General features: G+C 68.2%; 39 protein-coding genes (1 of these 39 only partly in view). 22 read left to right on the top strand and 17 right to left on the bottom strand.

The window, feature by feature from the left end; genetic code table 11:
- Positions 1–251 precede the first annotated feature (251 nt).
- Complete coding sequence (locus NZ773_13965) at positions 252–1,715, bottom strand: hypothetical protein (protein ID MCS6803031.1); 1,464 nt, start codon at positions 1,713–1,715, stop codon at positions 252–254.
- 80 nt (positions 1,716–1,795) lie between these two features.
- On the opposite strand from NZ773_13965, the gene NZ773_13960 reads away from it, so the two are divergent.
- A complete protein-coding gene (locus NZ773_13960) occupies positions 1,796–2,617 on the top strand; it encodes an alpha/beta fold hydrolase (protein ID MCS6803030.1) in 822 nt (273 codons plus the stop codon).
- Between the two features lie 7 nt (positions 2,618–2,624).
- Here NZ773_13960 and NZ773_13955 read toward each other — a convergent pair whose 3' ends face one another.
- On the bottom strand, positions 2,625–3,371 hold the full coding sequence (locus NZ773_13955; GenBank protein ID MCS6803029.1) for a TIGR01906 family membrane protein: 747 nt from the start codon (positions 3,369–3,371) through the stop codon (positions 2,625–2,627).
- A 38-nt stretch (positions 3,372–3,409) separates the two neighbouring features.
- Positions 3,410–4,909 carry a penicillin-binding transpeptidase domain-containing protein gene (locus tag NZ773_13950; GenBank protein ID MCS6803028.1) on the bottom strand — a complete coding sequence of 500 codons (1,500 nt, stop codon included), beginning with the start codon at positions 4,907–4,909 and terminating at the stop codon, positions 3,410–3,412.
- 30 nt (positions 4,910–4,939) lie between these two features.
- Between NZ773_13950 and NZ773_13945 the strand changes: the two genes are divergently transcribed.
- From NZ773_13945 to NZ773_13925, 5 genes are all read left to right on the top strand, one after another.
- On the top strand, positions 4,940–5,389 hold the full coding sequence (locus NZ773_13945) for a nuclear transport factor 2 family protein (protein ID MCS6803027.1): 450 nt from the start codon (positions 4,940–4,942) through the stop codon (positions 5,387–5,389).
- A 646-nt stretch (positions 5,390–6,035) separates the two neighbouring features.
- Positions 6,036–7,946: an ABC-F family ATP-binding cassette domain-containing protein gene (locus NZ773_13940; GenBank protein ID MCS6803026.1), complete on the top strand. Its 1,911-nt coding sequence runs from the start codon at positions 6,036–6,038 to the stop codon at positions 7,944–7,946.
- 224 nt (positions 7,947–8,170) lie between these two features.
- On the top strand, positions 8,171–8,563 hold the full coding sequence (locus NZ773_13935) for a hypothetical protein (GenBank protein ID MCS6803025.1): 393 nt from the start codon (positions 8,171–8,173) through the stop codon (positions 8,561–8,563).
- A gap of 680 nt (positions 8,564–9,243) precedes the next feature.
- On the top strand, positions 9,244–10,029 hold the full coding sequence (locus NZ773_13930) for an alpha/beta hydrolase (protein ID MCS6803024.1): 786 nt from the start codon (positions 9,244–9,246) through the stop codon (positions 10,027–10,029).
- A 1,379-nt stretch (positions 10,030–11,408) separates the two neighbouring features.
- Positions 11,409–12,875, top strand: a complete 1,467-nt coding sequence (locus NZ773_13925; protein MCS6803023.1) for an amidohydrolase family protein — start codon at positions 11,409–11,411, stop codon at positions 12,873–12,875.
- 567 nt (positions 12,876–13,442) lie between these two features.
- Here NZ773_13925 and NZ773_13920 read toward each other — a convergent pair.
- Together NZ773_13920 and NZ773_13915 are read right to left on the bottom strand one after the other, a co-directional pair.
- The gene (locus tag NZ773_13920) at positions 13,443–13,886 is read right to left on the bottom strand and encodes a hypothetical protein (GenBank protein MCS6803022.1); all 444 of its coding nucleotides are present in this window, start codon (positions 13,884–13,886) and stop codon (positions 13,443–13,445) included.
- A gap of 10 nt (positions 13,887–13,896) precedes the next feature.
- Positions 13,897–14,640 carry a CPBP family intramembrane metalloprotease gene (locus tag NZ773_13915; protein MCS6803021.1) on the bottom strand — a complete coding sequence of 248 codons (744 nt, stop codon included), beginning with the start codon at positions 14,638–14,640 and terminating at the stop codon, positions 13,897–13,899.
- Between the two features lie 137 nt (positions 14,641–14,777).
- On the opposite strand from NZ773_13915, the gene NZ773_13910 reads away from it, so the two are divergent.
- From NZ773_13910 to NZ773_13900, 3 genes are all read left to right on the top strand, one after another.
- Positions 14,778–17,135 (top strand): glycosyltransferase family 39 protein, encoded by a 2,358-nt coding sequence (locus NZ773_13910; GenBank protein ID MCS6803020.1) that lies wholly within the window; start codon positions 14,778–14,780, stop codon positions 17,133–17,135.
- Between the two features lie 80 nt (positions 17,136–17,215).
- The gene (locus NZ773_13905; protein ID MCS6803019.1) at positions 17,216–19,603 is read left to right on the top strand and encodes a VIT and VWA domain-containing protein; all 2,388 of its coding nucleotides are present in this window, start codon (positions 17,216–17,218) and stop codon (positions 19,601–19,603) included.
- Between the two features lie 1,251 nt (positions 19,604–20,854).
- Positions 20,855–21,760, top strand: a complete 906-nt coding sequence (locus NZ773_13900; protein MCS6803018.1) for an AEC family transporter — start codon at positions 20,855–20,857, stop codon at positions 21,758–21,760.
- Between the two features lie 10 nt (positions 21,761–21,770).
- Here the strand turns inward: NZ773_13900 and NZ773_13895 are convergent, their stop codons facing one another.
- The gene (locus tag NZ773_13895; protein ID MCS6803017.1) at positions 21,771–22,244 is read right to left on the bottom strand and encodes an NUDIX domain-containing protein; all 474 of its coding nucleotides are present in this window, start codon (positions 22,242–22,244) and stop codon (positions 21,771–21,773) included.
- Here NZ773_13895 and NZ773_13890 point away from each other — a divergent pair.
- Both NZ773_13890 and NZ773_13885 read left to right on the top strand, forming a co-directional pair.
- Complete coding sequence (locus NZ773_13890; protein MCS6803016.1) at positions 22,243–23,136, top strand: A/G-specific adenine glycosylase; 894 nt, start codon at positions 22,243–22,245, stop codon at positions 23,134–23,136. The genes NZ773_13895 and NZ773_13890 overlap by 2 nt on opposite strands.
- Positions 23,137–23,205: 69 nt before the next feature.
- Complete coding sequence (locus NZ773_13885) at positions 23,206–24,342, top strand: hypothetical protein (GenBank protein ID MCS6803015.1); 1,137 nt, start codon at positions 23,206–23,208, stop codon at positions 24,340–24,342.
- 693 nt (positions 24,343–25,035) lie between these two features.
- Here the strand turns inward: NZ773_13885 and NZ773_13880 are convergent.
- On the bottom strand, positions 25,036–25,407 hold the full coding sequence (locus NZ773_13880; protein ID MCS6803014.1) for a cupin domain-containing protein: 372 nt from the start codon (positions 25,405–25,407) through the stop codon (positions 25,036–25,038).
- A gap of 486 nt (positions 25,408–25,893) precedes the next feature.
- Between NZ773_13880 and gcvH the strand changes: the two genes are divergently transcribed.
- The 4 genes from gcvH (at position 25,894) to NZ773_13860 (ending at position 30,669) form a co-directional block, all read left to right on the top strand.
- The gene (gcvH, locus tag NZ773_13875) at positions 25,894–26,274 is read left to right on the top strand and encodes a glycine cleavage system protein GcvH (GenBank protein MCS6803013.1); all 381 of its coding nucleotides are present in this window, start codon (positions 25,894–25,896) and stop codon (positions 26,272–26,274) included.
- A complete protein-coding gene (gene gcvPA / locus NZ773_13870; protein ID MCS6803012.1) occupies positions 26,271–27,620 on the top strand; it encodes an aminomethyl-transferring glycine dehydrogenase subunit GcvPA in 1,350 nt (449 codons plus the stop codon). Before gcvH ends, gcvPA begins: the two co-directional genes overlap by 4 nt.
- Positions 27,617–29,053 (top strand): aminomethyl-transferring glycine dehydrogenase subunit GcvPB, encoded by a 1,437-nt coding sequence (gcvPB, locus tag NZ773_13865; protein MCS6803011.1) that lies wholly within the window; start codon positions 27,617–27,619, stop codon positions 29,051–29,053. The genes gcvPA and gcvPB overlap by 4 nt, the downstream gene beginning before the upstream one ends.
- 569 nt (positions 29,054–29,622) lie before the next feature.
- Complete coding sequence (locus tag NZ773_13860; GenBank protein MCS6803010.1) at positions 29,623–30,669, top strand: LLM class flavin-dependent oxidoreductase; 1,047 nt, start codon at positions 29,623–29,625, stop codon at positions 30,667–30,669.
- Here NZ773_13860 and NZ773_13855 read toward each other — a convergent pair.
- Complete coding sequence (locus NZ773_13855; protein ID MCS6803009.1) at positions 30,580–31,155, bottom strand: MarR family transcriptional regulator; 576 nt, start codon at positions 31,153–31,155, stop codon at positions 30,580–30,582. The genes NZ773_13860 and NZ773_13855 overlap by 90 nt on opposite strands.
- Before the next feature lie 256 nt (positions 31,156–31,411).
- Here NZ773_13855 and NZ773_13850 point away from each other — a divergent pair, with 256 nt between their 5' ends.
- From NZ773_13850 to NZ773_13835, 4 genes are read left to right on the top strand one after another with little or no spacing between them, the layout of a single operon-like run.
- Positions 31,412–31,921 carry a MarR family transcriptional regulator gene (locus tag NZ773_13850; protein MCS6803008.1) on the top strand — a complete coding sequence of 170 codons (510 nt, stop codon included), beginning with the start codon at positions 31,412–31,414 and terminating at the stop codon, positions 31,919–31,921.
- Positions 31,918–33,333 (top strand): efflux RND transporter periplasmic adaptor subunit, encoded by a 1,416-nt coding sequence (locus tag NZ773_13845; GenBank protein ID MCS6803007.1) that lies wholly within the window; start codon positions 31,918–31,920, stop codon positions 33,331–33,333. The genes NZ773_13850 and NZ773_13845 overlap by 4 nt, the downstream gene beginning before the upstream one ends.
- Complete coding sequence (locus NZ773_13840; GenBank protein MCS6803006.1) at positions 33,333–34,823, top strand: hypothetical protein; 1,491 nt, start codon at positions 33,333–33,335, stop codon at positions 34,821–34,823. Before NZ773_13845 ends, NZ773_13840 begins: the two co-directional genes overlap by 1 nt.
- Positions 34,823–35,194, top strand: coding sequence for a hypothetical protein (locus NZ773_13835; protein ID MCS6803005.1), 372 nt, complete (start codon positions 34,823–34,825; stop codon positions 35,192–35,194). Before NZ773_13840 ends, NZ773_13835 begins: the two co-directional genes overlap by 1 nt.
- Positions 35,195–35,714: 520 nt before the next feature.
- Here the strand turns inward: NZ773_13835 and NZ773_13830 are convergent.
- Complete coding sequence (locus NZ773_13830) at positions 35,715–36,794, bottom strand: LLM class flavin-dependent oxidoreductase (GenBank protein ID MCS6803004.1); 1,080 nt, start codon at positions 36,792–36,794, stop codon at positions 35,715–35,717.
- Positions 36,795–37,015: 221 nt separating this feature from the next.
- On the opposite strand from NZ773_13830, the gene tatA reads away from it, so the two are divergent.
- Positions 37,016–37,213, top strand: a complete 198-nt coding sequence (gene tatA, locus NZ773_13825) for a twin-arginine translocase TatA/TatE family subunit (protein MCS6803003.1) — start codon at positions 37,016–37,018, stop codon at positions 37,211–37,213.
- A 158-nt stretch (positions 37,214–37,371) separates the two neighbouring features.
- Here the strand turns inward: tatA and tyrS are convergent, their stop codons facing one another.
- Positions 37,372–38,592: a tyrosine--tRNA ligase gene (gene tyrS / locus NZ773_13820; protein ID MCS6803002.1), complete on the bottom strand. Its 1,221-nt coding sequence runs from the start codon at positions 38,590–38,592 to the stop codon at positions 37,372–37,374.
- A gap of 96 nt (positions 38,593–38,688) precedes the next feature.
- On the opposite strand from tyrS, the gene NZ773_13815 reads away from it, so the two are divergent.
- Positions 38,689–39,804 (top strand): hypothetical protein, encoded by a 1,116-nt coding sequence (locus tag NZ773_13815; GenBank protein ID MCS6803001.1) that lies wholly within the window; start codon positions 38,689–38,691, stop codon positions 39,802–39,804.
- Between the two features lie 754 nt (positions 39,805–40,558).
- On the opposite strand, the gene NZ773_13810 is transcribed toward NZ773_13815, so the two are convergent.
- From NZ773_13810 to rlmN, 7 genes are all read right to left on the bottom strand, one after another.
- Positions 40,559–41,371 (bottom strand): alpha/beta hydrolase, encoded by an 813-nt coding sequence (locus tag NZ773_13810; protein ID MCS6803000.1) that lies wholly within the window; start codon positions 41,369–41,371, stop codon positions 40,559–40,561.
- 246 nt (positions 41,372–41,617) lie between these two features.
- On the bottom strand, positions 41,618–42,088 hold the full coding sequence (gene aroQ, locus NZ773_13805; protein MCS6802999.1) for a type II 3-dehydroquinate dehydratase: 471 nt from the start codon (positions 42,086–42,088) through the stop codon (positions 41,618–41,620).
- Positions 42,085–42,945 carry a class I SAM-dependent methyltransferase gene (locus NZ773_13800; GenBank protein MCS6802998.1) on the bottom strand — a complete coding sequence of 287 codons (861 nt, stop codon included), beginning with the start codon at positions 42,943–42,945 and terminating at the stop codon, positions 42,085–42,087. Before NZ773_13800 ends, aroQ begins: the two co-directional genes overlap by 4 nt.
- Positions 42,946–43,324: 379 nt before the next feature.
- Positions 43,325–44,044, bottom strand: a complete 720-nt coding sequence (locus NZ773_13795; GenBank protein MCS6802997.1) for a YceI family protein — start codon at positions 44,042–44,044, stop codon at positions 43,325–43,327.
- A gap of 28 nt (positions 44,045–44,072) precedes the next feature.
- Positions 44,073–44,639, bottom strand: coding sequence for a flavin reductase family protein (locus tag NZ773_13790; protein MCS6802996.1), 567 nt, complete (start codon positions 44,637–44,639; stop codon positions 44,073–44,075).
- A 230-nt stretch (positions 44,640–44,869) separates the two neighbouring features.
- The gene (locus NZ773_13785; protein ID MCS6802995.1) at positions 44,870–45,820 is read right to left on the bottom strand and encodes a ring-cleaving dioxygenase; all 951 of its coding nucleotides are present in this window, start codon (positions 45,818–45,820) and stop codon (positions 44,870–44,872) included.
- A gap of 129 nt (positions 45,821–45,949) precedes the next feature.
- On the bottom strand, positions 45,950–47,098 hold the full coding sequence (rlmN, locus tag NZ773_13780) for a 23S rRNA (adenine(2503)-C(2))-methyltransferase RlmN (protein MCS6802994.1): 1,149 nt from the start codon (positions 47,096–47,098) through the stop codon (positions 45,950–45,952).
- A 102-nt stretch (positions 47,099–47,200) separates the two neighbouring features.
- Between rlmN and NZ773_13775 the strand changes: the two genes are divergently transcribed.
- Positions 47,201–47,686 carry the beginning of an ATP-binding protein gene (locus NZ773_13775; protein MCS6802993.1) on the top strand. The gene runs 1,815 nt beyond the window's last position, so the window shows 486 of its 2,301 coding nt (coding positions 1–486); the start codon lies at positions 47,201–47,203; the stop codon falls past the right edge of the window.

Here is a 47,686-nt window from a genome sequence, read left to right as displayed (position 1 = left end):
CACGGGGCGCCCCGCGCGCCCCAGCAAAAAGGCAGAGGGCAGGTCAATCCGGCATTGCTCTCGAGGGCCAGTGCGGGCTGCGATCGGGATTGCCACGGCCTCGGTTCCCTCGGCCTCGCAATGACCGGCTCGGCCGACCCGTCGCCAGCTGCGGCGCGGGCCGCGCACTGGCGGGCTCGGAGACGCGCCGTGCGACCCTCGGCGCTGCTGCCGGCAGGCGGCCGGCGGAGACGGTCGCTCCGTGGAGCCGGCTATGCTGGCGGCGGCTCGGGCTGGCGCGCTGCCGCGGGGATGAGGCCGGCATCAGCGAGCAGGTCGCCGGCGAGAAGAGGAACGACCGTGCCGCGCGGAAGCCCGCCCGGCGCGTCCTCGACCCAGTACTGAAAGGCGATGCGCTGGAAGCGCTGAACGATAAAGGGACCGCTCTTCTCCGGAAGTGAGGCGGGCAGGCCATAGCGAGCGATCGCCTCCTCGACCGACCAGCGGTTACCGGTGGCGGGGTCTTCCCGGAAACGCCGCTCGATCGCGGGCTCGGTCAGCCACCCTAGGCGGACCTCGACCGCCCGAGCGAAGTCGCCGTTCGAGCCGTCATCCTTGATGGCGCGAGGAATGCCGCGCGTGAACGCCCACTCGTCGCGGCCGGCATCCGACAGCCAGTCGAGCGCATTCGCCAGCACCGCGCCGTTTCTTTCTGGCCGCCACTGAAGGACAGCGCGCTGAAACGCTTGGTACTGGAAGCCGTCCGGGGCGGTGAACGGCCGGCTGATTGGGTAGCCGAGCGCCGCAATGCCGCCGAGGCGAGTGAACTCGCTCCACCAGCGTGTGGCGCCGCGGTCGACGACGGCATAGCCGTGGCCATCCCGAGCGGTCTGAGTGTAGAAGCGACCGATCTCCCGGCCGCCGTCGTGGAGGCTGAAGTCCGGCTCGGCACGGCGTGGGCTGCCGGCGGTGGCTGGCGTCGCGCTCGCGGCGACGGTTGCGGTCGGCGCCGCGTCCCGGCCTAACACTCGCGCGATCGCCGTCGCGGAGACCGAGGGCGGCGGGGTCGCGCCGGGAGCGGGACGGAAGCCGAACGCCGGGACGGTCGTCGGGGTGCCGGACGGCCGCTCGCTGTCGAGGAGCACTGCAGCGTCGGTAAACCAGACTTGGGCAAGGTTGTCACCGCGCAGGTTGGCGGCGAGCAGGAAGAACGTCACCTTCGGCCCTTTGGCGACCGCCCGCACCTTTGCCGCGTTGGCGTTGGGGTCATCCTTGAAATCCCAGCGCTTGTTCGAGCAGGTGACATTGCCCCAAACGATCTCCGGCGACCGCGGGTCAGTGCCGCCGGTCGGGTCGATGCCGACGGCGCGGCACACTTCCTCGAATCGGCCCTCGGGGTTACCCCAATAGAGCGAGGCGCTGCCGACATAGCCGTAGTACTGGGCGCCGGGCGTCACGCCGGCAATCTCTTGGTAGAGGCCGGCGACGAATGCGCCGCGTTCGCTCATGATCTGCTGCCCCGGCTCATGCCCGTGGCGGTTGAAGGTGGGGCTGCCGAGCACGACCCAGGGCGCCCAGTACAGCCCCACCGTGACATCGCCCCAGCTGACCCACTCCTCGAAGAGACCGTTCTTGAGGAGATTGCGCGCTTGGTCGGTCGCCTCGGCACGCTCACGCCCGACGATGGCGATTGCGGCTAGACTGAGCAGCGCGAGACCCCACACGAGACGACGCATCGTTTCTCTCCGGCACACTCCGCTGCCGGGAGTATCGAAATCGTCTCCTCGCTTGGCAAGCCTCGGAACGGGAGGGTGAGATGCTGCAGCGATTGTATGCCAACGGGATCACCATGGGAGTGCGCGTTCAGGGCGAGGGCCGGCCGATCGTGTTCATCCACGGCCACGGCTTCGAGTCCTCGTCATGGCAGCCTCAGCTCGACTATTTCGGCAGAGGCTACCGTGCCATCGCCTACGACGTGCGCGGCCACGGCATGACGGATGTCGCAACCAAGGGCTACACGATGCGCGAACTGGCGGTCGATCTGGCAGCGCTCTTGGATGTCTTAGAAGTGGAGCAGGCTGTCGTCTGCGGATTGTCGATGGGCGGGATGATCGCCATGCAAGCGGTTGTCGATTTTCCCACGCGGGTCGCCGCGGTTATCCTTGCCGACACCGCGCTCCCTGAGTTCATAACTCCGGCGGACCAACTCCTGCTCCGTCTGCGCGCGATTTACGAGCACGGGTTGGAAAGGCTGGCTGACGATGTCGGAGAGCGCTATTTCGGAAAGCGGTTTCGCGAGACAAAGCCCGATTTCCGCCACTGGTGGCGTGCACGGTACACCGAAAACAATCTCGCTGGGCTCACTGGCTGTCTGCTCGCCATGTGGGATCGCCCTGATATCACCGACCGACTTCGGGTACTCGGTCTTCCTGCGCTCGTCATCGTCGGCGACGAGGATCAAGTGACCCCGCCCGACGCGGCGCGCCGCATCGCCGAGACGATCGGGGGGGCGTCGCTCGCCGTCCTTCCCGAGACCGGCCACATCGCGAACGAGGAGCGCCCCGTCGAGTTCAATCGTCTCGTGCAGGACTTCCTCGACCGCGTCGGCTGGGAGAGCGTCCACCGCACGCCGGCCTAATTGCGCTTCACCTACGTCGTTCAGCGGGGGGCTCCCCGCAAGCGAGAGAAGCGGCCGGCAGGGCGGCCGGGCTAAAGAACCGGCGCAGCTGCCAACCCGCGAGCAGGACAATCGCCGCCTGCAGGGCGATGCTCATGCCGAGCAGGAGCGTGGCGTCGAACCAAAAAGGGGGGGGAAACATCGCAATCAGGTTGTGGATGCGCGGGTCGAGCAGCCAGTAGTCGTTTCCCTGAAAGCTAAGTACGTGAAACTGCAGGAAGAGCGTCTCGAAGTCGGCGAGGGAAAGAGCGAGAAGGGCAGCAAGCAAGGCGAAGGTGAGCCCGCTTCCCCACAGCATCGCCGTACCGACGCGGCGCGCCGCGCCCACGCGCTCCCGCCATGCCGCGATCGCGATAAAGGCGATGACAACGAAGAAGGCGATTTCTTGCGCGCGGACAACGCCGCGCACGAGCGCCTTGACATCGACCATATGCAGCACTTCACGCTCAGTGAAGACGTCGCGCGTCGTCCCGCGCTGGGTGATGGACAGGTTGACCGTCGGCTCCTCGTTGTTGAAGTAGGCAATCAGTGCCTGCGCGACGCGGCTCAGGTCGGCCCGGTCGATCCCGGTGGCAACAGCGACGCGATAGCGGTCGAAGCTGTACTCGTAGAGCGGCTGCCAGGAGAAGAGCAGGCGCACTGCGGTTCCCGTGAAAACGACCGGAAAGGCAAGGATGACGAGGAAAGTGGCAGCGCCAGTCGCGAGCCGCAGCATACCGCAAGCATAGGCCGCCTCGGCTGCGTGGTCAAAAGCTACGCAGCACCGCTGAGGGCTGCCTCGAAGACAATCCGTGCCGCCGGCGCAGCGACCGCCGAGGACATCCCGCTGCTCTCCTTAATCAGCGCGAGCGCAATCCGGGGGGTGTCGGCGGTCGCAAAACCGATGAACCACGCGTGCGGCTCAGCGCGGAGAACTCCCAGCTCAGCGGTGCCGGTCTTGCCGCCGATTGCCGCCCCAGCAAGGCGTGCTCCGCTCGCCCAGCCGTCGTTGACACTCGTCACCATGATGTCGCGGACAGCCGCAGCCGTTCCGGACGAGACCCCGCTCGTCCAGCGTCGCGGCTGGTGCTTGTGGATGACGCTCCCATCCGGCCGGCGGATCTCCTCGACCAGATACGGGACCGGCGGCTGCCCGCCAGCTGCCATCGCCGCCGCAATGAGCGCCATCTGAAGCGGCGTGACGAGGATTTCCCCTTGTCCCATTGCTGTTGCCGCGATGGCATAGAAGCGCTCCTCGCCGGTGAAGAAGTCTGGCCGCGAGGCAAGCCGGCTCACCTCGACGGGCAGCTCGAAGGGCGGGGCCTGGTCCATCCCCAGCCCGCGGGCAATCTCGAGGTAGACGGAGGCTCCCAGTTCTGTGCCGAGGTCGGCGAAGGCGACATTGCAGCTGAAGGCGAAGGCATGGGCGAGATCGAACTCGCTCTGGGAGTGGTTCTGGCAGGAGACAAACTGGTTGTGGTGCCAGGCAGAGCGATGATCGCGGTCGGGCGGTTTCAGCTCGTATCGGAAACGGTGGTCAGGCCGGGCGAGGCGGCGCTCCAAAGCTGCGGCGAGGGTGACCGTCTTGAACGTCGAGCCTGGCGGGTAAAGCCCCTGGGTGGCGCGATTGAGCAGCGGCCGGGCCGGGTTCGCGTTCAGTTCGGCGGCGTAGGCGGCGACGGCAGCGTTCTCGGCGTTCCAATCGTCGCGCGTCGGGTCGAAGGTGAGCCGGTTCGGGTCAAAGGTCGGGGTGGTGGCAAGGGCGCGTACCGCGCCGCTGCGCGGGTCGAGCGCGATCACCGCGCCGGGAACCTGCGGTCCCGTGGCGAGGGCGCGCTCCGCGGCGGCTTGCAGGTCAAGGTCGATGGTCAAGACGAGATCGGAGCCCACAGCGGGCCGGTGAAGCACGCGGCGCGCGAAGGCGGTCTGCGGGTCGAGCCCCGTGCGGCCCGAGAGATGGTCATCGTAGGCGCGCTCGAGGCCGGTCATGCCCTGCAGGGGATTCATAAAGCCGGTGACCGCGCCCAGCGTCGGCACCAGATAGACGCGCCGGACATAGCCATCAGCAGCAACCTCACTGAGCGCAATCGGCCGGCCGCGTCGGTCGAGCATCCGCCCGCGCACTGTCCGCCACTGTTCGTCGAGGCGACGCGGGTTGTCGGCGCGAGCGACCAACTCGGGGGCGCGCACGATCTGCCAGTAGCCGAGCGCTGCGCCGGCGGCGCTAAGCCCGAGCAGTTGGAGCAGCGCGAGGCGGCTTATCCGCCGGTTCATCACTGCTATTATCGCCCCGCGGGAGGACTGATGGCCGACGTGCGCGATGAGGTGGCGCAATTGCTCCAAACATGGCAAGCCTACTGGCGCGCCAAGGACGTCGAAGGGCTCGCCAGCCTCTGGGACCAGGACGATCCCGAGCCCCTCTATGTGGCCGAGGAAGCGGCTGAGCCGATGCACAGCCATGCTGCCATCCGGGCCTACTGGACGGAGACGGCGAAAACGATCGATCGCATCCAAGTGCTCGTGTCGGACCTGCGCGTGCGGGAGGTGGCGCCCAGCGTCGCGCTTGCCTTCTTCCGCCTCCATTGGGATGCCGCGATCGGCGCGCGCCCCCCGATTGGCGGAGACGTGCGCGTTTCCGCCGCGTTTCGCCGCACGCCGAAGGGATGGCGCTTTTTCCACTACCTCGAGGGACCGCTCGCCATGCTCACCCAAGTGCGTCAGTGCGCCGAGAGCCGGGTCACGCCCGGCTTCTAGCCGGCGGGCGCTTTGCCTTGCGCGCTGACCCCGTCGGCACCTCGTCGGACGGCGCGACCTCGGGATGAGCCGGCCTGCTCCGCGCCGCTCGCGCCTCGCGACGGCGGCAATGGAGGGCACCCCACCAAGCCCGGCGTCGCGAGTGGCGATGTTCGGAGCGGGGCGCGCTCGTCGCACTCCACTCGGCGGAGACGATGCCTTTTGCGCCCCCGTCCGTAGCCGTCATGATGCTCCGAGGGGTGGGCAGAAAGACTAGGATTGCCGCGCGGGCGGCCGGCGCTCGCAATGACGGCCCGTATTGGCCAGCCTGCCCGTGCGGGGGACGAGCGGCGCGCGGCGCGGACGCGTGCTGGCTGGGGGATGGACCGCCTGCTTGCAGCGGCGAGATGAGCGGGCCGTACTTGGTAGCCGTCATTGCGAGGCGGGCGCACAGCGCCTGCCGTGGCAATCCCGACCGGCGGGCGCCGCGTCCTCACGCCTAGAGGAATGGGCGGGAAAGAGCGGGAGTGCTGCGTCCGCTGCGCCGGCGGCCGGCGCTCGCAATGACGGTGTGCCATGATGGGACTGCGGACCTGCTGCCGAGTGCTTCACCCGCCGAACAGCAAGGCAGACGGTATACTCCGAGCGAGTTCATCAGAGGACTGGCATGCTTCGCGTCGTCCGAGTTTCCAAAAGCTACGGCGCCCGCACCGTCTTGCGGGAGGTCTCCTTCGAGATCCGGCCCGGAGAGCGGGTGGGGCTGGTCGGCGCGAACGGCGCGGGCAAAACGACCCTGCTCGACATCATCCGCGGCGCGCTGCCGGCTGACGCTGGACAGGTCATCCTCGCGCCCGGATGGCGGATTGGCTATCTCGCTCAAGACACGGGGCTCGACCCCCACTGGACGGTCCGCCAGGCGATGTGGCAGGTCTTCGACGAACTGCTTGCAACGCAGCGTGAGCTGGCAGAGATCGGGGAGCGCCTCCGTCATCTCGCTCCGAACGATCCTGCCTTGATGGCGCTTATTCACCGCCAAGCCGAACTCCACGAGGCGTTCGACCGGCTCGAGGGACACACCGCCGAGGCGGAGATCGGCAAGGTGCTGCACGGCCTCGGCTTCTCGGACGATGAAGCGGAGCGGCCGGTGAGCGCATTCTCCGGCGGCTGGCAGGTACGCATCGCTCTCGCCCGGCTCTTGCTTGGCCGCAACGAGCTGCTGCTGCTCGATGAGCCGACCAACCATCTCGATGCCTCCGCTGTCGATTGGCTCGAAGAGTATCTGACTTCCCGCCCGCGCACCGCGCTGATCGTCTCGCACGACCGCTACTTTCTCGACCGAGTGACGACACGCACGCTTGAACTGGAGAACCACGTCATCACTTCCTATCCCGGCTCGTATCGCAACTATGCCGAAGAGAAGGCGCGCCGGCTCGCCGCTCAGGAAGCCGCTGCGCGGCGCCAAGCGGAGTATCTCGCTGCTCAGCGCGAAACCCTCGAGCGCTTCCGCGCCAACGCCTCGAAAGCCTCGTTCGTCCAGAGCCGCGAAAAGCAGCTCGCCAAACTCAAGATTGTCGAGGCGCCGCGGGAAGAACGCCCCCCCGCCTTCCGCTTTGCCGAAGCGCCGCAGAGCGGCCGCGACGTGCTGCGCGTGCGCGCCGTCAGCAAGACATATGGCGAGACGGTTGTGTTCCGCGACGTCGAATTCCTAGTCGAGCGCGGCGACCGGCTCGCGCTGCTCGGCCCGAACGGTGCGGGAAAGTCGACCCTGCTGCGGCTGCTCGCCCGCCTCGAGAAGCCTGACAGCGGGAGCGTCACTTGGGGACAGAACGTCCGTGTCGGCTACTTTGCCCAGAACGCCGCCGACGTGCTTGATGAAAACATGCGCGTGATCGATGCGGTAACCGCTGTCGCGCCGCTCGACTGGAGCGAAGGAGCGGTGCGCAGCATGCTCGCCCGCTTTCTCTTCCGCGGCGACGAGGTCTTCAAGAAGATCCGCGTTCTTTCGGGAGGAGAACGGAACCGCGTCGCGCTCGCTCGGCTGCTTGTTCGGCCGTACAATGTTCTCCTCCTCGACGAGCCCACAAACCACCTCGATATTCCGGCGCGTGAGGCGCTGCAGGCGGCGCTTGCTGCCTTCCCGGGAACGCTCGTCTTTGTCTCGCACGACCGTTATCTCGTCGACCGGCTCGCCACCAAGATCCTTGCTCTCGCGGACGGCAAAGCGACCCTGTACGACGGAGACTACCAGTTTTACCTGCGCAAGCGTGCCGAACCGGCTGGGGCGCCGCTCCCCCTCGCTTCGCCTGCGCCGTCGCCGCTTGCGCTCCAGCCGGGCCGCGATGTCGCTCGGAAGGCGAGGCGGAGCGCCGCCAGCGCCGCCCGAGCGCTCGCGCAGATCGAAGCCGCCCTTGAAGAGCGCGAGGAGCGCAAAGCAGAGGTCGAGGCGGCCCTTGCTGATCCCGCGACCTATCGCGACCCCGCGCTCTCCGCTGAGCTGCTCGAGGAGCATGCGCGCCTCGAAGCCGAGATCGAGGCGCTGCTCGAGCGGTGGGCGGTCTTGGCGGAGGATGCCGGCTAGCTGCCCGAGCCGGGCGACCGCAGCATCGCTACTCTTTCTGGCGTCGAATGCGCTAAGGGGTCTCGCGGCCCGAGGAGTGCATTCCCGCGGCAATCAGCTCTGACCTCGCACAAACGCGGGTATCAGTTTCCCGAAACTCGTTCCTGTCTTGCGCAAGATTTGCTACTGTGCGAATGGCCAAAAAGAGATGGCTGGTCCACTCTGTTGGAAGGAGGAGCAGCGCGATGCAGCGACCGGTTGGCGTCACGATCCTCGCAATCCTCGCAGTCATCTGGGGTATCCTCGGCCTGCTGGCGGGCTTGACGGTTGTCGCTGGCGGCGGCATGGTAGCGGCGATGGGCCCAACAGGGGAGGCTGGCGCGCTCGGCGGGCTTGCCGTTCTCCTCGGCCTTGTCACGGTGGTGGTGGCGCTGCTGCAGTTGGCGTTTGCGTACGGCGCCTGGACGCTCAAGGGCTGGGCGTGGACGCTCGGCATCATTGTTGCGGGGGTGGGCCTGGTCATCGCGATCGTTCAGATTGTGACCGGCAACTTCGGCGCTATTCTCGGTCTCGCGATCAACGGCCTCATTCTCTACTATCTCTTTCAGCCGAACGTCCGAACTGCCTTCGGACGCTGACGACGTCGTCGCTGTTCTCTCCAGTCGCTCTTCGGGGCGGGGCTGTCGTACCGCTCCGAGAGCGCAGCACTCGACGTCTTCTCCTCGTTGACACCGAGCTGCTTCGCCGCCGCTCTGAGCCCGGGAATGCGTGCCCGACGGGGCGCACTTTCAGGCGCAGAAGCGGCGCGCGGCAGAGAGACCGACTGCTGTTCCTGTTCTGACCATCCTCGCGGGCGTTGGGGGCGGGCTCATCGCGGAAACAAAGCCGCTGCCGGCTCGTCGCCGAGGAGCGCCCTAGTTCTTCTGCTGCCGGGAGCGTGACGCTCCTCCCGGAGCAGAGGCGTTCTTCGTCGGCGGCTCGCCCTGATTGTCCGCCTCTGAGCCGCGGGGTAGCGCCGTGGGAAGTCGTGTGCGCCTCGGGCGCGGACGCTCGGCCTGCTCATCGCGGGGCGCGGCGTCGGGTGTCCGACTGTCCGAGTCCGGAGCGGCTGCATAGCCGTGCAGCTTAGCCTCCCCGCTGGTGGGCGACATCTCTCGGCCGTTCAATCCCGGCGCGGCGACGGCGCCTTTCTCGTCTCGCTCGCTCTCGGCGGCTGCCGGCTCTTGCGCGCTGGAGACGGTGCTTCTTGATTGCGCTGTCCGCTCGACGTTCTCCTTCGAGCGATCCAGTACGATTGTCGGACGGGAGGGTGCAGCCGATGACGAGGATCCTGCGCGGCTATGTCACGACGCCCGAAGGGCAAATTCACTATCACACCGGCGGCGACGGGTTTCCGCTCGTGCTGCTCCACCAAAATCCGAGTTCGGCGCGGATGTGGGAAGCGGTGCTGCCCAAGTTCGCTGCGCTTGGCCACCACGTTTGGGCCTTCGACACGCCGGGCTACGGCGAATCGGACCTTCCGCCTATCAAACCAGATCTCCCGTACTATGCCCGCCGGATCGTCGAAGCGTGCGATCTCCTCGGAATCCGCCAGTTCGATGCGCTTGGCCATCACACCGGCGCCCTGATCGCGGGCATTATCGCCGCCGACTATCCCGGGCGGGTGCGCAAGTATGTTCCGGTCGGCTATCCGCTGCTGCGCGAGGAGATGCGCGCCGGCCTTGCCAACGCCAAGCCCGGCACGTTTTCGGTCGAAGGAGCCGAGCTGGAAGGCTACATGGCGGGCATCCGCTTTCTCGGCGGGCGCTGGCTGACGCCGCACGTCGCTCGCCGCTGCTTGATCGAGCGGCTGCAGGCGGGCGACACCTGGCATTGGGCCTACCATGCTGTTGCGGCCTATGACGACGCTGCGCTCGCGAGGCGGATCGCGGTGCCGACCCTCATCGTGGTGGGACGCGGCGACCCGATCTGTCCTGACTCCGAGCGCGCGGCTGCGGTTATCCCCGGCGCCGAGCTCGCTGTGATCGAGGATGGCGGCGTGAACGTTGCCGATGATGCGCCTGACGAATTTGTCCGCATCGTCCACGACTTTCTTGCTCGCTAAGCTGCGGCGGCGCCCGGCCCGCTGATTGCCCCTGGCCGCGAATGGCGCAGATGCGTCGGCGGCGCTGAGCCGCCAAGGCGGGTATCGTTTTTCTGCGCTCTGCCGGCCAGCGCCGGCGTTGTCTTTCTGCGCAGTGCCGGTCGGCGCAGGCGTCGTTGCGAGGCGGCCGCGGCAACCCCGGCCGCTCTGCGTCCCCTCCTCCACGATGCGGGGGGAGCGTCTGCGCTGAGCGGGATTGCCGCGCCGGCCTGACGGCCGGCTCGCAATGACGGGCTGGATAGGCGCCTGCGGTATGGCACGTTCTGCGCTTTGCCGGTCGGCACTGCCGTTGTTGCGAGGCTGCTGGCAGTCGACTGCCGAGTTGCAGAAGGCTGAGGCGAGCCGGCCCGCACCGGCGTTGTCTTTCTGGGCAGAAGCGGTCAGCGCAGGCGCCGTTGCGAGGCTGCCGCAAGGCGGCCGCGGCAACCCCGGCCGCAGCACGTCGTGCCTCCTCGCGGCGGCGTATCCCCCGCTGGGGAGGGGAGGAGCTGCTCCTCCCCGGGCTTGCGGCGGAACTCGAAGCGGTCGACGAATGCCGGCTGGCCGGAGAGCAGGTCGGACGTCGCTTGGCGCAGCCAGACGAGCGAGTACCGAGCGAGTCGATCGTCCAGAAATCGGAGGCGACCGAGACCCGGTCGCCGGCCTTGTTCAGCTCGATCGACCCAGTTACCCGAAGTTCCAAGCGGTGTCCATGCCGCCGGGACTGCTGCCGAGGAACTACGGTGCGCCGGGACCGGCGAGGCTGAAGTTGGCGGGGCTGGACGCCGAGGTTGCCACGACCGTGAACGGCTGGCCGGCGCCTCCGGGGGAACGAAATCTGCTCATCGCCGGGAGCGAACGGCGTTACCACGACGCGCCGCTGGTCGCGGCGGACCAGCTGCCTGTTGACGAGGAAAGCGTACGTTCCAACCATCAAGCAAGGCGGGCGCGCTCGCAAATCCTGCCGGGTACGGACGCTGGTCCAAGCCGCGCCGTTGACGGCGTCGAGTGCTGCGCTCACTGCCTGTTCGGCGCAAGGACGCGCGTTTCACAGAGAGAAGTCTTGCCGGGTACGCCGACCCGGCTGCGCAGCCCCGGGGAAAACTCGCCGCTGCCCACTTGGGGCCGGTTCTCGAGCATGCGGCTCTCACACCAGCGCGGGTGCCCGCGCTGGTGCCGGCAGGAACGCGGCGAGCAGCGTTCCGCCCGGACGGCGACCGAGCCCTGCTCCACCGCCCTCGTTCTCGGGCCCTCTCGTCACGTGCGGACCATAGCGCCTGCCCGGCCGGATCCGCGCCCCCTCGCAAGGGCCGACTGCGCCTCCATCCGTGGCCGACGGTCCCGATGCTACGATGACACCGATGAAGGAGGCGCCCATGGAGCAGCAGGCGGATGTGGTCTTCCGCAACGGCTACATTGTCACCCTTGACGACGAGCGGCGCGTGTTCACGGACGGTCATCTCGCAGTGCAGGGCGGCCGCATCGCCAGCGTCGGCCCGGACACAGCGTGGACCGGCCGGGCGGCGCGCACGATCGACGCTCGGCGCAAAGTGATCCTGCCGGGGCTAGTGAATGCCCACAACCATCTCGACCAGATTGTCTATCGCGCGCGGATGGACGACCTCCCCTCGGCAGCGGGAATGGCCGCCTTCGCCCACGAGCAGATTGGGCTCTGGAAGCACGCCGGCGCCGAGGTGACCGCCGCGATCGTGCGGCTCCACCTGCTCGACATGCTGAAAGGCGGGACAACGGCCGTCCATGACCAGCATTTCACCAACATCCCGCGCGACAACATCGAGGGCGTGCTTCACGCCATCGACGAGTCGGGCATGCGCGCCCTCGTTTCGCGCTGTCACCTCTCCGAGCCGTCGCTGGTTCCGGCGGAGGCGATTGAGTCGGTCGATGCGGTGCTGCGGGAGGTCGAGCGGCTGCGCGCACGCTGGAAGAGCAGTCGGATCGAGGTGACAGCCAGTCCGATCAACCCGAGCTGGGTCGCGACGAGCGAGGAGCTGGTAGCGCTGCGTGAGGGGGTGCGGGCGCTTGGCGCGCCCTTCGACATCGACCTCTCGGGCGAACTGTGGCGGGAGACCTTTCGCGCCCGGGGCATCGCCGGCGGCGCGGTCGAGTATTGCGCCCGCCTCGGCATCCTCGACGACCAGACGCTCGGCGGCAAGTCGTTCCAGATGCTGCCCTACGAGTATGAGATCTGGGCGGACCTTGGCGTGAAAGCGTGCATGGTCCCCCTCGGTCGGATGTACCGCGAGCACGGCCCGGCGCTCCATCACTTCCTCGCCGTCGGCGTTGTCCCCGGGCTGGGCACCGACGCGCCCAATTCCCATCCGACGACGTCGCTCTGGGAGGCGATGCGGCTCTGCCTCGTCGGGACGGCAACGCGCAAGCTCGCCGAGCAGCTCGCCGGCGACCCGCAGGACGCAGACGTCACTCCGACGACGGAGACCGTCCTCGAGATGGCGACTGTTGCCGGCGCGCGCGCCCTCTTTCTTGACCCGGCCGTCAACGGCCTCGCTGTCGGCCGCGCCGCCGATCTCATCGTCGTCGACACCGACCGCCCAGCCTTCTCGCCGCGCTTCGACGACCGGCGGCTGCTCTCCACCCTCGTCTGGTGTACCGAGGCGTCGATGGTCGACCTCGTGATGGTGGACGGCAAAATCTTGATCGAGGATGGCCGCTCGACCGTCTGGGACGAGGAAAGGGTGGTCGCCGAGGCCGAAGCGGCGGCCAAGACCCTGTTCGAGAAAGCAGGCAACGACCGCCTCTTGCCGCCGCGGCGTCCTGGCCAAACGTATCGCGGCTGGCGATACTTCTAGCGCGAGCGAGAGAGGGCGGCCTGCCGAAGCATCCGTCTGCCGCAGCCGCGCGCAGGCCGGCACAGCTGCCAGCGCTCGTCGCTAGCGCGGCAGCGACTGCGCGCTCTCGCACCTGCGACCTCCCAGCGGCAGTACCAAGCGCGACGCCGCGCTTTATCTCGGGCTCCGTCATCCGCCCCCCGCTGCGTGCACTGCGGCGGCCGAACCTGCCGGCTTCCCTGCGGCGGCTCTTCTCTCACTGCCGCGCTCACACGCTCGCAGTCGCCTCCTGACGAGGGGGCGGGGGCGGCCATGTGGGCCGCTCCTGCGCCCGGCATGGCGGCCCCGTCAGCCGGGTCTGCGCGTGCTGACTGCCCTAGGCGGCGGCGCCCGTAGGAGCATCAATGCCGGGGACTGGCGCGCACCGTCCTGCCCCGGACGTTGAGTGCCTGGCGCAGGTCGCGCTGCGGGGAGGCGACGCGGGCGCCTTTGAGCTGGGCTCTAAACGGCGGGCTACTCTGTGCCGGCCTCGCGGTCGGCGGCGGCTGGCGAGGGCTCCTCCTCCGAGCCCGCGCGCCGCCCGAACGCTCAGACCGTCTCTGTGCCCGGCGGCGAGGACGATGCGCCGCGCCGCCGTTCGTAGAGCGCCTGACAGGCAGGGATGAGCGCGACCGCGGTCTCGATGCTCGGCACGGCAAACACCGCGCCGTCCTCGCTGATGCCGCCCCCGAGGGCGCGGATCGTCGCCTCTTCCTCCGCGGTGAACGGCGGGTCGAGGGCGGCGATAACGCCGTACAGCCCGCTGGCGATCGCTCGGACGATCACCGGCACGCGGCCGAGCCGCTCTGAGGCATCGACATAGGCTGCGCCGACCGCGGCCAAGCGAAGGTCGGTCTTTTCGTGCTCGCCGTAGAGGTAGCCCGCCTCGAGCGCGGCGCGCACAAGCGCCCGCTGCGACGGCAGCAGCGGAGTTCCCAGCTCGCGCAGCAGCCAGCCGGCGGCTCGGTCGATCGCGCGGTCAAGGTCGTCCATGGCGTCCGAGCTAGGCCCCGCCGGCGAAGAGGCGGGCGGTGACGAAGACCAGCAGGTTGTTTGTCAGGTGGACGAGGACCGGCGGCCAGATCGAGCGTGTCCGCTCGTAGAGCGCAGCGCAGAGGACCCCGATCGCGACCGCAACCGGCAGCACGACATTGACGCCGTGGAATATCCCGAAGACGAGCGCGCTTCCTGCTGCAGCCGGCCAGAAGGGGAGATGCGTCCGCAGCCAGCCGAATAGCAGCCCGCGAAAGAGCAGCTCTTCGCCGACCGCAGTCAGCACAGCGCCGGTCAGGATGAGGAGAAGGAAAGACGGCCAGGCGCCCCGAGTGGCGGCGAGCAATTCCTGCTGCGGATTGCCGACGTCGATGCCGGCCGCGGTGACGGCGAGCAAGGCGAGGAGGACAAGGCCGCGGGTGGCCGCCCCAAGGGCCACGGCAGCGAGCAGCCAGCGCCCGTTGACGCGCCGAACGCCGAGCAGCCCGGGACCGGCGCGGCGGTGGCGCAGCAGCGGAGCGAGCGCTGCCAGCGTGAAGGCAAGCGTCTGGAAGCCGATGAGAGCCGGCAGGATTGAGCCGTCCTCGAACGCGGCTGGGGTCACTACCCCGCTCAGTGACACCGCCACGATCAGGCCGGCCAGCACCCCGACCATTGCTGCCAGCACACCAAGGGCGATCGCGAGGTCTTTCCAGTCGAGGCGGTCGGCTTGCGCCAGGGGCGCGCTCCCAGTCGGAACAGCGGTCTCGGTCATCGGCTCCTCTATCATGCGGCGTCGGCGGCTCCAGCCGCTACCGCCGGAACGCGCGCGAGGGGCAGAATGTTCCGCGTGATGGGGCAGGCGGTAGCTCCGGCTACGATCCGGTTGCGGCATCAGCCATTCGTGCGGTAATGCCGTGGGGCGAGGGCGTGTTCCACCAAGACCCGGCGACGACTGCGGTCCAGCCGCGACCGGACCATCCGGCCGCGCCTGCGAGGCGTTTGCTCGACTGGCTCCTCCTTGCGACTGTGCTGGGCGGCTTCGCGGTCCGCGTCGCCGGTCTCGGCGCGGCCGGGCTGTGGCATGACGAGGCGAGCAGCTGGGACATCGCGCGGCGTCCCCTCGGCGACCTGATCCAGGCGGCGGCTGCCGTTGAGCATCCGCCGGGGTCTTTCCTCGTCCTGCACGGCTGGATGGCGCTCGCCGGCGATACCGAATTCGCGCTCCGGCTGCCTGCTGCCTTCGCCGGCACGCTGACGATCGTCGTTGCCGCCGCGGTTGCGCGCGCGCTCCTCAGCCGGTCGGCGGGCGCCTCGCCTTTCCTCGTGGCGCTCCTCGCCGCCTGGTCCCCCTGGCTCGTCTGGCACAGCCGCCAAGGGCGGATGTACGCGCTGGCGCTGCTCGCGGTGGCGCTCGCGGTCTGGGCGGGCGCGGCGGCGGTGGAGCGCGGCGGGGCACGGCGGTGGCTGGCGCTCGGCGCGGCGGCCGCCCTCGCGACGGCGACCCATCTCCTCGCCATCCTGCCGCTTGCCGGACTCGCGCTCGGTCTCGCGGCGCTGGCTGGCCGGCGCGTCGTCCGCGCTGGCGCGGCGCTCTTCACTCTTGGCGTCGCTGTGCTGCTCGTCGCGCCGTGGCTGGCGATCGCGCGCGGCCTCTCGGCCGAGAACGCGAGCTACTTTCGCGGTCCCATCGACCGAACTGCTGTCCTCCTGGAGAGCCTGCTCGCCGCCGCGGCGGGGGTCGGGCGCGGCGCGGACGGCGCAGCGATTGTCGCCGGGCTGGGGCTGGTGCTGCTCGCCCTCGGCATCGGCTGGCTGGCGCTCCGCCGGCGGACGGCGGGGCTGCTCGTCATCGCCCTGATCGCTGTCCCAACGCTCGGGCTGCTCGTGCTTCTTGGCGCGGCCCCGAAGTTCGCTCCGCGCTACCTGCTGCCGGCGGCGCTCGGCCCGCTTCTCGCCTTCGGCGGCGGCCTAGCGGCCCTCCTCGCTGTCCGCCGTGCCGGGCCGGTTCTTGCCGGCGGCGCTCTCGCTGCCCTCGTCATCCTCGGAAGCGGCGAGCAGACCGCCGACGCCGACCTCGCCGCCCAGACCTTCCGTGACGCGATGGCGGTGGTCGAGGCGGAAGCAGGACCGGAGGACGCGCTCGTCGTTGTCGGCGGCCATGCCGAGCCCAACGTCCGCTACTATGCCCGGACGCCGCGCGCTGTCTATCCGCTGCCCCCAGGGCCGCTGCTCGACCTCGAGCGTCCGCTCGTCGAAGTCGCCTCCCAGCTCGACGCGATCGCGGCCCGCCATCCGCGCCTCTGGCTGTTGCGCTGGCAGGACGATCTCGCTGACCCGACGCGGACGGTGCTCCGTCTCCTCGAGGATTTCGCCGAGCCGGCGCGGCCAGCGGAGGAACTGCGCGGCGTCTGGCTCCACGCCTACGACCTCTCGCCGGAGATCCGGTTCGAGGAGCAGCCTGAAATCCGCTTCGTCCGGCGGACGCTCTTTGAGCGCGGGATCGTCTTTGAGGGCTACGACACCGACAAGCTGGCGGCGCGGCCGGGCGAGGTCGTCGGGCTGACGCTCTACTGGCGTCTCCTCGAGCGCCAGCGGGAGGACCTTTGGGCGTTTGTCCACTTCCTGAACGCCGGCAACCAAGTCTACGGCCAGCTGGACAAGCGGCCGGTCAGCGATGTCTTTCCGATGACGAAGTGGCCGGTCGGCGCGCCGATCGTCGACCCCTACTGGGTTGAAGTGCCGCCGGGCACGCCGCCGGGCCGCTATGCCGTCGAGATCGGCCTCTACCGTCCCGACGGCGCGCGGATCGGCACCCTCGATGGAGCAGACCACGTCCTCATCGGCCGGCTGGAGGTGCTGCCCGGCGACGTTCCCGAAGAGGCGTTCCGCTTCCAGCGCCAGCGGGCCGCCTTCGGCTCCATCGAACTGGCGGGGTTCGAACTGGAGCGAACCGTCTTCCGGGCCGGCGAGCCGCTGCTGCTGCGCCTCTTCTGGCGGGCTGTCGAGCCGGTCGACCGTTCGCTGGCAGTGGCGGTGCGCTTCGTTGCGCCGGACGGCACGGTGCTGACGGCGAGTGAGGCGCTGCCCGCAGCCGGCACCTATCCCACTGACCGCTGGCCGCGCGGTGCGCTCGTTCGCGACACGCAGTCCCTCCGGGTGCCCACCGGACGCGGCGACCTCTGGATCGAGGTCGGGCTGCGCGACGGCGGCGCGCCGATCGGCCCGGCCTGGCTGCGCCTCGAGCGTCCGATCCAGGTCGGGGGCTGAGGGGTCGGCTGCCGGGAGGAACCCTCGGCGGCCGGCGGCGTTGATCCTGCCAGAGCCGCCGCCGGCGGCGAGGGAGGCTGATGTTTCGCACCGCGCGCTTCGACAATTCCCCGGCCGCGCCGGTCGCCACGCTCGAGATTGCTGGCGAGGCCGGCCGCTTCATCCCGCTCCGGCGCACCGATCTGACCGGCTGCGTCGTCGGGCCGTTCGCCGACCTTGTCCTCACTCATGTCTACCGCTTCGACCGCAGCCAGCATGCCGGTGTCGTCGAGGCACTCTACCGCTTTCCGCTGCCCGGCGACGCCGCCGTGACGGGCGTGACGGTCCGCTTCGGCACGGTGACGATCGTGGCGACGCTCGCCGAGCGGGAGGCAAGCGAACGGGCATACGGCAAGGCGGTGGCCGAGGGACGCCAGGCGGCGCTGCTGACGCGGGAGTCGCCGGACGTGTTCACGCTGCGCGTCGCCGGCATCCCGCCCGACGAGAACGTGGCCGTCACCACCCGCTACGTCCAGCTTGCCCGCGACGAGGGTGACGCCTGGACGCTCCGCGTCCCGCTCACGATCGCGCCGCGCTATTCCCGCGGCGACGAGACCGGCTCACGGCCGGCGGCCGGGCAGCCGCTCGCTCTCGTGCGTGACCCCGGCCACCGCTTTGCGCTTGACGTGCGGTTTGCCGGCGCGCCGGAGGTGACCAGCCCGACCCACCGCCTGGCGCTGACCGCCGAAGCGGACGGCCTGCGCGTCCGGCTGGCTGAGGGCGAGGCGCTGCCGGACCGTGACTGTGTCCTCCGCTGGCCAGCGTCCGGGCGCGGGCTGGCGCTCTTCGAGCAGCCTGCCGGCGGCCGGCGCTATCTGCTCGCGCTGGCGACCGTGCCGGGCGGCGTCGCGGGCGCCGTCGAACGCGCGCGCGAGGTCATCCTTCTCGTCGATCACTCCGGCTCGATGGAGGGGCCGAAGTGGGCCGCGGCCGATTGGGCCGTCGAGCGCTTCTTGACTCAGCTCTCTGAAGAGCCCGGCGAGCGGCCGACCTTCGCCCTCGGCGTCTTCCACTCCACAACGCGCTGGTTCGCTTCGGTGCCGCAGCCGGCGACCGCTGAAAATGTCCGGGCGGCGGTCGCGTTCCTGAAGGCAGCGCGCGATGGCGGCGGCACTGAGCTCGGCGTCGCCCTCGAGCAGGCGCTCCGCCTTCCGCGGAGCAGCGGCCGCGCCGGGCATGTCATCGTCGTCACCGATGCCGAGGTGACCGACGCAGCCCGCATCCTCCGTCTTGCGGACGAGGAGGCACAGCGCCCGGACCGCCGGCGAATCAGCGTTCTCTGCATCGATGCCGCGCCGAACAGCTTCCTCGCCGGCGAGCTCGCCGACCGGGGCGGCGGCATTGCCCGCTTTCTGACGAGCGACCCTGCTGCCGAAGACATCGCGACCGCGCTCGACGAGATGCTCGCCTTCTGGAGCGGGCCGGTCCTCGGCGGTCTCCGCTTGGCACTGAACCGCCCCCTAGTCGAGTTGGCGGCTGGCGGTACGGCGCGCGGCGCGGAGTGGTGCGAGATCGATCTCGGCGACCTCCGACCGGGCCGGGCGAGCGTCGTGCTGGCGCGGGCAGAGGACGGCGCGCCGCTGCGGGCGCGATTGGTCGGGCCGACCGGCGTTCTCGCCGAGACCGAGGCGGTTCCCGCGCCGATCGCGCTTGCGCCCTTCTTCGGCGCGCGCCGGGTGGCGACCCTCGAGTATCTGGTCGGCGCAAGCCTCGCGCCGGACGACCTGCGCGCCTTCCTCGCCCGCCTCGGCTACGACCCCAGCCTCGCTGCCGGAGCGCGAACGGTCTATCCCGAAAACCGGCGCGCCGCCGCCGAACGCGCCCTGAAGGGTCTCCTCGTTCGCGAGGCGCTCGCCGCGGGGCTGGCGTCGTCGGAGACGGCGTTCGTCGCTGTCCGCCAGGAAGCGGGCCAGCTGGTCGAGACGCGGGTCGTAGTGGCGAACGCGCTGCCGGCGGGCTGGTCTGACCGCTTTCTGTCGTCCCGCGGTTCGATGACGCTGCTGGCGCTCGCCCAGCCGTCCTCGCCGGGTGAGCTGCAACTGATGAGAGCGGTCGAAGCCTTCCCAAGCATCGCTGAGACAGCGGGAGCGCCGTCAGCGCCGCGCTCAGCCGTCCTCTTCCGCGGGAGCGTTCCCGCCGACCTCGTTCTCTTCGACTCGAGCCGCGGTCGCGGCGCGCTGCCGCCGCGGGCGGTCCTGTCGCGGCTCGTCGCCCGGAGCGACGCGCGGCCAAGCGGCGACGTCTGGCTGCTCATCTTCATCGGCGACCGCAGCGTCCCCCGCGCTCGGGTCCGCCTTGCTGACCTGCTGCGTCAGGAGGCGCGTCCGCTCCATCTCGCTGTCAGCCCCGATGATGACGTGGCGGTCGTCCTCGTCGATCCGCACGGTGAGTTGGTCGGCCGCTTCCTCGAACTCGAAGTCGGCTGGTAAGCGCGCCGCGTCTCCCGCCATTACTGCCCGCGGGCAGGTTCAACCATCCCGATGATGCCCGCCGCTGTCACCCCGAGCGGGTCCGCGCTGCGTTGGCTTTCCGGACGGCGGGCGCAGATGAGAACGGGAGTGCCGCCGCCTCGGTTCCCTCGGCTTCGCAATGATGCTGGGCCTCGTCGCGGCGCTCGCCAACGGTCTTCAGAGAACCGTCTTGGGGGCGAGCCAATGACGGGCGCCCATCCCGTCCCGTCATTGCGAGCGAGCGCGGCAATTCAGTCCGCTGCCGCCCAATCCGCCTAACCGCCCCTCTTCGTGGGCGCGCCGTGCGGGGTTGCCGCGGCGGCCTGCGGCCGCCTCGCAACGACGCTCGTTCTGGTCGGCACTGTCCAGAGAAACGACGACTGTTCTGGCCGGCAGCGCGGAGAGCGCGGCGCAATGGGGGCAGCCATCCCATCCCGTCATTGCGAGCGAGCGCAGCGAGCGGGGCAATCCCGTCCAATGCAGAGCCCATGCCTGTATCGCTTGAAAAAGGCTGAGCGATCGGGGTTGCCGCGGCGGCCTGCGGCCGCTTCGCAACGACGCCGACCGTGGTCGGGGCGCCTCAGCGTGGGCGTCCATCCCGTCATTGCGAGCGAGCGCGGCAATCTGGTGTGTTGCACTCACGCTCTTAGCAGAAGGCAGGTCAGTCCGGGATTGCCACGGCCTCGGTTCCCTCGGCCTCGCAATGACGTGGTTCTGGGCGCGGTGCTTTTCATGCCAGAGGGGCAGCGCCGGAGAGCCGACTATCCCTTTCGCAATGACGTGGTTCTGGCCGTGGCGCTTTTCATGCCAGAGGGGCAGCGCCGGAGAGCCGACTATCCCCTCGCAATGACGTGGTTCTGGGCGCGGTGCTTTTCACCGCTCTTGAGAGCACGCTCGTATGGGGGAACCCATCCCGGGCGGCTATTCAGCCCGTCATTGCGAGCGCCGCGCCAGCGGCGCGCGGCAATCCCGATCGATGCAAGCGATCCCTGTGCCATGGAGGGGACGCGGAGCACGCGGAGTTGCGCAGCCGCCTGCGGCGGCCTCGCAACGACGGCCACTTCGCGCGGGGCGGTTACGGCTGGCAAGCGCACGACAGGAGCTGATGCAGCAGCGAGCGCCGCAAGGCCGGCGCGATCGTTTGCCGCTTGAGGGCAGGATGGACAGGCAGCTTGGCGCGTTGAGCGGAAGCGGGCAGTCGGCGCGCCGCTGCGCGACAATGCCTGCGCCATGCTGACCGTCTTTGTCAACGTCGTTCTGCCGGTCTTCGTCATCGTCGCTTCCGCCTACCTTCTTGGCCGCTGGCGCAAGATTTCGCCGGCACCGCTCAGCCAAGTGGTCTTCTATCTGTTCAGCCCGGCGCTCGCCTTTTCCGGGCTGACAGGAGGGACCCTAGCAGTGGACGAGGCGGCTCAGATCGCGCTCTTCACGCTGGCGCTCGCAGCGGTGATGCTGGCGCTCGGCTGGGTCGCGGCGCGGCTGCTTCGGCTGGATGGTCCGCACACGAGCGCCTTTCTCTTGACGTCGGTCTTCATGAACGCCGGCAACCTCGGGCTGTCGATCGCGCTGTTCGCGTTCGGCGAGGCGGGCCTGCAGCGGGCGGTCGTCTTCTTTGTCGTTCACAGCTTGCTCTCCGGCACCCTTGCCGTCTTCCTCGCCTCGCGCGGCGTCGGGAGCACGCGCCAAGCGCTGCTCAGCATCCTGCGGACGCCAGTGAGCTACGCAGGGGTGGCAGGGGTGGCAGTGCTCGTCTGGTCGCTGCCGGTACCGCTGGTGGTCGAGCGGGCGGCTGGGCTGCTTGGCGCGGCGGCGGTGCCGGGAATGCTGGCGGTGCTCGGCCTGCAGCTCGCCGATATCCGGGGCGGCGCTCAGGTCCGTGAGATCGCTGTCGCCACCGTCATGCGTCTGGTCGTCGGGACCGGGGCGGCGCTCGTCCTCGTCCACCTGTTCGACCTGCAGGGAGTGACGCGCGCCGTGATGATCCTCCAAGCGGCGATGCCGACAGCGGTGTTCACGGTGATCCTCGCCTCCGAGTTTCGCGCTGCCCCGCGCTTTGTCACAGGGGTGGTGCTCGCGACGACCCTCGGCGCGATCGTCACGATCACGCTGCTCGCGACGTGGCTCGGCGTCGGCTAACGCCGCTCGGTTATTCCCGTCCGATGACGAGCCGGGCCCAGCCGACGACATCGGGCGGCGCGCCGAGCGCCTCCGCCTCATCGGGGGTGAGCCAGCGGAAGTCGCCCGCGAGCGGCGGGAGCAGCGCGGCGGTCAGCGGGCGGGCGGCGTAGATCAGGTCGAGGTGCTCGTGGCCGGGGGCGACCGGCGCGAGCTGAACGCCGATCGGCCGAGCAAGCGGGCGCGGCCACGGCAGCCGGCCGGGGAGCGGCGGCGGAAGCGGTGGTCCATAGGCGGCGTCGATGAGAGTGATGCGCAGGCCGGTCTCTTCCTCGGCCTCGCGCAGCGCGGCGTCGTCAGGCAGTTCGCCCGGCTCGAGGTGACCGCCCGCCGGCAGCCAGAGGCTGAGCTTCGGATGGGGATGAAGCGCCACACGCCCGGCGCTGACAACATAGACCGAGACCGTCCAATGGCGGTCGAGCGCTGGCGTAGAATCGTCAGGCATGACCTTCTGGTTCTCCAGCGAGCGGCTGGCGTCGCTCCACCGCGCCGTCCTCGAGTGGTTTGCCAGTTCCGGCCGCGACCTGCCTTGGCGGCACACCCGCGATCCCTACCGCATCCTCGTCGCCGAGGTGATGCTGCAGCAAACCCAGGTCGACCGGGTCATCCCAAAATACCACGACTTTCTCGCCGCCTTCCCGACGCTTGCCGCGCTGGCTGCTGCTCCGGTAGCGGAGGTGATCCGCGCCTGGGCGGGACTGGGCTACAACCGCCGCGCTGTCAGCCTCCAGCGCGCTGCTCAAGCTGCGGTCGAGCGGTTTGGGGGGGCGCTGCCGGACGACGTCGCGGCGTTGGAGTCGCTGCCCGGGGTCGGGCGCTACACTGCCGCCGCGATCGCATGCTTCGCCTTTCGGCGTCGGGTTCCGGTTGTCGACACCAATATCCGGCGGGTCCTCGGCCGGGTCGCCGGCCTGCCAGACCTGACAGAGCGCGAGGCGTGGCAGGTGGCGGAGGCGGCGCTGCCTGCCGACGCTTGGACGTGGAATCAGGCGCTGATGGACCTCGGCGCGACGATCTGCGCGGCGCGCGGTCCGCGCTGCCTGCTCTGTCCTGCGCTCGCGATGTGCGCCACCCGCGGCGAAGGGCGGGCGGTCGCGGAGCAGCGCGCTGGCTTCCGCCCGGCGCGCTTCGAGGGGTCGCGCCGCTGGTACCGAGGGCGGGCCGTTGCTGCGCTGCGCTCGCTGCAGCCGGGCGAGTCGCTGCCGCTCGCGGCGCTTGGCGCGGCGATCAAGCCGGACTTCTCCGCCGCCGATAGCGACTGGATCGCCGCGCTGGCTGAAGAATTGGCTGCCGACGGTCTCGCGCGCCTCGATGGCGAGCGGATTTCCCTGCCCTAACCGCGTGCTTCCGCGGACCGCTACACTTCACGCCAGCGGCGAGCCTGTCTGCGGACGACGGAGACCACAATGAACCGACGCGCCCTTGCCAGCATCGGCCTGACCGTGCTCCTCGCAGCCGGCTGCCTTCCGGTTGGCCAGTTCCCTCAGCTCCTCGCGCCGGCTGCCACGCCGACCGCAACGATCACCCCCCTCCCCCCCGCGACGCCTACTCCTGTCCAGACCCCCACCCCAACGCGCACGCCAACTGCGGCTGCTGCCGGAACGGTTGTCGCCACCGGCACCGTCACCCGAACTGTGACGGTAACAGCGACAGTGACAGCCGTGACAACCCCGGCGCGCACAGCCACGCCGGCCGTGTCGCCCACCCTCACCGGGACAGTGCGTCCCGGCACGGCGACCTCGACCCCCGTCCGCAACACCTCGACGGTCAATCTCCGCGCTGCCGACTGGAACACGATCGTCAGTCAAGAGCCGGCGGTCAATCATCCTCCTCCGCCGCCCTACCTTGCGGGAGCAGGACCGTTCATCGAGTTCAAGACCCCCGGCTCGATCCCCGGCTTCGCCGACCTTCAGGACATCATCTACGGCGATATCTCCGGCGATGGCCGGGAGGAAGCGATCATCCCGATCGTCTCGGGCGGCACCGCCGGCACCGTCGGCTATCTAATCTACTTCGCGGGCGACCGCGAACCGGTCTTTGCCACTTCGCTCACCGGCTATAAGCTGGGGGCCCGGGCGACGAATGGCCAGCTTGTCGTGCTTGAGCCGATCTATGCCGGCTGGGAGGCGAACTGCTGTCCGAGCGGCATCAGCGAGACCCGCTATCGCTTGATCGGCGCAACCCTCGACCGGATTGCGCGCGACGAGCGGGGCATCCCCGAGGCAATCCCGCAGACCGTTGAGCGCTTCTACCAGCTGCTCAACGAGCGGCAGTTCCGCGACGCCTATACGTTCCTCTCCCCCGAGTTTCAGGCCGCCAACCCGTACGACCGCTGGGTCGAGGGAGTTGCCGCCACGACTGAGATCCGCGCCGAAGCGTCGCTTATCCCCGGCCAGAACGCCGCCTCCGTTAATCTGACGGTGACGGAGCGCACTCCTTCCGGCCAGTCGACGCGCCGCTTCAGCGGCCGCTGGAACGTCATCTGGAGCAGCCCCGCCCGCCAATGGCTGCTCCACCAGCCGCAGCTTGCCGAAGTGCGCTAGCTCGCCGGCGCTCGGCCCAGACCCCTGCATTCAGATGGGCAGCACTGCCGGCCGCAGCACGGGCGCGACCCGCACCCTTCGGAGGGTGGCGGCAGCCCCCCGGCATCATCGCCGCGACGAGCCGGCGGGGTCGGCAAAGGCGAGGGGCTGCCGGCAGCCGAGCCTAGGCTCACTTCTGGGATCACGCCTGCTGTCGGCATCGACGAGGCCGAAGCGAGAGAGGGCCGGAACGCGCTCGCTGAGGGGAGCGCCGCAGCATCCTGGGCCAGGAAGGGGCCGCTGCTGAAACCAGTGCAGCAAAAAGATCAAGACAGTGCGGCGCTTCTCGAGGAGGGTGTCCACTCCGTCGAACGTCTTCTTAAAGCGCGGTTCGAGCGGCGGGCGCTCGTCCTAAGGGGGCGCCGGCTGGAACATGGCTGTCGGTGCCCGCTCTGCTGCGGCGCCGCTTCGAGCGCGGACCGGCGGCGTGCCCTTCACGAGCTCCGATCCGGGGTCAGACGCTCGGAGCGGCGGGGAGGATGCGCCTAGCAGCCGGCCTCTTCACAGGCACGGAGTGGGCGGTTATCTTGGCCTCGCTCCGCCGGCTGTCGGCGCATCATCCGGAATGCTGCGCTTCTCGATGAGGCGCGGACATCCTCTCCTGCGAGGCGAGATCGCGCTGAGGAGCAGGAGGCTGGCTCTCAGCGGCGTCCCCTACCACGTGCGCCGCGGCGGCGACTTCACTTCGATCTGAACGCTGTCTTCGAGCGCCTCGCCCCGATGGAGGACCCCCGGAGGATGGAGCCAGGCGCTGCCGGCCTCGACGATCCGTTCCTCGTTGCCGATGGTCAGCTTCATCCGGCCGCTGACGAGATACCCGATCGACTCATGGTCGTCATGCTCGTGGAGGACGCCGACCGCTCCTTTAGGCCAGCGCGTTTCGAGCATGACCATGTGCTCGCCGACAAGCATCACCCGAAGCGTGACGCCCGGCGGGACAATCGTTCCTGCAGCGGCGGCGACCCAGTCGCCATCTGCCGGGGTGCTGAAAAGGCGGTTCTGCGGGGCTATCGGCTGGCTCGGCATCGGCTCGTTCCCTGCTTCAATGATCGGCGCTTCCCTGCATTGTACGCCTGCTTCTCTGGCCTGCCAATCCGCGCTGCAGTGCGCCGGGGCAGCAGGCCTTCTCCAGAAGAGAACGGTCCGGTCGCGGGCGGCATCTGTTCGCAAGGAGAGCCGCGTAGCGCTAGGGCTCGCCTCAGCCGCCGCCGAAAGGGGGAAGATGCCGGCCGAACCGCCGTCGCCGCGTCCCGGCGACGGCGTTGATGCCGCCGTTTAATCTAAAGCGTATCCCTGCTCAGGAGGCCGAGCGAGCCGCATCGGTGCGGTTGAGGCGATGTCTATGAGGTGTGGCGAGGCATGACCCCCAAACGCGGAAACCCGCTGCCACGCTCTCGCCGCTGTTGTCACCGCCTTGCATGTGTGCCGGTGCGCCGTTATCTTTACCTCGCCCCGCGAGGTCTTTCGTCGTCATCGGCATCCGACCGATCACCCGAGTGAGGATTGAAGAACGTGAACATCCCGGAAGATCTTGGGTACACCAAAGAGCACGAATGGGTTCGGTTCAACGACGATGGCACGGTGACGATGGGGATCACCGAGTTTGCAAGCGAGCAGCTTGGTGATGTGGTCTACATCGATCTCCCCGCCGTCGGCACGCAGGTGAAGCAGTTCGAGAAGTTCGGCGAGATCGAATCGGTCAAAGCCGTCTCGGAGCTGTTCTCGGCCATGTCAGGCGAGGTGATCGAGGTGAACGAGAAGCTGAGCGAGCAGCCTGAGCTCGTCAATACTGACCCGTACGGCGCAGGCTGGATGCTCCGGGTCCGGCCGTCGAACCCGGCCGAACGGGAGAACCTGCTCACCGCTGCCGCCTATGGAGCGCTCACCGCGTGACGACTGTCGAACCGCAGACGACCCGCCGCTTGCGCACGAGTTACGTGCCGCATACCGACGAGGATCGCCGCCAGATGCTGGAGGCGATCGGTGTCGCGTCGATCGAGGACTTGTTCGTCGACATTCCCGCCGCGCTGCGCAATCCGCCACTGCGCCTTCCGGAAGGGATGTCGGAACTGGAGATCCTCGCCCATCTTGAGCGGCTGGCAGACCGGAATATGCCCCTCGACCGGATACCGTCGTTCTTGGGCGCGGGCGCCTACCGCCACTTCATTCCGAGCGCGGTCTGGCAGCTTGTCAGCCGCAGCGAGTTCTACACCTCGTACACGCCCTATCAGCCGGAGGTGTCGCAGGGCACGCTCCAAGCGATGTACGAATTCCAGTCATTTGTCGCTCTCCTCACGGGCATGGACGTTGCCAACGCCTCGGTCTACGACGGCGCGAGCGGGCTTGCCGAGGCAGCGCTGATGGCGGTGCGCATCACTGGCCGGCCGCGGGTGGCAGTGGCAGCGAGTGTCCATCCGGATTACCTTCGCACTGTCGAAACCTATCTTGTCCCGCAGGGGATCGCCGTTGAACGCTTTGACCCGGCGTCTCCCCCAGAGGCGCAGGAGCTTGCCTGCCTCGCCATTCAGCAGCCGTCGTTTGAAGGGTTTCTCGTCCCCGTCGATCGCGTTGGGGATGCCGCGCGCGCTGGCGGCGCGCTTTTCGTCGTATCGGTCGACGCGCTCTCGCTTGGGCTGCTGCGGCCGCCGGGCGCTTATGGAGCCGATATCGTCGTCGGTGAGGCGCAGTCCTGCGGCGTGCCGCTTCAGTTTGGCGGTCCCTATGTCGGGATCTTCGCCTGCAAGCAGAAGTACATCCGTCAGCTGCCGGGACGGCTCGTCGGGGCGACGGTCGATCACGAGGGACGGCGCGGCTATGTGCTGACGCTCCAGGCGCGGGAGCAGCACATCCGCCGCGAGCGGGCGACGAGCAACATCTGCACCAGCCAAGGGCTGATGGCGCTGGCGGCGACGATCTACCTCGCGCTGCTCGGCAAAGAGGGGGTCCGCGAGGTGGCGGAGCTGTGCTATCACAAAGCTCACTATGCTGCCTCGCTGCTGACGAGTATCCCGGGCGTCACGCTGGCGCGGCCGGAGCCGTTCTGGTGCGAATTCACCCTCCAGCTGCCGCTCTCGCCAACCGAGGTGAACCGGCGGCTGCTTGAACGCGGCATCATCGGCGGGCTGGACATCTCCGACCGCATTCCCAATGGCTGGCTCGTCTGCGTCACCGAAGTGAACAGCCGTGAAGAGATCGAGCGGCTCGCAGCCGAAACCCGAGCGATCGTGGAGGGACGATGAGCGAGCCGGTCATCTTTGAGCGCTCGCGTCCTGGCCGGCGCGGGGTGGCCTTGCCGCGCTTGGATGTGCCGGAAGCGCCGCCGCTTCCTCCCGAGTTCCTGCGCGAGGACCTGCCGCTGCCGGAGGTGAGTGAGCTCGATGTCGTCCGCCATTATGTCCGGCTGTCGCAGCTGAATTTCGCGATCGATAGCGTCTTCTACCCGCTCGGCTCCTGCACGATGAAGTACAACCCGAAGGTGCATGAAGAGGCAGCGCGGCTGCGGGGCTTTCAGCAGATCCACCCGCTTCAGCCGGCCGAGACCGTCCAAGGCGCGCTCGAGCTGATGTACAACCTGCAGGAAGCGCTCGGTGAAATCAGCGGCCTGCCCGCCGTATCGCTCCAGCCGGCAGCGGGGGCCCAAGGCGAACTGACCGGCATCCTGATGATCCGTGCCTATCACCGCGATCGCGGCGAGATGGACCGTACGGTTGTCCTTGTGCCGGAGTCGGCGCACGGCACGAACCCGGCGACGGCCGCCATGGCGGGCTTCACCGTCAAGCCGATCCGCGCCGATCGCGAGGGGAATGTCGACCTCGATCAATTGCGCGCGCTCCTCGGGCCGGATGTGGCGGCGATGATGCTCACCCAGCCGAGCACGCTCGGCCTGTTTGACCCGAACATCGAGGAGATCGCTCGCCTCGTCCATGAGAACGGGGCGCTCCTCTATGGCGATGGCGCCAATCTGAATGCCATTCTCGGGAAGGTGAAGCCGGGCGACTGCGGCTTCGATGTCCTCCACATCAACTTGCACAAGACCTTTACCACGCCGCACGGCGGCGGCGGGCCGGGCGCAGGACCGGTCTGCGCCTCCGCGGCGCTCGCGGACTACCTGCCCGACCCGGTGGTGGGGCGCCAAGGGGATGAGTACGTCTTCCTCCATCCGCCGAAGTCGATCGGCAAGATGCGCGCTTTCTACGGCCATTTCGGCATGGCGGTTCGGGCGTATGCCTATATTCGCTCGCTCGGGGCGGAGGGCCTGCGGGAAGTGAGCGAGCACGCGGTGCTGAACGCAAACTACATTCGGGCGCGGCTTCGCGATCTGTACGACCTGCCGTATGACCGGATCTGCATGCACGAGGTCGTCTTCTCCGGCAGCCGCCAGAAACAGCAGCATGGCGTGCGGACGCTCGATATCGCCAAACGCCTGATCGACTACGGCTACCATCCCCCGACGATCTACTTCCCGCTTGTCGTCGATGAAGCGCTGATGATCGAGCCGACCGAGACCGAAAGCAAGGAGACCTTAGACGGCTTCATCGAGGCGATGCGCGCAATCGCCGCCGAAGCGGCCACTGACCCCGACCTCTTGCGGTCCGCGCCAACGACCACGCCGGTCGGACGCCTCGACGAGGCGCAGGCCGCTCGCCGTCCCGACGTGCGCTGGCAGCCGTAGCGCCCGGCGGCGTTCCCTCCCGATGCGCTCTCGTTTCTCGAACGCGCCGCCGAACGCCTCGCCGGCGCAGAGGCGGCACCGGCCGCCGGCCGAGTGAACAACGCCGCCAATCGGGCACACGGTGCGTACTTCCAAGCGGCGATCGCGGCGCTGGTCGCTCCCGGCCGCTCATCGCGCCGCCCGGAGCAGCAGCGCTATGACGAAGTCCACGCTCGCTTTGCCGGCGACCTTATCCGACAGCGCAAGCGGTACACAGCCGAGCTCGCGTCGGTAGTGCCTGAAGTTCAAGCGGACCGTCGAAGTGCATGCAGTCGGCGGTGTCTCGGCATCCCGGGCAGGTCGTGCTGTCCGTCTTGCAAGGCGCTTCGTCAACGCTGTCGGGCGTCAAGAGCGGGAAGGCGCATGAGAGGCGCCGGAAATCTCCGCTCTCGTCCGCGACCGGATGCTGCAGCTCATTCTCGAGGAAAAGACCCTAGTCTGCGCCGCTCCGACCGCCCCGAAGCGGGAGATCGAGGCGCGCCGCCCGCTGACCGCGCGGCACGTGGTATGCTCGCTCCGCGGAGGAGGGAATGAAGATCGGGATTGCGGCGAGCCTGCGCATCAAGGCCGGCGCAAGCTGGGACGAGGCGGTGGACTATCTCACCTGGCTCGCCTGGTACGGCGACACACACGGCTACGCGAACCTGTGGATGACGGAGCATCATTTCACTGAGCAGGCGGGGGCGGGGTCGCCGGCGGTGATGCTGGGCTACCTTGCAGCGCGCACCAGCCGCCTCCGGCTTGGCGGCGCCGTGATGCTCGTGCCGTTCTATCATCCCATCCGCCTTGCTGAGGAGCTGCTCCTCGTCGACCGGCTGTCGCAAGGCCGGCTCGACATCGGTATTGGGCGCGGCCATTCGCCGCTTGAGACCGCAGTGCTCTGCCCCGACCCTGACCGGGCGGTCGAGCTGTTCGAGGATGGCGTCGCAGTGCTTGAAGCGGCGTTCCGCGGGGAGTCGTTCCGCTTCGACGGGGCGTACTGGCGCTTTCCGGAGATCCGGGTCTTCCCGCCGCCGGTGCAGCGCCGCGGCGAGGATGGCAGCGGCCCGCCGTTCTACATGCCCGTCACCTCGCCCCGGTCGATCGAGTTTGCGGCGCGTCATGGGATCATCCCTCTGGTCGGCTATCGCGAGCCGCGTCAAGCGACCGAAGCGCTCAAGCAGTATGCTGCGGCCGCGCGGGCGGCGGGCCACGATGAAGCGCGGATTGCCTGGCTGCTGGAGCGGGTAGCGACCAATCGCTTTGTGCTCGTCGCCGATACTCGCGCCGAGGCGGAGGCGCTGACGCGCGCCGAACTCGCCTACCCCAGCTATTCTCACTGGATGTACGGGCTTCCTGTCGGCGACCCGCGGTTCCAGCCTCTCCTGCCGGAGTCGCTGCCGCCGCTCGATGTGCCAGCAGACGAGCTTGCCGGGGTTGCCATCTTTGGAACGCGCGACGACGTGATTGATCAGATCCGGGCGCTCGAGGCGGTAGGGGTCCGCCATTTATCGGTTGCCTTTTCCTTCCGGTCCTCGCCCGAGGTCAGCCGGGAACGCGTGGAGCGGTTTACGCGAGAGGTCCTCCCGTATGTCTGAGGCAGGGTGCGGAGCGCGCTCACGGCGATGCTCGTCGGCGACCGCCTGCTGAGCGGCGACCAGCGCTTCGAGCCCGCGACGCAAAGCGCGGAGCGTTGGCGCGTCGAGCCGGCCGAGCGCGGCGCGCACGGCGTGAAGCGGCCCATGCTTGAAGCGGTCGACGAGCGCTTGCCCGGAGGGACTGAGCCGCGCGATCGTGCGGCGGCGATCGGCAGGATCGTCGGCGCGTTCAACGAACCCAGCAGTGACAAGCCGGTCGACGAGGTGGCTTGCGGCCGGCAGCCCGACGCCCATCCGGCGCGCGAGCTCGCTGATTGTCGCTGGCTGGGTGTGGTCGATAGTGAGGAGGGTGCGGAACTGGGCCATCGACAGGTCGAACAACGTCGGCTCATCCGGGTCGATCGTCGCTTGGAGCAGGTCCGCATGGTGGCGGATCAAGCGGATGATGGCCTCGGTGTCGGCGGCGCGTTCCTCGTTCGTCGTCATCGGCGCCAGTGTAGCGCAGCGCCGGCGCAATTCCTATCGATCTCCCGATTCGTGTACTGCGAGCAAAGCATTGCATTGCATCGAACTATTGGCGATGATATCCCTGTTCGCCCAGCCGAGCGCTGATCGTGCTCCCGGCGCGGGGCCGTTCGCTCAGCACGCTGAGCCAGATGCCGAGCGGGAGGACAACCGGGAAGCGAGTTGACAGCAACGCGGACGCACGGAGTACACTACCCGGTGCGCCCAAACGGCGGGGATGGCTGCGCGTCCGGCCGAGCAGTCCGGGGCGTACCGTGAGGCTGTCGCCGTGTCTGAAGTGGTGATGCCGCTTTTCCTCGAACTCGTTGTGGCGTTGTTCGGTCTCTCCTCGTCAGATTGGGCGGCGCTGCCGCTCACCATGCCGCAGTTCAAAGTGCTGGCGCTTCTGGTGCGCGGGGAGACCCCGACCGTCTCGGAAGTGGCCCGCTTGCTGCAGGTGACCCCGCCTACCGCCTCGGGCATTCTTGACCGCCTCGAAGAGAAGGGGCTGATCGTCCGCGAGGAAGACCCAGTTGACCGCCGGGTCGTGCATGTCCGACTGAGCGCCGATCGGCGGGCGCTTCTGCGCCAGCTGTTTCCGTTGAGCGAGCGACGGCTCAACGACCGGGTTGACCACTTGCCTCCGGACGAGCGCGCTCGGCTGGCGGCGGCGCTGCGGGACGTGCTTGCGGCGCTCGCCCTGCCCGCTGGAGAACGAACGTCCGCCCCCTTGGAGTCCCGTTCATGAAAGTTCGCGGCTTGAGGCGTGCCGGCATCGCCGGCGCGCTGGTTGTTCTGGTTGTGGCTGCCTGCCAGCAACCGCAACAGGCCCCTGCATCCGGCCCGCCCCAGCAACAGCCCACGCCCGCTCGCGCGGTCGAGGTCGATATCCGTCCCGCGCAGCGCGGCACGATCCAAGCCTCGCTCTCCTACACGGGTGATGTGCGCGCCAAAGCGCAGGTGGCCGTTATTCCGCGGGTTGCGGCGCGGGTCGAGCGCGTGACCGTTGACATCGGGTCGGAAGTGCGGCGGGGCGATATTCTTGTAGAGCTGGACCGCTCGACCCTTCAAGCTCAACTGCGCCAGGCGCAAGGCAACCTCCAGTCGGCCCAAGCTCGCCTCGAAAGCCTGCAGAACCCCCGTCCCGAAGATATCGCGATCGCGCGCGCGAATTTGATCAGCGCCCAAGAGCGGCTGGATAAGCTCCTCAATCCGCCTGCTGCCGAACTGGAAGCCCTGCGGGTGGCGGTCGCCAATGCCGAAGCAGTGCTGAAGCAAGCCCAAGCCGCCTATGACCGGATCGCTTTCGAGCCGGATGCGGGGCGTCGGCCGGAAGCAGTCCAGCTTGAACAGGCGACGAACAACTACAATGCGGCGCTCGCTAACCTGCGGAACCGGATCAATCCGCCCCAGCAGGATGTCGATGTGGCGCGCCAAGCCGTAGTTATCGCCGAAGAGCAGCTGAAAAAAGCGCTTCAGCCGGTGACAGAGGCCGACCTTGCAGCGCAGCGGGGCGTCGTGACGAGTGCGGCCGCTGGGGTTGAGCTGGCGCAAATCAATGTCAACGAGGCGACGATCCGCGCGCCGATCGACGGCGTCGTCGCAGACCGGCCTCCTCCCGTCGGCTCGACGACCTCCCTGCAGCTGCCAATCCTCACGATTGTCTCTAAGGAGGTCGAGATCGTCCTGCCGGTTGAGGAGACGCGCTTGCCGGACCTCACCGTTGGCACGCCGGCGATCATCACTGTCCCTGCCTACCCCGGCCAGGAGATTAGCGGAACGATCGCGAGCATCGCGCCGACAGTCGACCAGCGCAGTCGCACCGTGTCGGTGCGCGTCGAGCCAGTCACGCAGGATGGGAAGCTCCGGCCGGGCATGTTCGCGCAGGTGCGGCTCGTCACCCGCGAGCGGCCGAATGTCCTGATTGTCCCGCGTGAGGCGGTGGTGCAGCGGAACAACCAAAACGTCGTCTTTACCGTGGTGGACGGCCGAGCGCGGCAAACCCCGGTGGAGGTCGGGGTGTCCGACGACCGCAATATCGAAATCCGCAGCGGCATTGATCAAGGGGTGCCGGTCATCGTCTCCGGGCTCACAACGCTGCGGGATGGGGATGTTGTGACGCCGCGGCCGGCGGGCACGCCGGCCTCGGGAGGACGCTGATGCGACGCGTTGCTCTTGCTGCGCTTCTTGCGCTCCTCCTGCCCCTCTCTCCGGCTGCCGGGCAGACCCTCTTCGAGTATTTCCCTGAAACCGGCCATTACGTCCAAGGCGAGTACCTCGCCTGGTATCGGGCAAAAGGCGGACCGCGCGTTCTCGGCTATCCCCGCACGCCTGACTTCCGCGAGCGCGACCGGCTGGTCCAATATTTTCAGACAGTGCGGCTCGAGTGGGACTGCGGCGAGGATGGCCGCCAGCCGTGCCGGCTGCGGCCGGGTACGCTGGGCGAGGAGATCTTCGGCAGAAAGCTCGACCTCACCCCCGACCGGCAGACGCCCGGTATCCTGACAGGGGCCGCCTACTACTTCGGCGAAACCAATACCACTGTCGAGGGGCCCTTCTTCGCAACCTTCGTCCAGCTTGGCGGGCTGGAGTTCTTCGGCTATCCCCTCACCAACCAGGTGGTCGAAGCAGGCCAGACGGTCCAGTGGTTCCAGCGAGCGCGGCTGCAGCTGGACGCGGATGGCGTGGCGCGGCTGTCGCGGCTTGGCGATTACTGGATCGACACCTTGCGTCGCGTGCCGGCGCCGTACCTGATCCGGCGTCCGGCGCCGGCGCCCCTGCCGGCCGTCCCGATCGCGGGGCAGCAGCTACAGGGGCGGTTCTATGTCCAGACTGCTGCGGGCGAGATCGTTGCGATCAATGCGGATGGCACGGGCGAGCGCGTGATCACGACCGGGAATGAGCCTGCAATCTCGCCGGACGGCACCCTGCTCGCGTTCGGCCGCGGCGGGCCCGACAGCATTTGGGTGCATGACCTGCGCACCGGCGAAGAGCGGCAGCTCGTCGCGTTGCCGGGTGTGCGCAGTCCGGTCTGGTCGCCCGACGGAACGCGCCTCGCGATCTTGAAAGGCAAACAGGACCCCGTGTTGCGTTTTGATCCGATAACGCGGCGGCCGCGCTGGATCCTTGAAGATCACTTCGCGATCGCCATCGTCGATGTGGCGACAGGCGACGTCCTTGACCTCCCGAGCCAGACCTTCAGCTCTTCTCCGAGCTGGTCGCCGGATGGGCGGCGGATCGTCTTCGACGGCAATATTGGCCTCTACATTGTCGAAGTGACAGGCGACGGCGAGCCGCAGCTGATCCCGGGCACCAATAGCCAGTTTACGAGCCCGGCATGGTCGCCCGATGGCCGGTTGATCGCGGTCGCGCTCCACCGCAACGACCATTACGACATCGCCGTCATTCGGCCGGAAGGCGGCGGCGTTCGCTTGCTGACTGACAGCCCGGCGCTAACGCGCGCCAGCAACAACGTTGCGCCGGCGTGGTCGCCTGATGGCCGTCAGATTGTCTTCCTCTCCGACCGCGATGGGTCGTGGCAGCTGTACACGATCGACGTGGACGGCCGAAACCTCCGCCCGGTCTTTGCGGGCGAGCGCGCGTTGACGTTCACCTACAGCAATGAGCGCGTCGTCGCGTGGGGGCGCTGATGGATCGCTCGCGTTACAGCCCGGAAGCCCAGCAGATCCTCGACTTCGCGGAAGAAGAGGCGCGCGCGTTCCGCCATGGGCAAATCGGGACACATCATTTCCTGATCGCGCTGATCCGTGCCGGGGCGTTCCCCGGCGACGAGCGCGAAGCGCGGCTTTATGTCCGCGAAGCAACGTTCGAGCTGGAGCCGCGCCTTGCCCAGCTGCCGGAAACGCTTCCCTACTCGTATGGCAGCCGGCGCTTTCTTGAGCGCGCTGAGCAGTATGCCGGGGATGGGCTCGTCACCCCGGAGCATCTCGCGGAGGCAATCAAACATCAGAGCGGCCACGTCGTCAGCGTGCTGCACCGAATGGGGATCTTTCTCTACTGATGCCCGCCCCGAGGCATGAGCAGCGCCGTGGCGCTCGGTAGCGGGACGGGATTGCGCGCTCTTGGCCTCGCGCTGTGCGGCGAGGGTGGCCAAGGAGCGGCCATCCGGCAAGAGGCGTGAGCGCAACGTCGGCGCTTTGGCCGCTGCGAGCGCGGTCGCCCCGCGCAGGGATCACTCGGTGACGCGGCAGGGGGCTGTCGCGCTTGCGGGCGGAGAGGCTGAGCGCGGATGGTGACCGGCACCGCTGGATGCGGCACGCGCGCCGCGACGGCGGGCGCTCGCTCTCGCGTACCTTCTCGATCGTGTCCAGCAGAATGTCGTCCGGAATGCGGGGGATCAGCCCCGTCACCTTCGGCCTCCACGCGCTGAGGGAGGTCTGCTGGACGAGGAAGAGCACCGGCACTTCCTCGGCGAGGATGCGCGCTGCCTCCTGCAGCAGCCGCTCGCGGCGCGCTGGGTCCATCTCGCGCGTGGCGGCGGTCAGCGCACGGTCGGTATCGGGCCGCCATCGGTCCGGCAGCTAGTCGTTAAAGAGCGGCAAGATGTCGCTCGCGATCATCTCGAGGTTGGCGCGCGCTTCGCGGTGGGGCACGCCGCGTCCGCCGAATCCAGCGAGAACATGGCCAACCCCGGTCTCCTGAAGCGCGTACAGCTGCTCGATGACGTGCGACTTAGTGCCGGCGATCGTGCCGGCGGCGGCGTTCTGCGCGCTGCGAGCGCGCTGGTCTTCTTCGTTGACATCCTGCACCAGCACCCGCCGGCCGTCTGGACCGAGCGCTTCGAATGCGCGCGGCCTGCTCTCGCCCGCGGCGGTGTTCAGCCGCCGGATCGCTTCGGCAAACTGCAGGCTGCCTGCCTCGGCAACAGCGCGCGCCTCAGCGTCCGTCGCGCCGACGACGATCCGGCGCAAGACGCCGATCTCCTTCTGTTTCCGGTCGATCTCCTCGCGCGTGTCGCCCATCTCGGCGCGGACGCTCCGCCAGAGCTGGATCTGATCGGTTAAGACCTCAATCGGCCGGAAGCCGAGCAGCGGCGTCACATCCCAGCGGGCAGCACGGGCGACGGAGTCGTGGGAAGAGGTTGCCATATAGAACGGCATCGTCCGACCCCGGTAGGGGCCGGGATGGATCTGGACTGGCGGGATACGCCAGATCCGCCCCTCGTAGGTGAAGGGCTGTCCGGAGAGCGCCAATTTCAGGATCTGGAACCCCTCCTCGACATACTCGCGCTTGCGCTCAAGGTCGACGCCGAAGACGCCGTACTCCAGCGGGCTGAAGCCCGGGCCGATGCCGAGCATCATCCGTCCCTTGCTCAACTGGTCGAGCCACGCCATCTCCTCGGCGAGCCGCACCGGATGGTGGAGCGGCAGCACCGCAACGGCATAACCGAGCTTGATGGTTTTGGTGATCGAGGCATAGTGAGCGAGAATGACACTCGGCGCGCCGGCCATCGCGAACTCGACGAAATGATGCTCGACGAGCCAGAGGCGCTTGAAGCCGGCCTCGTCGGCAAAGCGTGCCTGCCACGTGAGCTGCTCGACGGCCTCTTCGTAGGTGATCCCGGGCCACACGGAGGCGCCCGTCTGCATCCCCAGTTGCATCGCTCGCTCCTCCTGCCGGGCGGTCTCGATTGGCGTCAGGCTCGATCGTTGCGAGGCTGGCCTCCGCGCGCTCCCGCCCATTCTCGAAGAGTATTTTGTGGACATTCTACGAGACCAGACGCGGCGCTTCTCGCCCAGGGATGACCGAAATTGGCTAGGAAATTTGTCGCTGGACAGCGCGCGGTTCGACTCGTGATGATCGAGACGAAAGGGAGGCGGATATGTTCTTTCCCCAGCTCGGTCCGATGGAGCTGATTCTCATCTTGGCGATCGTGCTGCTCATTTTCGGGGTCGGCAGGCTCCCGGAAGCGCTCGGCTCGATCGGCCGCGGCATTCGCGAATTTCGGAAGGCCGTCTCTGGAACGGAGACGCCGCCGCCGGCGTCCTCCGACAAGCCCTCTGCTCCCCCAACGGCGTGAGCGGTAGGGCGCCGCGTCCGCCTCTCGCGGGGCGGGGCGCTTTCCCGGGATCACGGCACAGCCAAGAGCAGTCGCTGGAGGGTGAGCGCCCGCTTCGAGGCGGCAGAGGGCGCAGCCGGCGAGCGCGCTCTCTGCGCGGGGGCCTCAACCGGCCGCGTTCAGACGGGCACCACGCGCTTATACTGTTTTTTCCCCTTGCGGAGCAGTAAGGCGCCGTCGCGCAGCCAGCTGGTGTCGACTTTCGGGTCGCCGGCGACCCGTTCGCCGTTGATTGAAGCGCCGCCCTGCTCGATGAGCCGTTTGATCGCCGCTCGCGTGTCGCCGAAAGCGAGCACAAACAGATGCGACGCTGTCACTCCAGCGGCGAGGGCGGCAGCGGGAATAGTGACGGTCGGTGCGGCGGCGAGGTCGCCCTCACCGCCGAAGAGCGCGCGCGCTGCAGTCCGCGCTTGGTCAGCGGCGGCGGTTCCGTGCACAAGCGCGGTCAGTTCGTAGGCCAGCACCTCCTTGGCATGGCGGATCTCGGCGTCGCGCAGGGCTTCCAGCCGCTCGATCTCATCAAGCGGCAGAAATGTGAACAGCCGGAGCAAGCGTCCGACGTCGGCATCGTCGCAGTTGATCCAGTACTGGTAGAAGTCATACGGGCTGGTCAGCTCCGCGCTCAACCAGATCGCGCCGGAGGCGGTTTTCCCCATTTTTGTGCCGTCAGCTTTCAGGAGCAGCGGCCAGACGAGCCCAAACGCTTCTTGCCCCGTCTCGCGCCGGATGAGGTCGACGCCGGCGAGGATGTTGAACCACTGATCAGAACCGCCGACTTGCAGAAGGCAGCCGTACTCGCGGAAGAGATGGAGGAAATCGTAGGCTTGGAGCAGAACGTAGTTGAACTCGATGACGCTCAGTCCCTCGCCGGCGAGCCGCTCGCGGTAGGTCTCGTGCTGCAGGATCTGCCCGACCGTAAAGTGGCGGCCGATGTCGCGCAGGAACTCGATGTAGCCCAGCTTGAGCAGCCACTCGGCATTGTTCAGCATCAGCGCGCGCCCTTCCGCAAAATCGAGGAAGCGCGCGACCTGCCGCTGCAGCGCAACGAGGTTCGCGTCGACGGTCTCTTTAGACAAGAGCTGGCGGGCGCTCGTGCGGCCGCTCGGGTCGCCGACGAGCGCGGTGCCGCCGCCGACGATGACAATCGGCCGATGTCCCGCGCGCTGCAGATGCGCTAGGGCCATCATCCCGATCAGGTGGCCCACGTGCATACTGGGGGCAGTCGGGTCGATTCCGTTGTAGACGGTGATCGGGCGCTGAAGCGCGGCGCGGAGGCCGGCTTCATTCGAGATCTCTTTGACAAAGCCGCGCTCGCGAAGGAGATCGAGCACGTCGGACATGGCGTTCTCCTCCCCCTCGGCGGGGAGCCGCGGAGAATAAGCGCTCGCTGGCGCGAGCACCAGCAACCGAGGTGAGTATACTGCCGGGATGGAGGGGTGTCTGTCATGCCGGTGAACGGACCAGCGCTCGTCACCTTCGTTGGCGGCATGGAGCCGGGGCCCGCAGCCGAACTGGTCGCGGGCGCCCACGACGCAATCGCGCTCGACCTTTTTGCGGCGGCGCGGGCGAGCGGTGCCTTCGAGCGCTCCTTCTTGGTCACCGACCGGCCGGCGTTGGCGGCAGCGGTTCCCCCTGAGGTCGAGGTCGAGGCGGGAACGGCGCCATTCCACGTCGGCCGTCGCCTCGCCGAACTGGTCGCCCGGCATGGGCTTACGCGGGTGCTCTATTTCAGCCGCGGCGCGCTGCCCTTCATCACCCCGGCCGACCTTGCAGCCATCGCCGACCAGTTGTGCGCTGCGGATGCGCTGGTGATCACCAACAACCTCTTTTCGGCTGACCTCATCGGCGTCACGCCGGCGCGCGCGCTCGACCGAATTCCCCTGCCCGCAATCGACAACCCGCTGGCGCGGTTGCTCCAGCAGGAGGCGGGCCTTCCGGTGTGTCTGCTTGAGCGGAACGCCACCACCCAGTTCGACCTCGATACGCCGACGGACCTGATTGTGATGCAGGTTCATGGCGGTGTCGGCGACCGGACAGCCGCCTATCTCGAGTCCATCCGGCTGGATGATTCGACAGTGCGGCGGGCGATGCGTCCCTTCACTCAGCTCGGCAAGGAGGTAATTGTCGCAGGCCGTGTCTCGAGCGCCACGTGGGAGCGTCTCGAGAAAGCAACCTTAGCGCGCGTGCGCGTCTTCTCCGAGGAACGGGGGATGAAGGCGGACAGCCGCATCCAGGACGCCCGTTCCTTGCTCGGCTTCTATGTTGAGGCGCTGGGGCCGGAAGCGCTCTTCGCCGCTCTCGGTCGGCTCGCCGACTCGGCGTTTCTCGATAGCCGCGTCCTGTTTGCGCATCTGGGGCTCACGCTGTCAACGGAAGATCGCTTTCAATCTGACCTTGGGAACTGGGAACTGATCTGCGATCCGCTTGCCGCCCGGATCACCCGCGCCGCGCGCGAAGCGCCGCTGCCGGTGGTGCTCGGGGGGCACTCGCTCGTCTCCGGCGGGCTCTGGGCGCTCGTTGATGCCGCCTGGGGCGAGCGGGAAGCGGGGTAGCGCCGGCAGTGCCGTCCCTCGCCCTCCGCTGTGATGTCGCAGCCCAGCTGAGCGGCGAGAGCGTCTCCTCTCGTCGCCCTCGCACGTGGAAGCCGCCGCGCCGATCGCGAACATAGACCGTTCCTGCAGCGTTGCCGGCATCCTAGCGCGCTGCATCGTCCTGCGGAAGATACGGGTTTGTGCCGTCATGGTTATCGCAAGCCGTGCTGCCTGCGGGTGCTCCCAAATGTGGCGGCGCAGGCGTTCTTGAGAGCGCCGGTCTTGAACAGAGCGGGTTGCTGCGGCTGCCGCGCAACAGTGTTGTCGGGAGGACAGGGCGCGGAGGGCGGGAGGTGAGGCGGGGTTGTGGTCGCGTCAGCGTTCTGCAACGGCGCTGCCCGGAGCGGTTCGGTTCAGGGAGTGGGCAAGCGTCGGCGAGCGCTGGAGCTCCTGCCGGCGCTGCTGGATCGTGCCGCTGCGCTCAGTCCACCGGAGAAGAAACTTCGTTCGCAATGATGTCCTCGGGCGTCGGCTGATGCACTGGGGGCGCTTATGGCAGAAACATTCAGAGATAGGGTCATCGCGAGGATCGCGCGCCCTTTCCTCACCCCAAAATGCCCGCTCGCTCTGGCCGAGAAGGAGCGCCCGGGGAGCGGAAGGAATACCCGCTCGGGAGGCCCGCAACGACGCCGTCAAGAGGCGGTGCTGCTCGCCGCGCGCTCGCGCCAGCAGGCGGGGCAGAGCGGCCCGGCGAGCGCGTCTTCAGGAGGGCCGGCTATGCCCAGTCGGGCAGCTCTTCGCACAAGAACCCGTTAACAGCGCGGACAAACGCCTCGGGAAACTCGTCGGCGACATCGAGGCTGGCGTTCTCGATCGCGACAAACGGTAAATGCGGAAACAGGGCCTTAGCATCGAGCGTTGCTTGCCAGGTCGACTTATCGAGCTGGCCGCACATCAGCAGGATCGGATGCTTCAGCCGTCCAAGCAGCGCCGCGTGATCGGTTTCGCCGACAACGTTGTGGGCCCAATGCGTGTTCAGCCCCATTTGCAGCCGCTCGATCATCCAGCGGATCGACATCTCGATCGTTGCGCCGGGGCGGCTCATCCGCCGCCGATTGACCCAGAACCGGACGAGCTCCGAGCCATCCTCGCTGTAGGTGGAAGGGCCTTCATTCCGGAGCCGCTCCATGCTCGCTTCGGGGAGCAAGGGAATTCCCCAGAGCACGAGCTTGCGGACGGTCTCCGGGAAGAGGTCGGCTTGGATCAGCGCAATTGTGACGCCGGTGTGGTGGCCGACGATATCGGCGCGCTCGATGCCCAGCCCACGCGCCGCTTCGACCATCGCTTGGGCGTAGTCGCGTCCGGAGGGCTTGGTCGCCGGCATCGCCGAGTTGCCGAAGCCGAGCATGTCAAAGGCGACACAGCGGTAGCCTTCTTGGGCAAAGAGGGGGATGACTGGCTCCCACATCGCCGACGAACTGGGCGTCTGGTGGAGCAGGACGAGCGGCCGACCTGTCCCTGCCTCTCGGTAGTGGATTTGGCCGTACGAGGTGTCGACGTAGCCTTTGCGGAACGGCGCGCTGCTCATCTGAGTCTCCAAACATCAAAGCTGGGAACGCAATCGTAGCACGCTGCTCAGCAACGGGGGCGCCGACGTGTGGTGGCCGTCGTTGTTCGCGGTCGGGGTGCGTCGACGGTGATGCCGCCAGGGAGGGGAACGAATGGCCTGGAGCTGGCTACTTCATGCCCCTCGTCACGTTCATCCAAGGGTCGGACTCTCGGAAGGAGGCGCCGGACGTCGAGCCCTTCTCGCCAGACGGCGGCTGACCGCCCGTCAATCGGGTCCCCCGGACGAAGCAGCCTGCTGTTCGACAGCGCGGGCGACAAGGTAGCGGAGCGCCAATTCGTAGCCGCGCCAGCCCAGCCCTGCGATTGTGCCGACAGCGGCCGCTGCAATGTAGGAGTGGGCCCGCCAGGGCTCGCGGCGCGCCAGGTTCGAGAGGTGCACTTCGATGACCGGGTAGTCGACCGCCTTGATGGCATCATGAAGGGCGATGCTGGTGTGAGTCAGCCCGCCCGGGTTGAAGATCGCGCCGGCAAGACCGCGGCCGTGACCGGCTTGGAGGCGATCGATCAGCGCTCCTTCGTGGTTGCTCTGGAAGAACTCGAGCGTCGCGCCCAGTTCGCGCGCCGTCGCGGCGAGCCGAGCGTTCAGGTCGGCGAGGGTCAGCCGGCCATAGATCTCCGGCTCGCGGATGCCGAGCAGGTTCAGGTTTGGCCCATTCAATACCCAGATTTCCATCATCCTTCCCGCCGCTTGCGCGCGACAATGAACAGATTGATCGCAGAGGCGCGGTCGAGCCGGATCAACCGACCAAACACTAGGGGCAAGAGCCGGGCGCGCAGCCCGGTCGTCATCAGCAGCCGGCGGCCCGTGACCCATTTGGCCAGCTGCGACGGAAACGCTGTCAGCAGAAAGAGGTCATGCAATTGCATGACGCGCGGCGAGATGGTCCCCTCGCAGCGCTCGATGACGAACCCCGCCAGACTCAGCTGCTCTTTCCACCAGTCCGCCGGCCGAATTGTCACGTGCTTGAAGACCAGCCGGTGGCCGCGAAGATACCACCGGGCAAGCTGAGGCAGCCCCAGCGCGCGGAAGAGCCGGGGGAAAAAGAGATGGCGGTACATCGCCTCTGTCGGCACGGTGACCACAAGAAGCCCGCCCGGCCGGAGAACGCGGGCTGCCTCCGCAAGCGCGCGCGGCACATTCTGGATGTGCTCGAGGACGCTAACCGACACCACCGTGGCGAAGCTCCCGGATTGAAACGGCATCCGGCGGGCATCTGACCAGAGCATCCGCTGATACTTGTTGCTGCGCCGGCCGAGATCAAGATCCGCTTCATTGATGTCGATCCCCATCTCCAGTTGATCGAAGACGACGCCCGCGAACTCGCCAAAGCCGCAGCCGAGGTCAAGCACCGGGTGCTCTAGCTCGACTTGGCGAAACGCGAGCGCCTCCACTGCGCGGAACATGGCGTGGGAGAGCGGCGCGATCCGCAGGAAATCGCGCAGATACTGCTCACCGCTAGCAGGGCCCGGCACGGCGTCGCTCCGGGATAGTATCGTCGGAGTGTAGCCGATCGTCCCGGCCGCTTCGCGCATGCCAGCGCCACAGCGCGGCGGGCGCGCGCAGGATATCGAGGCTGCCGAAGCCAGCTTCACGCGGGCACCGGCTGTCCGGCCCGCCGATTGCGGCGGCCGTTTCCCGAGTGGATGCCTATTCCCTTCCCACGAGCAAGCTCAGCAGCCGATGCCGACGACAAATGTCCAGCCGAGCAGGAGGCTCGGCAAGGCGATGGAGCGAGGGGCGCGCCCCGCCGAGGGAGACCGGAGCGCCGGGAGCCGCGTCGGCGGGGGCGCCGCCGATGAGAGGCGTCGGGTTCGTGCCGACCCTGCGCCGTCGCACGGTTCGGGCGGACGGCCGAAAGGCAGCCGCCTTTCTCGCGGCGGTCCGCGTCAGCCGTGGAACGGCCGAGGGAAGCTAGGTCCCGGCGCGGGTGGCGACAAAGTCGATTTCGAGGCGAATGTTGTCCTCAATCGACAGGACGAGCGGGACCCGCGGTTGGGTCAGGTTGAAGTCGGCGAATTTCCAAGCGCTCTTGGCTTGGCCGCTCACCTGCTGGGGCGTGAAGGTGGCGGTCGTCTCCCACGTCGCCGGGACAGTAACGCCGTGGATCGTCAGGTCGCCGACGAGCTGAAAGGTGTACTGCCCCGAGGTTGGCAGCGGGATCGGGACGCCTCGGATCTCTCGAAGGACGAAGGTTGCCGTGGGGAAACGGTCCGTCTCGAGGGTATTGCGCTGGATGAAGTTGTCGCGCTGCGCTTGGTCGGTGCGGAGGGTGCGCATATCGACGGTGATGCGCGACTGCTCAGCAACGACCTGATTGCCGCGGAGGACCACCGTTCCCGACACCTCTTTGGTAGCGCCCACGGCGTCGTTCGGCAGATTGCGGCCCGCAAGCTGCTCGGTCACGCGGAAGCGCGCTTCGCTCGACCCCGTGGCGATAACGAACCGCACTTCGCCGGCGGCCGGCTGAGCAGCCGGGGTAGGGGTGGCGGCAGGGGGCGCTGTCGTAGGGGTCGCGGTGGGGGCAGTCGGCGGCGTGCTCCCCGCTTGGCCTGTCGTCACTGGCGCCGGGGCAGGGGCGCAGGCAGCAGCAAGAAGGAACGTCGAGATGAGCGCAACGCTAGATCGGAACAAGTCCCCCTCCTAATGAGGAACAAGAGTCTTATCGAGGGTATTCGGAAGGACGTGCAAGAGAAAAGATTTCTCCGAGCGTCGCCCACTCCTCTCGTCCAAGCCGAGCGACCGGCCGCAGCGCCCGCGCATCGACGAGCCCATCCGGCGCGAGCAGCCCCTCGCGCAGATGAATGCGCAGAATACGCCCGAGGATGAGGGTGTAGGGCGTATCGACGACGGGAATAATTTGGGTGACGCGGCATTCCATCGCTGCGGGCGCGTCGCGCAGCCGGGGCGGGCGCACGAGGTCCGCTGGCACGACGGCGAGGCCGGCTACATCGAACTCGTCGACCTCGTATGTCCACTCTCCTGACGTGAGGTTAGCCGCTGTGGCGAGCGTTTCATCAACGAGGTGGACGACAAGTTCGCCCGTCTCGCGGGCGTTGCGCAGGGTGTCCTTCGCCGTGCCTCGCCGCTGACCGATCGAGAGCAGGAGCGTCGGCGGCGGGCCGCCGGCGGCGTTGAAGAACGAAAAAGGGGCGAGGTTGCGCGTTCCGTCTGCGCCGACTGACGAGACCCAGCCGATCGGCCGAGGGATGATGAGCGAAGTGAGCAAGCGCTGGGCATCATGCGGCGCCAGTTCATCAATGGTGAGCGTGATCAGCGCGGCCTCCAGGCAGTGGTGGGATGGTGATGGACAGACTGCTAGATGATAGGGCTGAAGCTGTCGCGATACTGCCGCCGTTCTCGCAGAAATCGGCGCTGCTGCCTCTTCGGCACCCCGTGGCGCTCCGTCGTCTCCGACGCGGTGCGCGGCACTCTCCCTCGATGGGGCGTGCGCTCCGGTCAGCGAACGACGGGAAGCTGCACCGGGGGCAGCGCTTCTTCGATCTGCGCGCGGTATGGCTCCAGCCACGGCGGCAGCATCAGCCGCGTTCCAAGCTGCTCTAGCGGCTCGTCCCGCGCGAACCCCGGCAGGTCGGTCGCAATCTCGAAGAGGACGCCGCCCGGCTCGTGAAAGTAGATCGAGCGGAAGTACTGCCGGTCGAGGATCGGCGTCACCGCGTGTCCGGCGGCGAGGAGCTGCTCGCGCCACGCAAGCGCTTCCTCATCGCTTGGCGTCCGCCACGCCACGTGGTGGATCTGGCCGACAGCGATCCGGCCTCGCGGCGCTTCCGGCGCGGCGACAATATCCAGCAGGGCGCCGGCGCCGCCGTGACCAGTCACGAAGCGCCAGCGCCTGCCGTCGCGCGCGCGCTCGCGGAATCCCAGCACCGCTTCGTAGAAGTCCGCCGCGGCATCGACCGAGCTGAGAGTTGCAGTCACGCCAGAGAGCTGGCGAATGGCGACCTCGGTCGGGATCGGGCCGACCGGCCAGACAGGATGCGCTGCGGCATGGTCGCTCGCCACGATCTCAATTTCCAGCCCATCAGGGTCGAGCAATCGGAGAAGCATCTCGCCGAACCGCTCCTCCTCGCCCACAACGGCGATGCCATGCGTCTCGAGGCGGCGCTTCCAAAACGGGAGCGAGCCGTGCGGTGCGGCGAATGCGATGCTGGTGAGCTGGCCTGCGCCGCGCCGGCCGCGCGCCGCGTCCGGCCACGCAAAGAAGGTGATGATCGAGCCGGGAGTGCCTTCGGCATCGCCGAAATAGAGATGATAGACCTGCGGCGCATCGAAGTTGACAGTCTTCTTGACGAAGCGCAGCCCGAGCGTTCCAGCGTAGAAGTCGATCGCGCGCTGGGGGTCGCCGCAGAGCGCAGTGACATGGTGGATTCCAGTCAGCACGCGGGGCATCGTTCGCTCCTTTCAGGGGAAGAGGCAAAGAGTGGGCCGGCCCCTACCGCGCACCGGCGCCTATCTCCTCGCTGCCCGCCCTGAGAGAACCAGAACGTCGCCGAACCTGTCAACCACAGCGGCGAGGGGTCAGCGGCGGGCGGCAAGTGGCGCGGCCGGCTTACCGGCGAGCGCAGGGGCGGGACCGCGTTGGCGCGCTTCGTCGGCGCGCAGCTGTCCGCATCCGGCAAAGATATCGATCCCCCGCTCGACGCGAACCGTGGTCGGGATGCGGGCAGCGCGCAGGATGCGCTGAAACTCGGCGATCCGCTCGGCGGACGGGCGGGCGTAGGGACCAGCAGGCGTCGGATTGACCGGGATCAGATTGACGTGACAGGGAAGGCCGGCGAGCCGGCGCGCCAGCTCTCGGGCGAGCGCAGGATGGTCGTTGGTCTCGGCGAGCAGAGCGTACTCGAACGTGATACGCCGGCCGCTCTTCTCAACGAAGCGGCGACAGGCGGCGAGCAGGTCCGCGAGGGGGTAGCGCCGGTTGAGAGGGACGAGCTGGTTGCGCAAAGCGTCGTTCGGGGCATGGAGCGACACTGCCAGACGCACGGGCGGCGTTCGCTCAGCGATCGCCTCGATCCCCGGGATGATGCCGACCGTCGAGAGCGTGATATGGCGCGCTCCGATCCCGAGGCCGTCCGGATCGTGAAACCATTCGATGGCGCGCCAGACGGCCTCCAAGTTCAGCAGCGGTTCGCCTTGGCCCATGAGGACAATATTGGTGACGCGTTCTCCGGCAGGCCGAAGCAGCGCATTCAGAGCGAGGACTTGGGCGACGATCTCGCCCGCCGTCAGATTGCGCACGAACCCTGCCTGCCCGGTGGCGCAGAAGGGGCAGCCGACCGCGCAGCCGACTTGGCTCGAGACGCAGGCAGTGAGCCGGCCGCGCGCGCTGTCGGTCGGGTCATACCGCATGAGCACCGTCTCGACGCTGCTGGTCGCTTCGCTGCGCGGCAGGCGCGCTGCGCTGGAGGAGACCGCGAAAAGGAACTTGCGGGTCCATCCATCGGCCGACTCGACTGCGCGGATCATCTCGAGCGGGAGCACGCGGTACCGCTCCGCGAACGCCTCCCGCACGCGGCGCGGGAGGTCGGTCATGGCGGCGAAATCGACGACGCTCTCCTTAAAGATCCAGCGGCGCACCTGCTTAAGCCGGTACGCAGGTTCACCGAGCGTGGCGAGCTCGGCCAGCAACTGGGTGTCGGGCGTATCAAGCAGATCGCGAAGTGTCATCCCCCAAGAATACCAGACCTTCTTGGTGTCGGGGCTGCCCGCTTCCGGCTCTATAATGGGCAGTGACCCGCCAATCGCCGCGCAAGGATGGAGCGCCCGCCGGTGGAGCGTACGAACGGACCGGTTCTCCTGCTCGCCCTAGACTCCGATCGCCGCGCCCAGCTTGAGGCAGCGCTCTACCGTCTCGGCGAAGTCGTCGCTGCCGATGACGAGCCGCTGATTGACGTGATCGTGGCGGCGGCTGCAGCGGAGGACGACCTCGATCGCCTGTGTCGCCGGCACGCTCGCCGTCCGCCGGCAGTTGTCTGGGTCGGCCCGGGGGCGCCCCCGCAGCGTCCCGCAACGGTGCCGATCCGCCCCTCCGCCGAGCCCGAGGCGCTGGAGAGCGCGCTCCGTCTCGCGCTTCGTGCCGCCCGCGCTGAGCGCGACCTTGCGCTGCTCCACGCCCACGCGACCGTGGTCGCGCAAATTCGTCGCGAGATCCTGAACGCGGCGCCGAGCGAGACGGCGCTCCGGCGGGTCGCCGAGGCCGCCGTTGCTTTGACGCGTTCGACGGCGGCGGCAGCAGTGCTGGCGCGCGGCGACCAC

This window comes from Dehalococcoidia bacterium (genome assembly GCA_025054935.1).
Taxonomy (GTDB): Bacteria; Chloroflexota; Dehalococcoidia; order SpSt-223; family SpSt-223; genus JANWZD01.
Note: the sequence above shows the minus strand (reverse complement) of the source record. Positions and strands in the feature narration are given on the sequence as shown.

Coding starts and splice junctions, on each gene's coding strand:
- NZ773_13965 (MCS6803031.1), bottom strand. CDS start 1,715: ATGCGTCGTCTCGTGTGGGGTCTCGCGCTGCTCAGTCTAGCCGCAATC.
- NZ773_13960 (MCS6803030.1), top strand. CDS start 1,796: ATGCTGCAGCGATTGTATGCCAACGGGATCACCATGGGAGTGCGCGTT.
- NZ773_13955 (MCS6803029.1), bottom strand. CDS start 3,371: ATGCTGCGGCTCGCGACTGGCGCTGCCACTTTCCTCGTCATCCTTGCC.
- NZ773_13950 (MCS6803028.1), bottom strand. CDS start 4,909: ATGAACCGGCGGATAAGCCGCCTCGCGCTGCTCCAACTGCTCGGGCTT.
- NZ773_13945 (MCS6803027.1), top strand. CDS start 4,940: ATGGCCGACGTGCGCGATGAGGTGGCGCAATTGCTCCAAACATGGCAA.
- NZ773_13940 (MCS6803026.1), top strand. CDS start 6,036: ATGCTTCGCGTCGTCCGAGTTTCCAAAAGCTACGGCGCCCGCACCGTC.
- NZ773_13935 (MCS6803025.1), top strand. CDS start 8,171: ATGCAGCGACCGGTTGGCGTCACGATCCTCGCAATCCTCGCAGTCATC.
- NZ773_13930 (MCS6803024.1), top strand. CDS start 9,244: ATGACGAGGATCCTGCGCGGCTATGTCACGACGCCCGAAGGGCAAATT.
- NZ773_13925 (MCS6803023.1), top strand. CDS start 11,409: ATGAAGGAGGCGCCCATGGAGCAGCAGGCGGATGTGGTCTTCCGCAAC.
- NZ773_13920 (MCS6803022.1), bottom strand. CDS start 13,886: ATGGACGACCTTGACCGCGCGATCGACCGAGCCGCCGGCTGGCTGCTG.
- NZ773_13915 (MCS6803021.1), bottom strand. CDS start 14,640: ATGACCGAGACCGCTGTTCCGACTGGGAGCGCGCCCCTGGCGCAAGCC.
- NZ773_13910 (MCS6803020.1), top strand. CDS start 14,778: ATGCCGTGGGGCGAGGGCGTGTTCCACCAAGACCCGGCGACGACTGCG.
- NZ773_13905 (MCS6803019.1), top strand. CDS start 17,216: ATGTTTCGCACCGCGCGCTTCGACAATTCCCCGGCCGCGCCGGTCGCC.
- NZ773_13900 (MCS6803018.1), top strand. CDS start 20,855: ATGCTGACCGTCTTTGTCAACGTCGTTCTGCCGGTCTTCGTCATCGTC.
- NZ773_13890 (MCS6803016.1), top strand. CDS start 22,243: ATGACCTTCTGGTTCTCCAGCGAGCGGCTGGCGTCGCTCCACCGCGCC.
- NZ773_13895 (MCS6803017.1), bottom strand. CDS start 22,244: ATGCCTGACGATTCTACGCCAGCGCTCGACCGCCATTGGACGGTCTCG.
- NZ773_13885 (MCS6803015.1), top strand. CDS start 23,206: ATGAACCGACGCGCCCTTGCCAGCATCGGCCTGACCGTGCTCCTCGCA.
- NZ773_13880 (MCS6803014.1), bottom strand. CDS start 25,407: ATGCCGAGCCAGCCGATAGCCCCGCAGAACCGCCTTTTCAGCACCCCG.
- gcvPB (MCS6803011.1), top strand. CDS start 27,617: ATGAGCGAGCCGGTCATCTTTGAGCGCTCGCGTCCTGGCCGGCGCGGG.
- NZ773_13860 (MCS6803010.1), top strand. CDS start 29,623: ATGAAGATCGGGATTGCGGCGAGCCTGCGCATCAAGGCCGGCGCAAGC.
- NZ773_13855 (MCS6803009.1), bottom strand. CDS start 31,155: ATGACGACGAACGAGGAACGCGCCGCCGACACCGAGGCCATCATCCGC.
- NZ773_13850 (MCS6803008.1), top strand. CDS start 31,412: ATGGCTGCGCGTCCGGCCGAGCAGTCCGGGGCGTACCGTGAGGCTGTC.
- NZ773_13845 (MCS6803007.1), top strand. CDS start 31,918: ATGAAAGTTCGCGGCTTGAGGCGTGCCGGCATCGCCGGCGCGCTGGTT.
- NZ773_13840 (MCS6803006.1), top strand. CDS start 33,333: ATGCGACGCGTTGCTCTTGCTGCGCTTCTTGCGCTCCTCCTGCCCCTC.
- NZ773_13835 (MCS6803005.1), top strand. CDS start 34,823: ATGGATCGCTCGCGTTACAGCCCGGAAGCCCAGCAGATCCTCGACTTC.
- NZ773_13830 (MCS6803004.1), bottom strand. CDS start 36,794: ATGCAACTGGGGATGCAGACGGGCGCCTCCGTGTGGCCCGGGATCACC.
- tatA (MCS6803003.1), top strand. CDS start 37,016: ATGTTCTTTCCCCAGCTCGGTCCGATGGAGCTGATTCTCATCTTGGCG.
- tyrS (MCS6803002.1), bottom strand. CDS start 38,592: ATGTCCGACGTGCTCGATCTCCTTCGCGAGCGCGGCTTTGTCAAAGAG.
- NZ773_13810 (MCS6803000.1), bottom strand. CDS start 41,371: ATGAGCAGCGCGCCGTTCCGCAAAGGCTACGTCGACACCTCGTACGGC.
- aroQ (MCS6802999.1), bottom strand. CDS start 42,088: ATGATGGAAATCTGGGTATTGAATGGGCCAAACCTGAACCTGCTCGGC.
- NZ773_13800 (MCS6802998.1), bottom strand. CDS start 42,945: ATGCGCGAAGCGGCCGGGACGATCGGCTACACTCCGACGATACTATCC.
- NZ773_13785 (MCS6802995.1), bottom strand. CDS start 45,820: ATGCCCCGCGTGCTGACTGGAATCCACCATGTCACTGCGCTCTGCGGC.
- rlmN (MCS6802994.1), bottom strand. CDS start 47,098: ATGACACTTCGCGATCTGCTTGATACGCCCGACACCCAGTTGCTGGCC.